We start from the raw sequence: 57,671 nt of genomic DNA, 5'->3' as shown, positions 1-57,671 counted from the left end.
TGTGCCGATCGGGGATTACACGGCAAAAACCGATATTCCGTCGCTTGATCCAATCACATATAAGCCGTTCCCGACGTTCGATTCGGGCATTCCGGATCAATACCGGTTCGAAATTTTCAAACAAAAGTTTGAGGACTATGTGAAGAACGACGACCTGCCGCAAATTGTGCAAATGTGGGTCATGAACGACCATACGGCAGGAACATCCACGGGCTTCCCGACTCCGCAGGCCCAAGTGGCCGACAATGATCTGGCCGTCGGGAAGATCGTCGATTTGATCTCCCACAGCCCGTATTGGAAAGACTCTTTGATCCTGGTGACCGAGGATGACGCACAGAACGGGGTGGATCATGTGGACGGCCACCGTGCACCAGCTTACGTCATCAGCCCGTGGGTCAAGAAAGGCGTGACCGACAGCCATTATTGGACCGTGATTAACATGGTCCGGAGCATCGAGCAAATTTTGGGCCTGCCGCCTATGAATCAGAATGATGCGGCAGCTGTTCCCATGAGCGAGCTCTTCACCGACAAGCCGGACTTCACGCCGTATGAGTTCGTGCCGAACCAGATTCCGCTCGATACGTTAAACGGCCAGCCTGGATCCAATGCAGCGGCGCTGGCCAATACGGCGGAGGTGACGACCGATGTGAAGGAAATCGAGAAAGCGTGGACGGCATGGTCGAATGAAAACAAGGTTCATTTCAGTGGAGAGAAAGCTTCCCCGGACGAAACGAACGCCAACATGCTGAACCATGTGACGTGGTATGCAACCAAAGGGTTTGACACGCCTTATCCGGGCGAGGACAAGGTCCTTACGCCTGCCGAGGTCGCAAGCCAGCCGGACAGCAAAGCGGTCCAATAAGGGGTTTACCCTCAGCAGATACGCGTAAAACCAAAGATGCGGCATATTCCCCCATCGTTCCTTTTCCAGGAACATGGGGGATGCCTGCATTCGTTTATCCCACAAGGAGCTGAGTAATGTGAACAGACTCATCGAGGCAGCGATGAAACGAACTGCGCTGATTCTGATCCTGCTGGCCATCATCTTGGTCTGGGGGGGAATATCCGCTTACCGTATGCATCGGGACTATCTCCCGCCGATCAATAATCCCACCCTCATGATTACGGTTCATGCCCCAAGTTTCCTGGCCGAGGAAATCAGGAACAACGTGTCGAAGCCGATCGAGCAAGCGGTCCGCGGCGTGGAAGAGCTCCAATCGCTGGAGACGAACAGTTTTAACGGCGGACTCCTGATCAGTATGTATTTTCCCTTGAATTACACCATGGATCGAGCCGAGCGGGATGTAACCGATGCTTTGCGGGATGTAGCTTTGCCGTCAGGCGCGGGCGAGCCGACCGTCACCCGTGTCAGCACGAGCTCTTTTCCGATCATGAGGCTGACGGTGACAAGTCCATCGGGAAAAGTGGATGAAGATACGCTGAGAACGACCATTCAAGCCCAAATCGCCGATGAACTGCTGCATACACCGGGCGTAAGCGAAGTCCGGGCTACCGGCTCCGCGAGGAACGGCTATGTTCTATCGGTTCGGATGGAGGATCTGTCCAAGGCCGGATTAACGGTCGATAACGTCAAGCAGTCTCTGGCCGGGGTATCCTTTCCTTCGGTTCAAGGCAAGCTGACGGACAGCGTCATGTCCATCCCTCTTGAAGCCTCGGGCTGGAGTCCGGACCAGACGGATTGGATGGGCCTTAACGTCCGCGGAGCCGGCGGTCAGAGCGCGCCCCTCTCCTCGGTTGCGGCCCTGTCTCCATCGCTGGTTGATATGCAGACGATTTCCCGGACCGGAGGAGCTGCGAGCGTCGTCCTGGATATCCTCAAAAAACCGTCGGCCAACATTACGGAGGTATCGAAGGGCATTCGCGACCGTCTCTCAGGAATGACCGGCTACCTGCCGGAGGACGTGAAACTTTCCGTCATGTTTGACCAGGGAGCACAGGTCCATTCTTCCCTGAACAGGTTATTTCGGGAAGGGCTGTTAGGATGTTTTTTTTCCATGGTCAGCGTATTTCTATTTTTCCGCAGTGTCCGCTCCACGCTGCTCATTGCGCTGTCGCTGCCGATTTGCATTCTGGTGACCACGGGACTGCTCCATGTGATGGGATTCAGCCTCAATATTCTCACCGTTTCGGGACTGGTCGTGGCGATGGGGCGGGTGATCGATGACACGATCGTGATCCTCGACAATATCCACCGCAAGCAGAACCAAGCCAAATCTCTATCTTCCGGGCGGATATCCGAAGCGGCTAAGGAAATGCTGCCCGCCATCGTTTCGTCGACGGCAACGACCGTCGCGGTGTTTGTCCCCATCGCTTTGGTCGGCGGGATGATTGGCTCCGCATTTTCGGGGTTCGCATGGTCTGTGGTGATTGCGCTTCTGACCTCGCTGCTGGTAGCGGCAATGGTTGTCCCCGCTTTGTATTATGTATGGCAAAAAGACCGCATCAGCGCTTCCGCCGTCTCCTTTGACCCGGTTTCCCGGCGTATCCTGCAGTGGGCCTTTCCCCGAAAGGGGAGATTGTTGTCCGTCTTTGCGGTGCTACTGATAGGTGCCGTCGCCGGAGGGTTTCTGCTGCCGGTAAACTTTTTGCCAGCCAACTCCACAGGGCAAGTCGACGTCCAGCTGGAATTTCCCGAACGGACGACGTTGCCTCAGGTGGATGCTGCCGTCAAGCGTATGGAGCAAGTCCTTGCTTCGGATTCCGGAGTTTCCGCCTATTCATCGGTGCTGGGCTCCACTTTCACGCCTCAATTCGACGATGTGTTTGACGCGGGCGGAGGATGGATCCAGGGCGACAATATCGCCAATATTGCCGTGTCCGTGCAAAAGGGAGAGGATGTCGATGCAGTGACGGCGAGGCTGAAGGAACGGCTGACCGCCTTGTCGGGCAGTGCGGTGGTGACTGTCACGAACCAGAATATTTCCGGGGATGACTCCCAAGTAAAGATTGATTTAACCGGGGCCGACGGCGCCACGTTGGAGCAGGCCGCCGGAACGATCCGCAGCAGCCTGGAAGGGATGTCGGACTTGAGCGTTCTGGGAGCCGCCGACGATGAGGACGGCCTGGCGGGTTACCGGGTCGAGCTGGACCGGGCCAAGCTGGACCGCGCCGGCGTGAAGCCAGAGCAGGTGCTTGAAAGAGTCCGGAATTATTTGGCCGGAGGGACGCTGCTCGAGATGAACGCCGGAAGGCAGGATGCGGTTCCCCTTGAAATTCGGACCGAACTGCCGGCTGCCCGCAACGGCGCTTCCGTCATGGAGCTGCCGGAAACGGAGGTACTGGCCGTGCTTGGACGGGAAACGTTCCAGGGCGAGGACGGCAGGCTCGTGCCGCTGGAACAGCTGGCGACCTTGACGAGGGCTGCCGGGGCGACGGTCGTTCGGGAGCGGGACGGCGAGCCTTTCGCCGTGGTGACCGCGAATATTACGTCCAGGGATATCGAGCGGGTCGCCGGACAAGTCAAAAAGCGTCTGGGTGAGCTGACCATGCCCGCCGGCGTGCATTACTCGATGAACGGCATCACCGCTCAGGTCGGGCAGATGATAGGGGAAATGGCGATCGCTTTATCGGTATCCGTCGTGCTGATCCTCTTAATCCTGAGCATGGTCTTTAGGGGTTGGAGGGCTCCCTTGTGCGTGCTTGCCGGCATTCCCTTCGCTTTTATCGGCTCCATTGCCGGAATGGTCCTGGCCGGGGGAGAATGGGACCTGGCCACGCTCGTCGGCCTGCTGATGATTACCGGCATTGCCGCAACGAATGGAATCGTGCTGGTGGACCGGGTCGAGCGCCATCTGTCCGCAGGGATGGCCCCGAGCGAAGCGATCCTTCTCGGCACCTCCTCCAGGGTGCGCCCTGTATTGATGACGGCGGTTACGACCGTATTGACGCTGCTGCCTTTGTGCTTTTCGAACGGCAGCGATACGGTCATCTCGAAAATGCTCGGCATCGTCGTCGTTTGCGGAATGATCAGCTCCACCCTGATCAGCCTGCTGCTCATCCCGCTTTTGTATGATTGGGTGCTTGTTCGCCGCTTCAGTTCCGCGGCAGCAGACAGTGGCCCAAAAACGCTGTTGCGAACCTCGTGAGAACCTTCGGATACCTCTGAGCAGACTAGAGAATCTTCGGAGAAATCTCCCGAAGACCTTCTGAGAAACCCCCGAGGACCTTCTGACTATCTCCTAAGGAGCAATCAAGAGGGGGATAACGTTGTTTGCTGCACCTTGTTTCTTCAAAAAATTTCCATGTGCATGGTATGATAAGGGAAACGCTATGAAATGTCCATTAAAGTACAGGACAGTGGATTCATGGAAAAGAGGTGCAGCAGATGAGCAAATTATGGATTCGGGCAGGTGCGGTAACCGGTCTGGCCGCCGCCGCATGGAGCTTATCCATCGCCGCCTATTCCTCCGATACGCTTCAGGTCAAGCCAGTTCAGCCGCGGCTGGTTGTTAACGGGGAAGAGGCGAAAGGCGGAACCGGTCCGATGTTCTCTTACCGGGACTCGACGTATGTCCCGCTGCGAGACGTTTCCACGGCGATGGGGGCCACGGTCTCTTACGACAAGGAGTTCAATACGGTGCATGTGGATACGCCTGTCCCGGTGAACGGCAAGTCGCAGGTTCATGCCTCGAAGACGCTGGGGGATTTCAAGCTGTCCATTTATGCAGCCGAAACGGAGGTTCCTAACGGCGAGCCGATTCCGGTCTGGGCGCAGCTGGAGTATCTAGGGGACAAGGACGCGGTTGTTAATCAGGGCTTTAAGCCTTTCTACTTTAAGATTCTCAATGAGGCGGGGGAGGGAGGGGGCGCCCTTATCCCAGCGATCCTGATCCCCACTACATATTCGCCTGGCGATGTGTTTCTGGATCAGCTGGACTCATCCATCGATATCCCAAGCTATAACTTTACGATCTACCAGAGGGCCCACCCGAATGAGGAATTGCCCGCCCAGATGTTGAAGGACACCAGATGGAGCACCCTTCCTCCCGGGAAGTACACGATTAGTGCCGGGACTCGTTTTAGCCTGAAGTCCACGGGCGAGCGTTTCGAGGAATCCACCGAGATTCAGATCACCGTCAAGTAATCCAAAGCGAAACATAAAAACCGGCTCCTGATGATCAGGAGGCCGGTTTTTGCACATGGACAGGGTCTCGCGGAGCTGGATGGTAAAACTACACTTTAATGCGTCCCAGCGCCTTTTCCGCCGGCACGTAGTCATAGCCGAGGTCGCGGGCCACCGCCTCGTAGGTAATACTGCCGTTGACCACGTTCGCCCCGCTGCGGATGGCGCTGTTCGTCGTTAGCAGATGCTGCAGATCCTCGCCGGCGAGCTTCAGGGCGAACGGCATGGTGGCGTTCGTCAGCGCCAGGGTGGACGTCTGCGGCACCGCTCCCGGCATGTTCGCCACCGCGTAGTGCACGACGCCGTGCTTCACGTACGTCGGGTTATCGTGCGTCGTAATATGGTCGATCGTTTCGACGATGCCGCCCTGGTCGATCGCCACGTCCACGATGACCGAACCCGGCTTCATCGATTTGACCATATCCTCGGTGACGAGGCGCGGCGCCTTGGCGCCCGGGATCAGGACGGCGCAGATCAGGAGGTCCGCCTCCTGAACCGACTTGGCAATGTTCGACGGGCTGGACACCAACGTCTTGATCTGGCTGCCGAAAATGTCGTCCAGCTGGCGCAGACGCGGAATACTGAGATCGAGCAGGGAGACGTCGGCGCCGAGGCCCACGGCGATCTTCGCCGCGTTCATGCCGACCGTGCCGCCGCCGATGACCGTCACCTTGCCGCGCGATACGCCGGGAACGCCGGAGAGCAGGATGCCTTTGCCGCCATGCGGGCGCTCCAGCAGCTGGGCGCCGATCTGCGCGGCCATGCGTCCGGCCACCTCGCTCATCGGCGTGAGCAGCGGAAGGGTGCCGTTCACGTTCACGGTTTCATAGGCGATGGCGGTAACGCCGGACTGAACCAGCGCCTCGGCCAGTTTCGGCTCGGCGGCCAGGTGCAGGTACGTGAACAGGATCAGTCCTTTGCGGAAATATCCGTACTCGCTGGGAAGCGGCTCTTTGACTTTCATAATCATATCGGCCTGGGACCATACTTCCGATGCTTCCGTCAGAATGGTGGCTCCGGCCTGCTTGTATTCTTCATCGGGGAATCCGCTTTCCGCTCCGGCCTGATGCTCGATATAAACCGTGTGTCCGTGCTGAATCAATTCGAGGGCACCTGCCGGCGTGACGGCGACGCGATTTTCGTTGTTTTTAATTTCCTTGGGTACTCCGATTTTCATGACAGATCACCTCACCTCATAATATATTAAAAGTGTACAATCGAATCGGCGCGTATTCATCATACGTCTTGTCAATCCGTTTGCCGCAGCGGCAGGACATAATGTTCGGCTGGTGTTACCATAATTAACATAAGGGATGTGAATGCCGATGAGCAGCGGCTTCAACCTGCATATCCGGGAAGTGCTGGAGCGCCCGGTGTTCAAGCGGGCCCGGCTGATTGCCGGAGCGAACGGCCTGGACCGCGAGGTGGGCTGGGTGCATATTCTCGAAATCACGAACGTGGCCCCGTTCGTCACGAAGAATGACCTGATCCTCACCACCGGCCTTTGGCTCCATCATTACGAGCAGGAGCGCCTGTCCTACATGCAGCAGCTCATCCGCCAGCAGGCGGCGGGGCTGTGCGTGGAGCTGGGCACGAGCATTGAAGACATTCCGGAGGAGATCATCGAGCTGGCGGACCAGTGCGACTTTCCGCTGCTCGTGTTCGAGCAGCCTGTCCGCTTCGTTGAAATCACCCAGGATATTCACGGGCTGCTGATCAACCAGCAGCATCAGCTGCTGAAGGATCTGGAGGCTTTCTCCCGCCGGCTGCAGCAAATTACCCTGCAGAGTACGGATGTTCATGCCGTTCTCCATGTATTATATGAATACACGGGTTATCAAATTGTGTATCATTCGTCCGTGGAGACAAATAAATTTTGTCCTAAGCCGGCGACGGCGGAGGAGGCCGACGAGCTGACCTTCTTCTACCGCAAGCAGGTGGAGGGAAATGAAGCGGCCGCCCAGGAACCCAGCCGCTTCCCGATGCCGGGCGACCGGCTGCTGCTCTCGCAGCCCGTCATCTGCCTCGGCGAGACATTGGCGTACGTGGGGATGATCCTCCCGGGCCAGCAGCCGCTGGACCGGATCGTCCTGCTGCTGGATTACACGGCCAAATCGCTGGCCACGCTGCTGCTGCGGATGCTGTTCCTGGAGGAAAAGCATCTTCGGGATCAGAACCAGTTGATCCAGGATATTCTGTCCCATCAGCTGGAGGACGAGGAGGCGGCGCGTTCCCGGATGGGGGTAAGTCCGGCCAAACAGGGGGAGGCGCTCTTCATCGGCGGCATCGTCGAGCTGGAATATCCGGACAGCGCCCTGCGGCCCGACCGGGACCGGATCGAAGCCGAGGAGCAGGATCTCCTCGTCCGGCTGCGTGCTCTGCTGAAGAAGCATGGGCTGCACAACTTGCTGATGCAGAAGGGGCACCGCATTTACATTTTGTGCGCGAGGGAGCGTTCCGCTTCGGGAGATAACGCGGCGGCCCTGAAGCAGGCGGTGCGCCGTACCGTAGAGAGCCTGCGCCTGACGGGCGTGGGTCTGTCCCAGCCGTTCAGCCTGCACGCAGGCTTTGGCAGCATCCGCCCGCGGATGACCGACATGTACAAGGGCTTCAAGGAAGCGGAGCAGGTGATGGAGGTATCCCGCACGGTGGAGCTGATGCGCAGCAGCCTGTTCTACGAGCGAATCGGCGTCTACCAGCTGCTGAAGGCCATCCCGGACAAAGCGTTCCTCGAATCATTCGTCGAGGAGCAGCTTGGGGCGCTGATGGCTTACGACAAGGAGCATCATCTGCATTTGGTGCAGACGCTGGACGTCTATTTGCAGTACATGGGCTCGAAGAACGATACGGCCAAGGCGCTGTTCATTCACAGGCAGACCCTGTACAATCGGCTAGACAAACTGAATGAAATTCTCGTGGAGGACTTTTTGGAGCCGGAACGGCGCATTTGCCTGGAAATGGCGTTGTTAGCCTGTCCGCTCGTGTCCTGACCCTCCAAACCTGTTGATTTTTCAACTCAGAAAGGCAGTGCAGATAAAGGATGATGAAGTTGTGAAAAAAGTCGGACTGGTCATGAGAAAGATCCAATTTACCGAAAGACAGGGGCCGCGCGTCTTTGCGGACCGCCTGCAGGCCATCGGCCGTGAGCTGGGGGTGGATATCGTCTTTATATCTCCGGAGCGCCATGTGAGCGGGTATGACTGGGTGCCGGGATACGAGCATGAAAAGGGCGACTTGGTGAACTATGACATTGTGCTGGACCAGATCTATGCGAACGGCATCGAGCACGTGATCTATACGGTATCCGGATTTACCTATCTGAAAATGTTTCTGAAAAACAGCGTGCTCTTTCCGCACAGTTTTCCCGACCCGGCCCTGACGGGATACGACATGATGAAGCCTTTTTATCAAATGGTGGACAAGGCGATCGTGCAGACCGAGTTTTTGAAAGGCGAGCTTGCCCGCAATTTCGGGGTAACCGACGTGGATGTCATCCCGATCGGCTTCAGCGAGGACTTGGCGGAGCGGCACTTTGACCCGTCGCAGATCGTGAACAACCGCATTCTGTGGATCGGGCGGGACGAGGAGAACCGCCGGCCGGATCTCGTGCTGGAGTATGCCCGGCAAAATCCGGATAAGGAGGTATACATGGTCTTCGGGGGCGAACGCTACCGGGAGAGCATGAAGAAGTACGACATTCCGCTCAATGTCCGGCTGCAGTTTGCGCTGAGCCAGGATGACATTTTTAAGCTGATGAACACGGCTAAGGTGTACTGGAACTGTTCGAAATTCGATACGTTCGCCATGCCGCTGACCGAGGCGCTCGCCATGGGCAAAATCGTCGTAAAGCCAGAGCACCCGTGTTACGGTCATATCAGCGCGAGGCACTCGTTTTCAGGGAACGAGAAAAATTGGTTTGAGCTCGTCAATATGGCGGCGGCATCGCCGTCCTCGTATTCCTGGGACAACCGGAGCTATGCGTTTGAGAGCTTTTCCAGCCGCATCATGAAGGAAGGGTATCGCGAGTTTTTTGATAAGTGGCTTAGGGAATAAAACTGTTTTTGCCGGATATTGGTCGTGACAGATGACCGAAAAAGGAGTAATCTTCACTAGTGTATATGTCTTAAATTACATATCGGTGAACATGTAGCTTTACCTAAAATAAGCGTAAAAGGTGATGCAGCCATGTCCTTTTTCAACAAGTATGTCAAGAAATACTGGAAACTGTTTTGCGTAGCGGTATTGTTTCTGGCGGTTGAGTCGCTGTGCGACCTGCTGCAGCCAACCATGATGTCCAAGGTCATCGATGTCGGGGTGGCCCAGAGCCGGATGGATCAGGTCCTCCATTACGGAGGGCTCATGCTCTTGATCACCGCCGTCGGCGCGGTGTCGGCCACCGCCCGAAACATCATTTCAAGCCATGTATCCCAGCGGTTCGGGGCGGAAATGCGTTCGGATTTGTTCCGGAAAATCCAGTCCCTGTCGTTCGAGGACATGGATAAATTCGACCGGGCCTCGCTCATCACGCGGCTGACGAACGACGTCACCCAAGTGCAGAACTTCGTCAACGGGATGATGCGGTTTTTCGTCAAGGCGCCGCTGTTGTGCGTGGGCAGTCTCATCATGGCCATCCGCCTGGATTTGCATTTGTCGCTCGTACTGGCGGCGGTGGTGCCAATTGTGGCGGTCCTGATCGTGCTGAACATGAAGATCGGTTTTCCATTCTTTATTCGGGTGCAGCGGGCACTGGATAAAGTAAACGGCGTCATGCGCGAGTACTTGTCGGGCGTCAGGGTGGTCAAGGCGTTCAACCGCTTTGATTATGAAGTGGGAAAATTTGAAAACGCCAACACGGAACTGTCCAGCCGCTCGGTTTTGTCGATGAGAGTTATGTCCGTCTTCGGGCCGGGCATTTCGCTCTTCCTCAATTTCGGCATCATTGCCGTCCTCTGGATCGGCGGGTTACGGGTCGACAACGGGCAGATGCAGGTCGGAAGCATCATCGCTTTCATCAACTATATGACGCAAATGCTGTTCTCGCTGATGATGATCAGCAACGTCTTCAACATGTTCGTGCGTGCCAAGGCGTCCGCCGGCCGGGTCGGCGAGGTGTTTGCCGAAGGAAGCGGGCTGGATCACGGAGGCAATTCGGCGGCGAAACACGCTTCCCAGCGTGGACGCATCGACTTCGAGCATGTGAGCTTCTCCTATGCGGGCACCCAGGGCGACCCGGTCATCCGCGACTTTACGCTGACCTGCCTCCCTGGGGAGACGGTGGGCATTATTGGCTCGACCGGTTCAGGCAAAAGTACGCTGGTCAGCCTGATTCCGCGCTTTTACGATGCCAGCGAAGGGCGGATCAAAGTAGCCGGCACCGATGTGCGGGATATGGATCCGCATGCGCTGCGCGATATGATTGCCGTCGTTCCACAGAAGATCATGCTCTTCACCGGCACGGTGGAGGACAATTTGAAATGGGGCAAGGAAGACGCGGGCCCTGAGGAAATGGAGAAGGCGTGCCGGATCGCCGAGGCGCATGATTTCATCACGGCTTCGCCGGAAGGCTACGCCAGCCGGATCGGCCAAGGCGGGGTCAACTTCTCGGGCGGGCAGAAACAGCGCTTGTCCATTGCCAGGGCACTGGTGAAGAAGCCGGAAATTCTGATTCTCGACGACTGCACGAGCGCGGTGGACGTCGCGACCGAGGCGAGAATCAAGGAAGCGCTGCGGACATATGCCAGCGAGCTGACCTGCATTCTGATCGCCCAGCGGATCACGTCGGTCATGGATGCCGACCGGATCGTGGTGATGGACCGCGGGGAGATGGTCGGCACGGGCACACATGAAGAGCTGATGGAGACGTGCCGGGTCTACCAGGAAATTTACCAATCCCAGATGGGAAAGGAGATGCATCAGCATGCCGCAGAATGAAGCCGCACAAGGACAGCAGGCGCCGCCTCCGGGAGCACCGGGTCCTGCGGGACGCCCTGGCGGGATGATGAGGGGACCCGGAAACGGGGCCATGGGCCGGGGCAAGCCGGTCAAGCCCAAGAACTTCCGGAGAACGATGGGGCGCTTGTGGCGCTATTTCGGACGCGAGCGCAAGCTGCTCAGCCTGATCATGGTGTTTATCATCATCGATGCCGGCGTGACCCTGATCGGGCCGTTTCTGATCGGCAAATCGATCGACGCTATGTCCGCGAACCATGGACGCGTCGCTTTCGGGCTGCTTCAGTCGTTTATTATCGTGCTTGCCACTGCCTATATCACGGACGTCGTGCTTGTCTTCCTGCAGGGCTGGCTGATGGCCGGCGTATCGCAGCGAATCGTTGCGGGGCTGCGCCGCTCATTGTTTCAGAAGCTGCAAAAGCTTCCGGTCTCTTATTTTGACGCCCGTTCCCACGGGGAAGTAATGAGCCGGCTGACCAACGATATCGACAATGTGAGCCAGACGGTTTCCCAATCCACCACGCAGCTGATGGCCGGCGGCATCGCCATCATCGGCTCGCTGGTGATGATGATCGTGCTCAGCCCGATCCTGACCCTGGCGAGCCTCATAACCGTACCGATTCTGTATTTGCTGACGCGCACGGTCACCCGCAAAACATCGGTGTTGTTCAAGGAGCAGCAGGTTCAGCTCGGCATGCTGAACGGACATATCGAAGAGACGATTTCCGGCATGGAAGTCGTCAAGGCATTCAATCATGAGCATCAGGCGATCAACGAGTTTGAGGCGGTCAACGGCCGCTTGTTTGAAGTCGGGCTCAAAGCGCAGATTCGCTCCGGCTTCATGATGCCGCTCATGAACGTCATCAACAACATCGGCTTCGCCGCGGTCGCTCTTGTCGGCGGGATTCTCGCCGTCAAGAGCCTCATTACCGTCGGCGTGATCGCGAGCTTCCTGAGCTACTCCCGCCAGTTTGTTCGTCCGCTGAACGACCTGGCCAACATCTACAATCTGCTGCAATCCGGCGTGGCCGGTGCGGAGCGGGTGTTCGAGGTGCTGGACGAGAAGGAGGAGCCGGACGATTTGCCGGATGCGGTACGGCTCGATCGCACCAAAGGCCACGTCGTATTCGAGGACGTAAGCTTCGGATACCGGCCTGAGGTGTCGATCCTGAAGAAGGTCAGCTTCGAATCGAAGCCGGGAACCAGTACGGCCTTGGTGGGGCCGACAGGGGCGGGCAAGACGACGATCGTCAATTTGCTGACGCGGTTCTATGACGTGACCGGGGGTTCCATCCGAATCGACGGCGTCGATATCCGCCAGTATACCCGCGACAGCCTGCGCCGCACGTTCGGGATCGTGCTGCAGGACACGTACCTGTTCTCCGGCACGATCAAGGAAAACATCAAGTACGGCAAGCCTGACGCGACGGACGAGGAAATCCGCCAAGCCGCCGTGATGGCAAACGCCGACGTGTTCATCCGCCGCCTGCCGGACGGCTATGAGACGGAGCTGTCGGAGAACGGCGGCAATCTCAGCCAGGGTCAGCGTCAGCTGCTGGCCATCACCCGGGTCATCCTGGCGAAACCCTCGATCCTCATCCTCGATGAGGCGACGAGCAGCATCGACACCCGAACTGAGCTGCATATCCAGGATGCGCTGCTCCAAATCATGAAGGACCGGACGACCTTCATTATCGCGCACCGGCTTAACACGATCCGGGACGCTGACAACATCATGGTCATCGATCACGGCGAGATCGTGGAGCAGGGCAACCACGATGAATTGATCGGGCGCCAGGGCTTCTACGCCCGGATGTTCGAGAGCCAGTTCAAAAACCTGGAGAATGCCGGGGAATAGCTGTTGGTTAGCGATATGGAGAGAGGCGATGAAATAGCTGATCGGTTCGCGTACCACTGCTGGTTCACTATTATATTGGAATTGTCTACTGATAGAGAACAAATTGCAATTTTGTCTTTTAAAAGGTGGACAAAGGCACTATCACTTTGCTCCACCAATCGCTTCAGTATATAGGGTGTGTAATGGATATTGGCACTAGATATAGGGATATCCGCATCAAGCCGCCAGCAGGAGAATATATGTGTCGTGTCCACCTTTTGTAAGACAAAACGAGAGTATGTCCAATGGATAAGGACAAATGGTGTACATGAGGGTGGGGTGTTTGAGGGCCCGTTCAAACATCTTGGGAGTACCGTGGAGCAGTCGGATGATTTGAGATCTAGGGAGTACCGTGGAGCAGTTGGATGGTTTGAAACCTGGAGGGGATCCCCATGAAAAAAGCAGACAGTCTTACTCCAGGGAGGACCCCATATGAAAACACTTGCCACTCATCCCGAAAGGACCTCACATGAAAAATCAGCGGCTCACCACGGAAGGACCTTTCATGAAAATGCAGCCAGTTTCTCACCCGAAGAGAGTCCCGCATGAGAAAAGCAGCCAATCCCCAAAGGGAAGGCTGCTTTTGATCTGTTTAGCGCTTCTCGACGAGCTGCTTCACCGCAGACTCGGAGGAAGTCTCTTCTTCCTCAACGATTCCGCGCGTGGAGCTCCGGAACTCGCGGAGCGTGTCTCCGAAGGCTCTTCCGAGCTGCGGGAGCTTCGATGGCCCGAACAGGACGAGAGCGATGGCCAGAATGATGACCAGGCCGGATACGCCAATGTTGTTCAGCATAGCATGTACACCTCTTTTCTGGATTAACGTATCAATGGCCGGACGGTCTTGACTGGTGGCAGCTGTCGAATGGGCGAGACTGCAACTACCTGGCAGCTCGACGGATTGGACTGTTGCAGCCGCCGGACGACTGGACTGATGCGGCGCCAGATGGGCAGGGACTTCAACTTCCTGCCGCTAGGCAGATTGGACAAATGCAGTTGCCGGATGGGCAGGGAATGCAGCTTCCTAGCCGCTAGGCGGATAGGACGAATGCAGCTGCCGGATGGGCTTGACTGCAATTTTGTAGTTGCCAGATGGATTCGACGAGAAAACCACGGCTTCTTTAGCTGCCGGATGGACTGGACTGCATCTTCCGCCACTGGCGGACGGATACATATACGCTGATCTCGAACAGCAGGATGAGCGGAATGGTGACGGACAGGTGCGAGACGAAATCCGGCGGCGAAATGCAGGAGCCGAGGATCGCCAGTCCCAGGTACGCGTACTTACGCGTCTTTTTCAGCGTATCCGGCGTCAGGATTCCGATTCGGGTCAGGAAAAGGATGACCACTGGAAGCTCAAAGGCGATAGCCATCGGGATGACCAGATCGAACAGGAACCCAAAGTACCGGTCAATCCCGTACGTTTCGATTGCGCCGATCGTTTGGTTCATGCGCTTCATGAACTTCAGCATCATCGGAAACACGACGTAGTAGCTGAATGACAGTCCGGCCAGAAAAAGCATGAACGCGACCGGAATGAAGGGAAACGCGCTCTTGGCCTCGTGCTCGGTCAGCCCCGGCTTAACAAACGCCCACAGCTGATACAGCAGGACGGGAACCGTGAACATGAGTGCGAAGATGAGCGCACATTTCATGTAGATCAGGATTCCGTCCGTAAAGGAAAACACGTTCCAGGCGATCGGCTCCGCCAAAGGCTGCGACTTGAGGTAGAGCAGGATGCCAGGGGCGGCGTACAATCCGGCGGCAAACGTCACGATGAAGCAGATGCCGACGACGATCAGCCGCTTCCGCGCCTCGGCGACATGAACAATCCAGTTGTCTTGATCCATTTGATTCCCTCCGCTTTTCCTTGCCAACAGGCGGCGTTTTCGCTTAAACGAGAGATCCGCCCGATTTCAAATATTTCGCAATGCCTTCCGCGGCCCGGTAAGCGAGAGCGCCAACGGTGCCTGTCGGGTTATAACCGCTGTTATGCGGGAAGGCGGATGCGCCGACGACAAACACGTTTTCGGCATCCCACATCTGGAGATAGTTGTTGACGACCGAAGTCGAAGGGTCCGATCCCATAATCGCGCCGCCGGTGTTGTGCGTGGATTGATACGGCACGATATTGAACGGCCCCAGCTCTTTGGAAGAGCCGATGGACGAAGGCTTCATTTCCTTCATGATCGCTTCGGTTTTGCCAGCCATGAAGGAGATCATTTGCCGGTCCTGCTCCTCAAAATCGAACGTGATCCGAATCATCGGTTTGCCATAGGCGTCTTTGTAAGTCGGATCCAGATCGAGATAGTGGTGTTTCCACGGCATGCTCGAGCCTTGCGCCGACACGGTCAAGTAGTTATTCGCGTATTTCAGCGAAGTGGCTTTAAAGTCCTTGCCCCATGTAGGCGTCCCTTTTGGAACTGTATTGTTTGCGATAGGACGAAGCCCGGTTTGCGAAATCCGGATTCCTGCGCCATGGATGAAATTCAGATCGCTGTGGTCAAAGTTGTCGCCGTTGAAGTCGGGAATTTCCATACCAAGTGCGCCGGCCCCGGCAAACAGGTTGAACTGCTTGTCGTCATAAAATCCCGTCGCCGACCCGCCATTCGTTTGGTAAGCGTAGTTTTTGCCCACAACGCCCGTTCCCGTATTCGGTTCGTACGGCTTGCCGAGCTTGGACATCAGCAGCAGCCGGACGTTGTTGAACACGTAGCTCGCTAAGATGACGACGTCCGCCGGCTGCTCGTACTCCTGGCCGGTCAACGGGTTGACGTATTTCACGCCGGTGGCCTTTTTCCCGTCATGCAGAATATCCGTCACGTTGGCGTACTCGCGGAGCTCGAAATGCCCCGATTTCTGTGCGACCGGAAGGACGGTCACGACCGGATCGGCCTTGGCGCCGTATTCGCAGCCGAAGCGCTCGCAATACCCGCAGTACTGGCAAGGGGCGCGGGTAATGCCGTCCGGGTTCGTATACTGCTCGGACAGGTTGGCCGACGGCATCATATACGGATGGTAGCCAAGCTTTTTGGTCGCTTCCTCGAACAGATTGATCATCGGCGTTTTGATCATCGGCTTGGTCGGGAAGGGCTTAGAGCGTTTGCCGACCATCGCCGCCTGTTCCTGATCCCCGGAGATCCCTGCGACGGCCTCGAACTTGTAGAAGTAAGGCTCGAGTTCGTCGTATGTAATACCCCAGTCCTGTATGGTCATGCCATCCGGGATTTTTTTCTTTCCATAGCGCTCGATCGTTTTGCTCCGGATTTCGAAATCATACGGCAGAAACCGGTACGTTTGTCCGTTCCAGTGGATGCCCGCGCCTCCGAGACCTTCCCCGAGCAGGAAAGCGCCGTATTGGCGCATCGGCAGGGCCGTCATTTTCGACGTATTCCGGAAGGTGATCGTTTCCTTGGACAAATCCTGCATCAGTTCATATCGCTGGGCGTAGCGGAGCTCGTCATGGACCATGTAATAGTCCTCGGTGGAACGGGGCTTGCCGCGTTCCAGGCCGACGACCTTGATTCCCTGCTTGCTTAATTCGGCGGCAATGATCCCGCCGATCCATCCCATCCCGACGATCAATACCGGGACTTTCGGCAATTTCGTAGCCATGGATAACTCTCCTTCTCTGTCAGCATGTAGAAATTAATGGGTGGCCAAATGGTCATGCAGGCTGAGTGGATCCGTTTTGGCAAAAGCATCCTCGCCGACGATTTTGGCATAGGACATTTGGTTGCCCGGATAACTCCGCATCTTCCAGCCTTCCATGTTGACGTTGCCGCCATAGAGCGGATCCGCATATACGCCTTCGATTGTCATATTGCGAAGCAGATCGAAGAAGCTTTTGCCGGTAATGCCGTTAATCACTTCAATGTCGCCTTTTTCGAGCGAAGCCAGAATGGCGTCCTTTTCTTCGTCGGCGAGGTCGGTGAACCCCTTTTGGTGCTTTTTCTGGCTGGCGTTGTCAATGGCGGTGAGCCCGAGGAGGAAGACCTCGTTGCGGTTAATGCTTTGATAGTCGCCCTGCGTGGCTTCTCCTTTGACAAATGGCCCCATGCGGTATTCACGGGCGTTGAAGCCCCAATGACCCGCTAACTGATGGTCGATATAATAAGCGACACCCAGATCGTTTGCTCCAGGGCCGTTATCATCCTTCGGAAAAATGCGCTCCGTCGCTGCCTGGGTAATTTGCAGCTGGCGTTGGTTGAAGTACATGGTCGCATGGTTATAATCTGCAGCAGGCTGCTTTCCGGTTTGCGGCGATGTCGGCGCGTTCGTGGCCGGTTTCTTTTTGTTGAAGCCGCCGGTAATGGCCCCGCCGATGACGCCCCCGACGACCAGACCGCCGATCGCCGTCCCTGAATATTTCAGAAACTGGCGCCTGGACCCGCTTGGTGGTTGCTCTTTTTGTTGTTCTGCCATGGTTTCATTCCTCCTTGTCGGATATGTTCCCCTTGGCTGGGTATATTATGCACAGCGCAATTCCGGCCGGAAAAAAAGTTGAGTACATGAAAAACCTACGTACATGAAAAACCTATTTCTGGGGCATCGTAGCTGTATTGAGGCAAATTTGAAAAAGTTGAAGGGAGACGACCTCAATGAAAAAATCGATTATTTTCCTGAGCCTGCTGCTCGTTCTTTCCCTGTCCGCCTGCGGCAAGAGCAGCGACAATACCAACAACCAAGGCGCAGCCAATAACAATGCCGGAACGACCACCGGCCAAACCGGCGGCACCGCTGCAGCCGGCAATGGGGAAGCAACCTTTAAAGCCAACTGCGTCAGCTGCCACGGCAACAACCTCGAAGGCGCCGTCGGACCGAACCTGCAAAAGATCGGAGCCAAATACTCGGCGGACGAAATCGCCGGGATTGTGTCGAACGGCCGCGGTGGTATGCCGTCTTTCAAAGGCCAGCTGTCCGATGCTGACATTCAAGGCGTAGCCCAGTGGCTGGCCACTAAGAAATAGGCTCGGGTCCGGTCCAGTCATGAAAAAAGCAGCCTTTCCGTCAGGGGGCTGCTTTTTTACTTAGCCGGGAAACCGCGCTCCATTCGCCCACTTGTAGTGGGCTTCATGCTCAGTCGCTTGTTTACCCTTCGACAAAATCGGGTAAATTTAGATAAAATTCAACATCAAGAATTTCGATATGGGGGGTTTCGCATGAAAACGGGAAGAATCCTTCTGGCCTGCCTGCTGCTCGCGTCGATACTGACAGCCTGCGGGAATTACGGGGAGAACGCCGGGAAGGTCAAGCTGGAGTTTTTTCAAAACAAACCGGAGGCTAAGGGCTCCTTTGATAAGCTGGTGGCCAAGTTTAACGCTTCGCATCCCGGGATCCAAGTCACCCAGGTGAATCCGCCGGATGCCGAAACGGTCCTGAAGACACGGGTCGTCAAGAACGACATTCCAGACGTCATCGGCATGGGCGCAACCGACACGTATTCGATCCTGGCGCAGAGCGATATTTTCGCCGATCTGACCCAGAGCAAGCTGGTCGAGTCCATTGATCCGAACTACATACAAATGCTCAAGGACGTGACGGGGCTGAATAAAATCACCGGCATCCCCTACGCGACCAACGCCAACGGCATTATGTACAACAAGGACATCTTCAAGAAGCTGGGGCTGAGCGTTCCGAAAACATGGGATGAACTGATTGCGACCGCCCAGAAAGCCAAGGAGAGCGGCATCATCCCATTTTACTTTACATACAAGGACGACTGGCAGACGAACCTGCCGTTTAACGCGCTTGCGCCCAATCTGGTCGGCATCGACTTCTTCAAGCAGCGCCGTGAGAACCAGGTGACCTTTCAGGAGAAGTTCCGCGAGGTGGCGGAGAAGCAGCTGAAGCTGCTGGACTACGGCCACGGGGACAACTTCGGGAAGACGTACGCGGACGGCAACCGCGCGTTTGCCCGCGGGGAATCAGCCATGTACATCCAGGGAAGCTGGGCCATTCCGGAGATCCGGAAGTCGAATCCGAACGCGAATATCGGCTTCTTCCCGTTCCCGACGGGTAACGATCCGGACAAGAACAAGCTGATCTCCGGGGTGGATACGCTGCTGACCATCTCCGAGAGCACCAAGCATAAGCAAGAAGCGGAGGAATTCATCGCCTTTCTCCTCGAGCCGGACAACATCGGCCAGTACATCAAAGAGCAGACCGCGTTCTCGGCCGTCAAGGGCGTGACGCAGGACGACCCGGCGGTTGTCGAGCTGCAGCCTTATTTCAAGGCGGGCAGAGTCGTCGACTTTGCGGACCACTATATCCCGGCTGCCGTGCAGCTGAACTCGATCGTTCAGGGATTCCTGCAAAACCGGAACATCGATGCCTATCTGAAGACGCTGGATACCGAGTGGGACAAGGTTCAGAGCCGGAAATAACATCATGATCAAAAGAGGAGGATGAAGGGATGTCCAAGCGACTTACGGCGTTTTATTGGATGACCGTGCCGGCGGTCGTACTGTTCTTCGTATTTATGACACTGCCCGCACTGCAGGGCATTTACTATTCGTTCACGAACTGGAACGGGTTCGGCAAGCATTACGACTTTATCGGATTCCGCAACTATGCAAACCTCTTTACGGACAGCAATGTGGGGAACGCCTATCTGTTCACCTTCAAGTTCGCCATCGTCGTCACCATTCTGATCAATGTGCTCAGTCTGCTGATCGCTCTTGGCCTGAATGCGCGAATTAAGGCGCGCAACTTTTTCCGGGGCATTTACTTTCTGCCGAACATTCTGAGCGTGCTCATCGTCGGTTACATTTTCAACTACCTGTTCTCCAACGTCTTTACGATCTGGGGGCAGAACCTGGGCATCCATGCGTTCTCAACGAACATTCTGGGCAACGAAAACCTGGCTTGGATCGGGGTTGTGATCGTAGCGGTATGGCAGGGGATTGCGTTTAATACGATCCTGTATCTGGCGGGACTTCAGACGATCCCGACTTCGTTGTACGAAGCTTCGAATCTGGACGGGGCGAGCCGCTGGCAGGAATTCTGGAAAATCACCTTTCCGCTCATTTCCCCGTTCTTCACGATCAACATGGTGCTGGCGATGAAAAACTCGCTGATGGTCTTCGACCAGATCGTCGCCTTGACCAATGGCGGACCCGGCCGGGCAACGCAGTCCATTTCGCACCTGATCTATATCGGCGGGTTCCAGGGCGGCGAATTTGCTTACCAGTCCGCCAACTCCGTCATTTATTTTATCGTCATTGCGATCATCTCCATCCTGCAGCTTAAATTTCTTCAAGGAAGGGAGAGCGATATGTAATGAGGACGAAAACGAACTGGGTCGTCATGATCCTGATAGCCCTGGGGACGCTGCTGATTCTGTTCCCACTGTACATGACCTTGACCATTGCGCTGAAGAATCCCGAGGAAATGACGCGGTCGGTCTTCGCGATTCCAACGACGTTTCACTGGGAAAACTTTTCGAACGCGGTGAAAATGACCAACTTCTTCCGCGCACTCCGCAACAGCGCTGCCGTGACGATCTCAACGGTGGTGCTGACGCTGCTGACCAATTCGCTCGTGGCGTATGCCATCGCCCGGAACATGCACCGAAAGTTCTTCAAAGGGCTGTATTTCTACTTCATCAGCGCGATGTTCATTCCGTTTCCGATCATCATGCTGCCGATCGTCAAGCTGGCGTCGGCGCTGCATATGACCAATTTGGTGGGCCTGACGATTTTGCATACGGTCTATGCGCTGGCCTTTAACGTTTTCGTCTACGTCGGCTACATCCGCTCGATCCCGGCAGCACTCGAAGAGGCCGCCACGGTGGACGGGGCGACGACGTGGGGCACGTTCTGGCGGATCATCTTCCCGCTGATGGCGCCGATTAACGCCACCGTCGGCATCCTGATCTGCCTGTCGACCTACAACGACTTCCTGCTCCCGCTGATTATCATCAGCGACCAGTCGAGCTATACGCTGCCGCTCGTGCAGTACATTTTCCAGGGACAGTTCAATACGGACTACAACCTGGCCTTCGCTTCGTATCTGATGGCGATGCTGCCGATGATCATCATCTACCTGTTCGCGCAAAAATGGATCATCAACGGCGTGACACAGGGTGCCGTCAAATAAAGCGTACGTTTACAAGCCGCTCCCCGGGCAAGCGCCGGCGGGGGCGGCTTTTGATGCTGTGGTCGGATGCCGATGCGGTAAACGTTCGGTCTTCGCGGTCGCTGGCTTCCGTCGGAAGGCTGCCTTAATCCTCCTGCCGTATTTCCGCTTTGACCCGGGGGGATGACGACTTTTTTCTCCGCTTCAGGTACACGACGAGACCCAGGACCACAGCAGCCACCAGGATGGCGGCGAGCGAATAACGGGAAATCAAATGCAGGAACTGCTCGATCTTCGAGCCGACCAGCCTGCCGATCATGACATAGACGATAACCCAGACGAGTCCGCCGATATAGTTATAGAGAAAGAAGGTCCGTACGTTGATCCGAAGCACACCGGACACATATCCGGTAAAATGCCGAAGTCCGGGCACGAAGTAACAGATCAGAATGAGCTTGGTGCCGTACCGCTCGAACCAGCCGGTGATTTTAGCGATCCGGGCCGGGTTCAGAAGGACGTACTTGCCGTATTTTTCAAAAAAGGGCGTTCCCATACGATAGCCGATAATATACGTCACCGTCGTACCGAGGATGGCGCCGATATACGAATACAAAATAATTTGCAGCAGGTGAAAGCTCCCCAGCGTCGACATATGGCCGGAGATGGCCATTGCGAGCTCTCCCGGAAACGGGATTGCCAAAGATTCGGCGAACAGGCCGCCAAACAGTACCATATACCCGTATTGTTCAAACAGATGGATGATCCACTCCATAGTTTCTCTCCTTACCGGCCTTCGCCGCCTGCGGTCAGATCAGACCTGAGGCCGAAGCCGTCTCATGCCTTTCGTCCATTCTAAAGCAGCAGCGGATCATCCAGAAACTGTCTCTGGCCTAGGTTCAAACTGGACTTTGGTCTTGGAGATTGCAGAAACTTTGCGAAAAACCCTGAAATATAAGAAAAACGCCTATCGACGTACCTTCAAAGTAGACAGACCGCGGTTAGCGGTTGTTTTTCTTGCGATATAAGGAGGAGCACTCTCTGGAGCTTATACTATCTTATATCTTCAAATAAAAAGGGCACTTCCCCGTCAGGTCGAAAGGGAAGTGCCTTTTGGATTACCGGTTATTTCTTCGTGCCATGCTGCTTGGTCGGAAGCTTCGCGCTGGCTCCCTTGCTGATGCCATCCTTGTGTTTGCGGGCCTTTTCCTGGGTATCGTGAAGCTTCTCCACGTACTCATGCGTGCTGTCCATGGCTGTTCAACCTCCTTATGTTTGCAGTCGGCATTCCCTGTTACTATGACCTCTCCGGGCGGCGGACATTCATCTGCGGAGGATGAAGCCGAGACTAAAAATACCCAGAAACGTTTGACAAAAGACGGTCAGCTGTTAGAATAATAACTAAGTCAGTTAATTGAGAATGAATATCATTATTAATTAGATCAAAAGTGACATATGCCTTTTCACTGCATTTTCAATGACTGGCCAGACTATAGAAAGCGTTGGGTAGCCATGAAAAACACTTATCTGTGGACGCTGTGGATTCTGCTTATCGCATTCTCAGCCGCTTCTTTGTTTATCGGGGTGAAGGATATTTCCCCGCTGGATCTGTTACATCTCACAGCCGAACAGAAGCAGGTGCTCTGGATCAGCCGCCTGCCGCGCCTAATCAGCATTATCATCGCCGGCACGAGCATGAGCATTATCGGCCTGATTATGCAGCAGCTGACGAGAAACAAGTTCGTGTCGCCGACGACGGCCGGAACGATGGACTCGGCAAGGTTCGGCATTCTGGTAGCCCTCATGGTGTTTGGTAACGCGACGCCGCTGGTGAAAATGCTGGTGGCCTTCGTTTTTGCCCTGCTGGGAACGATGATCTTCATGCGGATCCTGGATAAAGTCAAATACAAGGACGCGATCTTTATTCCGCTCGTCGGCCTGATGTTCGGCAACATCGTGAGCTCGGTGACGACGTTTTTTGCCTATAAGAACGATCTGATCCAGAACATGTCATCCTGGCTGCAGGGCGACTTTTCCATGATTCTCAAGGGCCGCTACGAAATGCTGTACATCAGCATTCCGCTCCTCATCATCGCCTATCTGTTCGCGAACCGCTTTACGATCGCGGGCATGGGGGAGGAATTCGCGGTGAACCTGGGTCTTAACTATAAGGCCGTGGTCAATATCGGACTGGTCATCGTCGCCGCCATCTCATCGGTCGTGATTTTAACTGTGGGCATGATACCTTTTCTGGGCTTGGTCGTTCCGAACATCGTCACGCTGTATCTGGGGGACCATCTGAAAAAAAGCCTGCTACATACTGCACTGCTGGGAGCCGTGTTCGTGCTGTTCTGCGACATCCTGGGCCGGGTGATCATTTATCCGTATGAAATCTCTATCGGCGTTACTGTCGGTGTGATTGGCAGCGCGATCTTCATCTATCTACTGCTGAGAAGAAGGGCGTACACGACATGAGCAAATCCAACTTGACCAAGTTGATCGTTTTAACTGTCATCGCCCTTGTCCTGATTGCGATATTTATGCTGATCCAGTCCGGCGGCAACTGGGATTATATCCTTCCGCGCAGGGGCAAAAAAGTGCTGGCCATGGTCCTGACCGGCGGAGCGATCGCCTTCTCGACGGTCGTGTTCCAGACGATTACCAATAACCGCATTTTGACGCCGAGCATCATGGGACTCGATTCCCTTTACATGCTTTTTCAGACCTTCATGGTGTATGCCTTCGGCTCGGTCAGCCTGACGATGATGGGCAAGAACGTTAATTTTCTCATCTCCGTCGGCATGATGGCCGTGTTCTCGGTCGTATTTTACAAGCTCCTGTTCAAAAGGGAAGGGCAGAACATTTACTTTCTGCTTCTGCTCGGTCTGATTTTCGGCACGCTGTTTCAGAGCCTGTCGTCCTTCATGGAAGTGCTCATCGATCCGAACGAGTTTCAAATCGTCCAGGACAAAATGTTCGCCAGCTTCAACAACGTCAATTCGGATTTGCTGCTGGTGTCGGCGGCCGGGATCGTGCTGGTGACTGCCTATTTTACTCGGTATACCAAGTATCTCGATGTTATTGCTATGGGAAGGGATCATGCCGTAGATCTGGGCGTCGATTACGACCGGGTGGTGAAAAGGCTGCTCATTGTCGTGGCCGTGCTCATTTCCATCGCGACGGCGCTCGTCGGGCCTATCACCTTCCTGGGACTGCTCGTGGCCAATGTGGCCTATCAGCTGATGAGGACCTACCGGCACGCGCTGCTGATCCCGGCTGCGGTGCTGATCAGCATCGTCGCCCTCGTCGGCGGGCAGCTGCTGGTGGAGCGGGTATTTACCTTCTCCTCGACGCTGAGCGTCATCATCAACATGGTTGGTGGCGTGTACTTCATCTATCTTTTGCTAAAGGGGAGTAAATCATCGTGATCGAGGTTAAAGGAGTTTCCAAGCAATATGGCGGCAAAACAGTGGTCGACAACGTCTCGGTGAACATCGCCAAAGGAAAAATCACCTCCTTTATCGGTGCCAACGGGGCCGGCAAAAGCACGCTTCTATCCATGATCAGCCGCCTTATTGCTAAGGACAGCGGTGAAATCCTGATCGAAGGGGAGCAGGTGGACCGCTGCAAGAGCAGCGAACTCGCCAAGAAAATCTCCATTCTGAAGCAGTCCAATCACATTAACGTCCGCTTGACGGTCAAGGAGCTGGTAAGCTTCGGACGGTTTCCTTACTCGCAGGGCCGGTTAAAGCCGGAGGACTGGAAGTACGTCCAGGAAGCCGTCGATTACATGGAGCTTGGCGATCTGCAGGACCAGTACCTGGACCGGCTGAGCGGGGGTCAGCAGCAGCGGGCTTATATCGCCATGGTCATTGCCCAGAACACCGACTATGTGCTGCTGGATGAACCGCTGAACAACCTGGACATGAAGCACTCGGTGCAGATCATGAAGGTGCTGCGGCGAATGGTGGATGAGCTGGGCAAGACGGTCATCATCGTCATTCATGACATCAATTTTGCTTCCGTCTACTCGGACGATATCGTCGCCCTGAAGAACGGCAGGGTCGTGAAGGAAGGACCGTCGGACGAGATTATCGATACGTCGGTGCTGAAACAGGTCTACGGAATGGATATCCCGATTGAGAACATTAACAATAATAAAATTTGCGTTTATTTTGCCTGAAGCTTGAGGACTGGGAGAGAAGCGGCTTGTTCGAACGTAACTTTCCCCCGGAGTTAATAGGGCCAGAGAAGAATCATTTGCAGTGCCAACCAAGGGAAATTATATGCATGGACTTGTGACAGCCAGGCGCCGGCTGGGAGTTCATCACATAATTTTATACATTTACGGCTTGCATCAAGCCGAAAACCAATTCAGAACATGGGGTGGATAAAGTTGAAGACAAGAAAGATGATGCTGTTCATCATAACGGCCGCATTGGTCGTCGTGCTGGCAGCCTGCGGCAGTAAAAATCAGACAGAGCCCGCGAAGGAAGCCGCCGCGGAACCAACCAACACTTCGGCGGCTGCCGGTTCCGAAGAACTGACGATCAAACATAAGCTGGGAGAGACCAAGGTCAAGAAAAATCCACAAAAGGTCGTCGTGTTCGACTTTGGGATTCTGGATACATTGGATAAACTGGGAATTCAGGTCACCGGAGTTCCGCAGGCTAACATTCCTCCGTACCTGTCCAAGTATGCCGACAAGGATGCATACAGCAACGTAGGGGGCTTGAAGGAGCCGGATTTTGAAAAAATCAACGCGCTGAGCCCGGACCTGATCATCATCTCCGGCCGTCAATCCGATGCGTACGAGGAACTGAGCAAGATCGCGCCGACGGTCTACCTGGGCCTGGATACGACGCGGTATATGGAATCGTTTAAGGAAAATATGAACACCGTCGGCCAAATCTTCGGCAAAGAAGACGAGATCAAGGCGGAGCTGGACAGCGTCGACAAGACGATCGCCGAAATTCACGATAAAGCCGTCGCTTCAGGCAAAAACGCCCTGATCGTGCTGGCGAATGAAGGCAAGCTGAGCGCCTACGGCGCGGGCTCCCGCTTCGGCTTAGTCCACGACGTGCTGGGCTTTACGCCGGTGGACAAAAACATCGAGGTATCCACGCACGGCCAAAGCGTCACTTCCGAATACGTAGCCGAGAAGAATCCGGACTACCTGTTTGTCGTGGACCGCAGCGCCGCTGTGGCCGGAGAAGGTGGAGAGTCCGTGTCCGCCAAGCAGACGGTGGAGAACGATCTGATCAAAAATACGAAAGCCTTCAAAGACGGGCACATCGTATATCTCGATCCGAACTACTGGTACCTCTCCGGCGGCGGACTGTTGTCCGTGCAGGAAATGGTCAAGGAAGTCGGAGCAAGCATTCAATAATTTGGCAAAGGGCGCGTCTTTCAGGCGCGTACCCGCCAGGAGCTGCCGCGGAGGTCCTTCAGGACGCCGCGGCAGCTTTTTTGTGTTGGCGGGGGCGACTGATGCCGGGGAAGCGGACGGATCCGGGAAGGGCCTGCGGGGCACGGTGGTTGTGAGGCGCCCTCAGTTCCCTTCTCGATGCCGTTCCGCCAGCATCAGGAAGTAGGAGACTAGATAAGCGCAAGAGGTGGCGCCGAACAGCGCAAATATGCCCGGGGTCATCGCCAAATACAAACTAACGGGCAGGGACCAAAGAAGAGCAATCAGCACAAGCGTTTTACGCCCAAACCATGTGGACACGATCGCAAGAACGGCTGGCACGCACAGCATAAAGAAGGTGATCTGAAGAGGGCGTGCTTCAAGGTTGGATGAATACGGATTAAAAAAGCCCAGCCTAACCCAAAGCAGGATCGTGGCTGTACCGGCAGTCATGGCGAGCAGAGCCGCCGGGCGTCTGAGTTGGCGTATCATTGAAATCACCTCTTCCGTCAACTAGAAAATTCGGGAAACCGCGATTCGTAGACAGCCAGCCCCAGCCCGCTCCATGCGGTAGGATTCCGAGCGGGATGCTGCTTCCTTGTATGCTGGCCGTTAATCAATTTTTTTGTTCCTCTATCTTGGAGACTCCCTCCGCCAGAATCGGAGTTACCTTCAATTCAGAGAAAGGCGCCTCGTGGACCATAAAGAAAAAACGGGAATGCCCCGTAACGGACAGCTCTTGGACTGCGTCGTCCCCTTGAACGGTAATGCCGGTAATCTTCGGGTCAAACACTTTTCCGGCCAGAATGTTCACGTGCTGCCCTTTAGCGGTTTGAACGGTAAATCCCCCGGTCATATAAGGGGAGTCCTCTCCTTGAAAGTCCAGATAGGGAGACGACCGGTACCATTGATATCCGCGAGGTCCCTCAGCCACCCCTCCCACTCCGAATGCGCCGTCTTTTTCGTAAAAAATGAGCTCTTCTCCGTCGACCATGATGGTCGCCAGGACGTTGGAGCGCTCTGCCTGCTCTTCGTGCAGGCCGTAGGCTGCGGCTTGAGCGGCGCTGTGGAACCAGGGAGGATCAGCTGCAGAAGCTGACTTCGGGTGACCGCAGCCTATCAACAGGCTGAGCATATAGAATACAGCCGGTATCATGGCCAGCCTCGTTTGAATTTTGCTCACAGTTGTACCTCCTTCATAAATCCCAAAACAAGCTCAAGGTTCTTTTACTATTAGCGTTCGCCACTCGAATTCCCTCCCTATTGTGCGACAAATCGGGAATATGCTTAAATAACAGAAAGGGTTACAATCGGTCGCCGATAGCGCGGTTGAAGAAAGGAGGGAGGACGGTGGCCCAGCTGGATTTTGATCTAAGCGGATACACAGTCAGCTACCAGGAGGAACGCATTCCTCTGCTTGCCAAAGAATATGCGCTGCTGCAATTTTTATACAGCCACCGCGGTCAGACCTTCAGCCGGGAACAGCTGCTGGACCGGGTATGGCCGATGGAATATCCGGTGGAGCGGACGGTGGACGACCATATTTACCGTCTGCGCAAGAAGCTGCGTCCTTGGAGTACCCGTATCTTTCTGAACACGGTCCGCGGCTACGGCTACAGCTTGACGGTCAAAGAGCCGGATCTCCGCAATCCTTCAATGCAGGATACCGAACTGCAGGCTCAAATGCGGCAGCTGATGAACAAGTACCTCATGTACGGTCAATGCAAATCGATGATTACGCTGGCGGGCCAGCAGGATCTGCTCGGCTTTGAGCTCCCGCCGTCCCATCTGATTTTTATCCGGTACGTGCAGGCGGATATCGCCTGGTTTTTAACGGATAACGAATTCCCGCTTTCGAGCAAGATTTACTATTTGCTGCACTTTTATTTGTACTTTTACCATGAGCCGAAAAAATGCCTGGATTATTTTGAGCGCACCATTGCCGCAAACATCGGTCCGGAAGATCATCAGCGGGAGCTGAGGATTTTAAATATTATCGGACTGTACACCGACAATGGCCGGGTCGAAGAGGATCTGTCCAGGGTTAAGGCGGCATACGAGGCCGTCCGCGAAGCTGGGGGAGATCTGGATATTTTCAACGTCCATATCAAAATGGCGGAAATGTATGTCCACCTGGGAGCAGACAACCTGCCCGAAGCCGAGCGCTGCGCGGGCGAAGTCGAGCGGATGCTGGCCGAGACCCCGTATTTGCGGGAAATCTGCACTTATCACGGCCTTAAAGGGCGAATGCTGCTCCGGCAGGGAAAACGCGCCGAGGCTGCGGCTGCCCTGAACTACGGTATCGAGGTCGGGGAAATGACGCACAACGTCCCGCTGATCGTCGGCTCGATCCGGGAGACGCTGGTTTTTCTGGAGCAAAGGGTGCAGGATCCCCAGCTTCACAGCCAGTTTTCCGCGAAATACGCCGAATATAACCGGAATGTTCAACTGGATGCCTATAAAGCGCCGATCGAAGAAAAAATCGAAAGCATTCTGAATGCTGTCTGATGTTCCTCTGATATTCCTTCGTTAAAGTGAGAGTACGCCACATTCTGACTTAACGGAGGAATTTTCATGTCTCAATCCCTTGCTACTGAGCCGCGGCCGCCCGCAAAATCGGTGTGGGCCAACCGCATCTATGCCAAAATGTTTACGGCTTACGCCATTTCCTCGTTCGGGGAATGGTTCGATGCCTTTGCGATCCAGGTACTGGTCGCCTACCGCTGGCAAGCCGATCCCTTAATGATCGCGCTGATCCCGGTCATGATGGCCCTGCCGGGCATCCTTCTCGGATCGCTAGCTGGGGTGGTCGCCGACCGCTGGAAAAAAGTCAACCTGATGCTGATCGCCGATGCAGCCGAGACCGTCCTGACGCTCCTGCTATTGTTTGCACCCGGCATGTACTGGCTGCTGCCGCTTCTGGCGCTGCGTGCCGCCATGGGCGTATTCCGCGTCCCGTCACACCAGGCGCTGACGCGCCAAGTGGTCCACGAGGATCAGCTGCTGAAGGCGACTTCCTACAACGGTCTGGTCAACCAGTTTTCCAAAATCGCCGGTCCGCTGCTGGGCGCGGTCGTCCTGACCGTGCTTTCCCCGCAGCTGTGCATTCTGGTGAATGCCGTGACGCGGTTGATCTCCTGCCTGCTGCTGTTTACGCTGCGTCGAATCGAGGAGAATCATACGGCTCCACAAGCAGATGCGGACCCGAATGGGGATGCAGCACCGGAGCATAGACCGGGCTTCATCGAACAATGGAAGCAGGGCTGGGCGGTGCTGCTGCAGCGCCGGATCCTGCTTAACACGATGATTGTGAATATGGCGGTCATCTTGGTCATCCTTATGATTGATTTTCAGTTTCCCACGCTCTACAGGGAAATTGCGCCGGATAACGAATCCCTGCTGGGGTGGATGGTCTCCTCCACCGGCGTGGGTGCCGTGGCCACCATCATGATCTTGAACCGCCGGAATCGGATCGGTTACGGCACCGGGATCGGAGGCGGCATTGCCCTGGTAGGCGCTGCCATCGGCGCGATGGGGCTGCTAAGACCCGGATCCCCTGAGATCTGGAGCATTGTGCTGGGCCTCTTGATCGGGATCGGCAACGGGCTGTTCATGGTGACCAACAATTACGTGCTGCAAAAAGAAACGCCAGAAGGCATGACCGGGCGGATTTTCGGAATTCAGAACATGATGTCCAGCACGATCATGATTGCGGCCCCATTAGCCGGCGGTTTGCTGATCAAGGGGTATGGCGTGGAAGAGGTGTTCTGCGTCCTTGGCGTGCTCGTTCTTGTCTTTGGTCTCATCTGCCTTCTTCTGCAGCGGGTCCTTTGGCCGGCCGACGGCAAGAAGCGCGCCCATGAAGAACCTCTGCGGCAGGTATCCGGGTAGACGGTGTTACCTTGATCCTGTGCAGGCCGGATAGCTCCCAGACATGAGCAATCCTTCTACGAGCTCAAACAGAAGCGCAGGAATGTAAAAGCTTTAACTAACGACAGCCCTGAACCGGTCTAACCGGCTTAGGGCTGTTTGTTCTGGCAGAAATCCAGCCAGCTTATTTCCTTCAGCGAGCCGCATATAAAGGCAGCTTGTATCCCGCACTTTGGTCGGGGACGGCATCGACCAAAGTCCAGGGAAAAGTCTGGACCACGGATAGAATTCCCAGAGCCTCCTTCTCTGTACAATAAGACGTATTCAAGGCCAAAACGTTCGGACGGAGGAGATTATTAATGGAAATGGTTACGGTGAGGAGTGCTGGCGCCCGGCCGGCGTTCCGCTGGTTTGAAGGGGAAAAATGGCTGGTTTTGACCGCTGTCTTGGGATTTTTGCTGTCCGCCTTCTGCGGGATCTGGACCCTTGTGAATGGGGCGGACGTAGCCCCCGGGGGGAATGTTCAAAACGCGTTTTCTTTTAACGCTGCGATCGGGATTTTTTTGCTGTCGACGGCTCTCATTATCCCGTATTCGGGTCTGGGACGAAGAGGCAGGGCCTTTTACCGCTATCCCTATATCGTGCTTGCGCTGTATTCCTATTTTGCCGAAACGGTACAAAATTTCCGCGGCGTCAATCCCCGGTTTGTCAAAGACGGGTCCGCCTTTGACAAGGCAGTGGGCAACATTTTTGCGTTCGTCGCCCTGCTGCTCGTTGTCTTTTATTTGTTCCTGGCCGTGCAGTATTTCCGTCGCAAAGTATACGCGGCTCATCCCGAGCTGGCGACGGGCATCCGTTATGCCATGGTGGCTGTAATGCTGTCCTTTGCGGCGGGGATCTGGATTTCGGTCAACCAGGGTCGGACCGTGGGGCTCCACGGCAACATAATTTGGCTGCACGGCTTGGGCTTCCACGCGCTTCAGGCCATCCCGCTCGTAGCCTGGCTGAGCACGCGGACGTCTCTCTCCATTTGGGTACGCCTTCGAATGATCCACTTGACGGGCATTTGCTACGTGCTTGGCCTGGTATTTATCGGATGGCAAACCATTCTGGGCCAAACGGTTCTTGAATGGTCAACGCTCACCGTCGCTGCCGGCTTCAGCTTCCTGCTCTCCTTGGCTGCCGGTACTTTGATGCTGCGCAACGCGAACGGGTTATTAAGAAAAATGCAATGAGACCTGCGTCTCCAGCAGCCAGAGGAGAACATCTTAGGAGTACAACGCCGCGAGCTTCTCGGCGGTCCGGCTCCATGTGAAATACTGAAGTACCGTGCTGCGTCCGCTGCCGCCCAGGCTGCGACGCAGCTCTTTGCTTTGTCCCAGTTTTACCAAGTATTCCGCAAAGCCCTCCGGACGCCAGTAGTCATCCACCAGGTAACCGTTCACCCCATGCTTAATAATCTCGGGAATGCCGCCGATCTGCGAGGCGATGACCGGAAGTCCGGATGCCATCGCTTCGACGTTGACGAGGCCGAAGGCTTCGTGCCGCTGGGAGGGACAGACAACACAGTCGGCCATCCGGTAGATGCTGTGAATTTCGCTGTGGTTCTTGTTGCCGGTCCAGGTGACCGACATCCCCATCCTGGCAGCCTCGGCTTTCAACTTCCGGATATAACCCGCCTTGCTTCGGCCTGCAATGATAAGATGCAGCGGGACCTGCTTCCTTGCGATCTGCGCTGCTTTCAGCAGAACGGGTACGCCTTTTCTCGGGATAATCCGTCCCGTGAACAGCACGGTGAAGACATCTCCGATTCGATACCGGCTGCGGGCCTCATCCCGTTCAAAATCGGTTGACGGGCGAAACCGGTCGGTGTCGACTCCAAGCTCAATTGTACGGATTTTGTGAGCCTGCGAAGGGAAACGTACGGACAGCTTCTGCTTCAGCGAAGCGCTGTTGGCGACGATCCACCATGCATGTTTCAGGCTTGCGGCAACGAGCCGTGTTGAAGGCACAAAGGTGAGTGAATGGAGGAACAGGGTTACCTTAGCCTTTGGGAAGGCCCGCTGAATGGCGGCCATATAATGGGGGCGGTTATCCACCTGGATGACGTCGTAAGTTTTCCCTTGAATGAATCGAAGCACCGAAGTGAGGTAGACTTTGGAGCTGCCGGAACGGACCCGGACAATATGGACCCCCTCATCCGTGCTGTGCAGAGGCAGTCCCGCGGAAGCCCTGCTTAAGACGGTTACCGCATGCTTCTTGGCCAGCTGTCTGGCGATGGCCAAAATGCAGATTTCCACGGAGCCGCTGCCGGGAACAGGGAGCCGTTCGGGTGCCACGATCAGTATGTTCAAGCCGTTTTCCTCCCTTTCAGCAAAGATGCTTATCCCCGCACCTGCCGCATCAATTGTTTCATTCTATTATTTATGCTTCCCCCCATAAGGGAGTACGGGATGATAGCCCAGTAACGGAACCTAATGTTCCGTTTGCGGGATGTGTGTCCTGTCCAATCCGCCGTGCCATGCATAAGATAAACAGGTTTTGCGAGCACGCGACAATCAATTCTGAATACAGGACAGGAGAGATCGGTGAATGGGGGAGAAGAAGAACCGCACGGCAGTCGTCAGCAAATGGATCAAAACGAAAGTGCTGCTTGGCAGCAAGGAAGTTCGGCCGTTCATGCTGGATACCCGTAAAATCAGTAACTCCAGCTTGAAGTCGATGCTGAGTTCGTACCGCATGGTCTATGTCAAACCGGAAAGCGGTACCCACGGCAAAGGTGTGATTCGCGCCGAGCAGCTGGAGGGCGGAGGTTATACGTATCAGGTGGAGACGGTAAAAAAGACCTTCAGCAGTTATGACCCGTTCTATCAATCGCTGCAGAAGCTAACCGGGAAGCGAAGCTATCTGATTCAAAAAGGGATTCATCTCATAAAGTACCGTAAGCGGCGATTCGATATCCGGGTGATGGTGCAGCGGCGTCCTGGAGGAGATTGGGAGACAACCGGATTGATCGGGAGAGTCGCTCGCGAGGGCAAAATCGTGACCAATTATCACAGCGGCGGAACGCCCATGGATGTCAAAACACTGCTTAGGGCCCACTTAAATGAGGGCGAGACGGCCAAAGTTATCCAATCCCTGAACAAGCTCGGGGTGACTACTGCAAAGCATTTGCACAAAAGTTACCCCGGTTTCCGGCAAATCGGCCTGGACATCGGCTTTGACCGGACGTGGACTCCGTGGATTATTGAAGTGAACACGATGCCTGATCCGTATATTTTTAACCAGCTGAAGGACAAATCCATGTACCGGAAAGTGATGAAGTTCAGACAGGCTTGGAAGTAAGCAGGCATCCACCGGATGCCGTCAATAAGCAGTATATGTGGGGAAGGGCTCGGCTGAAGCGCCGGCCTTCTTTTTTTTTGTGCAATCGAACCAGGAGAAAAAATAGCTTTCGCGTCCTCAGCCGGAGGAGTGTAGTGTATAATCATGTGAAAATCACGCCTATGGAGGGCCGCTGGAGTAACTCGGCACCCGTGCAGGGCGAAGGAGATGAAGCAGATGGAGCTGCTCCAGAGGGCGTTGTTGGCCGCTGCAGCCCGTACGTTTGGACTGCGGCATGAAAAACTGGAAAAAGTTCACGGCTCGGAGCATAGTTTGATTGGCTCTTACCCGCACGGGAAGGGCAGGGTCTTTCTCCGCATCACGGAGGAATCCCATAAAACGTATGCCCATATCCTGGGCGAGGTGCAGTGGGTGAGCTTTCTGGCTCAAGAAGGATTACATGTATCCAGCCCCGTCCGTTCGGCCCAAGGACGCCTGGCGGAGCAGATCTCCTTTCAGGAACGCCTCTATACGGCCGTTTGTTACGAGGGGGCTCCGGGGCAGCCGGCGGGGGAATGCGCTGCCGACGAGGAGTTGTTTAAGCGTATGGGTGCGTTTATGGGCCGCATGCATCGCATCAGCAAGCATTATGTCCATCAGGATCCCTCCACGAAGCGCCCGGACTGGTCCGTGGAGGCAGACCGAGTGCAGCGAATAGACCTGCCGGCCTCGGAACGGGACATTACCGGTCTATACCGCAGGTTGCGCGGTTACATTTCCTCGCTTCCGGTGACGGCGGACGCTTACGGGCTCATCCACGCCGATTTTCACTACGGCAACTTCTTTATAAACGAGGGACGCTTATGCCTGATTGATTTTGACGCCAGCCGATATTCCTGGTTCGCGGACGACATGGCGGTGGCTGCTTTTTTTGCCGGGATGATGCGGGAGGCAGAGAACATGGAAACGAACATGGGGCCACATGGGTTCCTGCAGCCTTTTTTGGATGGGTACCGCGCCGAGAATCATCTGGATGAACGCTGGCTCAGGGAGATCCCGTTTTTTATGAAGCTGAGGGAAATGGGCCGTTATATCAAGCTGTTTCATGCCTGTAGAGGGGACTTGGATCGGCTTCATTCTTGGGGACGGTCGTTCATGAAGGGCCGAAAGGCACTCATGATCGAGGGGTTTCCCGAATGTTAAAAATGCAGCCATTGTCCAGCAGGTGAACCTGCGGCAAGGCTGCTCCTTCCGTATTAAGGCGTTTGCCGAACTTCCCGTTCAAAACCGACGATCCAATCGCCCTGGACCGCGGCGTATCCCGCATCTCCCTCGGCAACCAAGCCGTACAGATTCTTCACGTCCAAATATTCCACCCGCTCTCCGTTATCAAATTCCAGGGTGATGTAGTAGTACGTTCGGGAAGAGCTGCCGGAATTCACAAAACCGCTGTCGTTATCATGATGGCTGCCGCTGTGATGGCGGATGTCCATCCGTTTGGCAACGATGCGGGCGTACACGGACGACCGGGGTGTACGGGCATTTTTTACATATCGGGCACCGCTCATTATGATGCCGACAATGACGATAACGAACACGATGCCGATTAAAACAGGTACGAGGGTAAACATAAAGTCGAAACTAAAGCCTCCTCCGCCAAATGGCGGTGGTCCGGGAGTCGCCATAACGTGTCATTCTCCTTTCATTGTGCCGGTTTGGTGTATGGTACGACTGCAGATTCGAATGGTTTCAAAAAAGGATAATTCTGCATGCAACCGGACATCGTTTAGAACGCGAAAAATTAAGGAAAGTTATCGCATTTCGTAAAAACTTACGCCGATTGCATGATTCATGGCCGCTTCCATCCCTATATCTGCTATGCTAGTATTTGGAAAATAGGGTGATAGGAGGAGCTGCTATGTCAGAATCGAACCATGAACCGATCATCTCCATCCAAGGACTCGAAATGAACTATGGGGGAAAGCAAGTTCTGAAGGGCATCAACCTGGATGTGTATGAAGGGCAAATCATCGGATACATCGGTCCGAACGGGGCGGGAAAAAGCACGACGGTCAAAATCATGCTGGGACTTGTAACAGGCTACAGCGGCCGGGTTCGCATTTTCGGTAAAGATATTTCGGACGGCGAGGTAGAGTATAAGGCTAAGATCGGCTATGTTCCGGAGATCGCCGAGATGTACGACAGCCTGACCGCCCAGGAATACCTGACGTTCGTTGGCGAGCTGTACGGTCTTGAGCGGCGGCTTGCCGATCTTAGAGCGAGACGGTTGATGGAACAGTTTGGATTGGAAGAGGTCTACTTTAACCGGATTTCCTCTTTGAGTAAAGGCATGCGCCAGAAAGTGCTTCTCATTTCGAGTCTTCTGCATAATCCCGACATTCTCTTTTTGGATGAGCCGCTGAGCGGACTGGACGCGAACAGCGTTATGGTGGTTAAGGAGATGTTGGCCAGCCTTGCAGCCGAAGGCAAAACGATCTTTTATTCTTCGCATATTATGGAGGTCGTGGAGAAGATCAGCAGCCGGATCGTTCTGCTGAATGAGGGGAACGTTGTCGCAGACGGCAGCTTCGAGCAGCTACGGGAACAGCTGCATGAGGGTACGCTGGAAGAGATTTTTACGGAGTTGACCGGCTATCATGAGCATAAGGATACGGCTGCCCGAATCGTCTCCATTGTGAAAGAGGTATAGCGATGAGGGACTTCAAAACGCTGATCCTGCTGGACCGCTGCCAGTGGTTGTTCGAAAGAGCAGGGATCGATTATGTACAGATGCGCCGTATACTCCAGGTCAAACTCACGATGGATGGCCGCCGGGCGCCGACGCTCATCGGCAGAACTTCCCGCTCTGCCGATCCGGATGAGTTGTCCAACCAGTTTATTAAATCACTGTGGATCTATGCAGTGATGGGGGTGGTCATGATCCCGCTCGTGATCATGGGTCACAATCTTATTTTTCAGATGAGCCTCGTATTCGGTATCCTAATGTTTATGATTACGACGTCGCTGATTGCCGACTTCTCCTCCGTGCTGCTGGATGTTCGGGACCAGACCGTTTTGGGTTCCAAACCGGTGAACGTCAAGACGATCAATATGGCCAAGACCATTCATATCATGATTTATTTATTTTTCATAACAGGCTCGATTACGGCCGCACCGCTCGCTGCTGCCCTGTTCCGGCACGGTATCTTGTTCTTCTTGGTATTTGTGCTGGAGATCGGACTGATGGATCTGCTGATCGTCGCCATAACGGCATGGTTGTACTGGCTGGTCCTCCGCTTTTTCGACGGAGAAAAGCTGAAGGATATTATTAATTATGTGCAAATCGGCCTGACGATGGTGATGGCGGTCGGTTATCAGCTCATCGCCAGAATGTTCAATTTGGTGGATCTGCGGATCGCTTATGAAGCCCACTGGTGGCATGTATTTCTGTTTCCGGTTTGGTTTGCGGCTCCGTTTGAATGGTTATTCGGTCGTCATACGGGGGGCAGCCTCATCGCGTTCAGCCTGTTATCGGTTCTCCTGCCGCTTCTGGCCGTTCGAATTTATACATGGATGATGCCTTCGTTTGAAGCCAATTTGCAAAAACTGTCCGCCCAGACAGCCAGGAAGAAAGGTGGGAATGGACGGTGGTCTGATGTTCTGGGCCGCTGGATCTGCAGAAGCCGGGAAGAGCAGGTGTTTTTCCGCTTTGCGCTGGGCATGATCAGGAAGGAGCGGGATTATAAATTGAAGGTGTATCCTTCGCTTGGACTCTCGTTCATCTTTCCGTTTATTTTCATGTTTAATGCCTTCAATTCAGGCAGAGGCTGGGAGGATATTCGTTCAGGCAACTCCTATTTTTTTCTCTATTTCTGTGCCCTGATGATACCAAGCGTCGTCATGATGCTGCGGTACACCAGCACGCCGAAAGGGGCGTGGATTTTCGATACGGTACCGCTGCGTGATCATACGCCCGTCTATAAAGGAACGCTTAAAGCATGCATTGTCCAGCTTATCCTGCCGATTTACGTCGTAGAGAGTATCGTCTTTACCGTCATTTTCGGCGCCAGGATCCTACCCGATCTACTCGTAATACTAGTCATGATCCTGATGTATACGGTGATCAGCTTCCGGCTGATGGGGGTGGGCATGCCGTTTACCGAACCCGCTCAGGCAGGGACGCAATCCGGACAAGCCGGCCTGATGCTCCTTTTATTTTTGATATTGGGGGTCATGGCGGGACTTCATTTTGCATTCCGTTCCTCGACTTATGGGGTATATGTGCTGCTGGCTGTGGCTGTAATCGCTAATATCGCCGTGTGGAAAACGGCCTTCCGCAACCTCTAAGACACAGCCCAGGATACGCCCCTGCGCTATAGTTTCCAATCAGATTGTAGATAAAGCGGCTCCGGCAATTCGGCGGAGCCGCTTTTTTCTGCCCAAAATCGCTATTGACATCATAATTGAGAACCAATATCATTTAGATATTTAATTGATACTGATTCTCAATATCAATAACGAAATACATAGCAGAGAGGGAGTTTGTGTTCATGAAGACTTATCCGTTAAAACGGGGGCTGTTCGTCCCGTTCGTTGTGTGCTGCCTGATCGCTTTATTGACTGCAGGCTGCAGCACGGGGGGAGAAACCAAAGGGACCGCCGCAACGGCTGGCAGCGGTGACTCAAGCACGCCGGCTCAGCAGGAGGAGGTCCACACCATCCAGCACTCGATGGGAACGACCGAGATTAAAGGGACGCCGAAGAACATCGTCATTCTGGAATGGACGTATGCGGAGGATTTGATCGCGCTTGGCATTCAACCCCAAGGCGTTGCCGACGTGGAAGGGTATAAGAAGTACGTGAACGCCCAGCCAGGGCTGTCGACCGACGTTGTCGATGTGGGTACGCGCCAGGAGCCCAGTCTGGAGCTGATTACGAGCCTCAAACCGGACCTGATTATTGCGGAAAATTTTCGCGTGAAGGATACCTATGAACAGCTCAAGGCGATCGCGCCGACCGTGGTATTTGACAATTACTCCAAAGAAGCGTCTCAGGATCAATACGCCACGATGGAGAAGTCCTTCCGGACGATTGCCGATATTGTCGGCAAGAAGGAGGAAGGCGAGAAGGTGCTCGCCGACGTGCAGGCCACCTTTGACGATGCCAAGGCGAAGCTGAAGGCCGCGGGCAAAGAGCATGTGAAATACGCCTTGATCCAAGGCTTTTCGAATCAGGATGCAGCGGTCATGCTGCTGTATTCGGACAACTCGATTGCTGCAGGCGCGCTGAAGCGGGCAGGTTTAGAGAATGCCTATCAGCCCAACCCTCTTCCGGAGGACGGCTATGCCCAGACGACGGTGGAATCGCTGGTTCCTGTGCAGGATGCCAATCTGCTGTACGTTGTTCAGGACGATGATAACATTATCGAGAAACAGATGAAGAACAATGCGGTTTGGAACGGTCTGCATTTCGTCAAGGAACAAAAAACGTATCCTCTGGGCAGCGATATGTGGGTATACGGCGGCCCGCTGTCGGCGAAAATCCTAGTCGATAAAGCGGTCAGCCTGCTGACGCAATGAAGCCGGCGATGGAGCCGATAACGGGGCACGAGGCAGCCGTAAGGCCGGAAAACCGCCGAATCAGCCTGAATCTGCTGGTATTCGGCGGGGGAGGCGTTCTGCTGATATTCCTTCTGGCGCTGAGCTTGACGCAAGGGGAGCTCCATATACCGCTTCGTACGGTATATGAGGCGATCATTCACCCGCAGAACATCGCGGAACACCAGACCATTCGCGGCCTGCGTCTGCCCAGAGCCGTCATGGGCATATTGGCAGGGGCCGCCCTGGCTGCGGCGGGCGCCCTGCTGCAGACGGTGACGCGGAACTCCCTGGCGGAAGCGGGAACCTTCGGCATGAATGCCGGGGCCTATTTTGCCGTAGTGCTGTGCACCATCTTTATTCCGTCCCTGATTCATTCGGCGCCGCTCATCACGGCTTTGCTCGGCGGCTGCCTGGGTGCAGGGCTGTCTTACCTGCTGGCCGGGGCAAGCCGGAGCACGCCGGTCCGGATGGCGCTCTCCGGCATGATCGTGTCACTGGTGCTTGCCTCGTTCACCGGCGCACTCCAGCTGCTGTTTGAGAACGAGACGAACGGACTGTTCGTCTGGGGTTCGGGATCGCTGAACCAGAACGATTGGCACGGAGCGGCCTACAGCTGGCCGTGGGTGATCGGTGTCATCGTTCTGGCATGGCTGTTCCGGCGCAAGCTGGACCTGCTGGAGATGGGGGACGAAACCGCACAGGCCCTGGGCCAGCGGGTCGGGCTGGCCCGGGCTGCCGCACTCTCCGCGGCGGTCCTGCTGGCCGGGGTCACCGTCAGCGTGGTGGGCCCGATCGGCTTTGTGGGGTTGATCGCCCCGCATCTCATCCGCTTGCTGGGGATGCGGCGGCATGCGCTGCTCATTCCGGGCAGCGCGTTATGGGGCGCGGTCATCCTGCTGGGTGCCGACGCCATTGCCCGGATGTTCCGCGGCACGCTCGGTGAGCTGCCTGCGGGGGCCGTTACGGCGCTGTTCGGCGCGCCGTGGCTGATCTGGCTGGCGCTGCGGGCCAGCCGCTCGGCTGCGGCGGACGGCGGAGGCGGGATGAACGCCGGCGTGCTGCATAAGCGCCCGCCGTACCCGCTGCTGCTCGCCGCCATGATTGTGCTGATCCTGCTGGCATCGGTCATCGGCATATCGGCAGGCAGCCTGCGCATCCCGCTGCGAGATACGATCGCCGTCCTGAGCGGTGGCGGGGAAGCGATGTACCGCAATATCATCCTTGATATGCGTCTGCCCCGCCTGCTGGTTTCGCTGCTTGCGGGAGCCGGCCTCGCCGTTGCCGGCGTCATGCTGCAGAGCACCGTCCGTAACCCGCTGGCAGATGCCTCGGTGGTGGGCGTCACCTCCGGCGCAGGCGTCGGCGCGCTGCTGCTGATCGTGCTCGTCCCGGCCGCCCCCGGCGGATGGCTGCCGGCTGCGGCCATCGCGGGCGCCGTGGGCGCTGCAGCCGTGGTGGGCGTGCTGTCCTGGCGGAAGGGGCTGGAGACCAGCACCCTGACGCTGGTCGGGATCGCCGTGTCGGCGGCCTGTGCCGCGGCGATCCAGTTCCTGGTCATCCGCTCCGGCATGGGGGCTGCTCCGGCGCTGGCCTGGCTGGCCGGTACCGTCTATGCCCGCGGCTGGAGCGATTTGATCAGGCTGGCTGCGCTGCTGATCGTCCTTCTTCCGGCGGCCTGGCTGATCGGCCGCCGGGCGGACCTGCTGGGATTTGGCGATGCCGTATCCCAGGGGCTCGGCCTGGCGCTGACGCGGGCCCGGCTGCTCACGGCGCTGATCGGCGTGCTCATCGCGGCCGCCGTCGTTCAGGCCGTAGGCACGGTCGGTTTCGTCGGCCTGCTGGCTCCGCACGCCGTCCGCCTACTGACCGGGCACCATACCCGGCGTGCGGTCGTTCTGTCGGCACTGCTCGGGGGCCTGCTGATGGTTATATCCGATATCGTCGGCCGGCTGCTGATCTCCCCTAAGGAAATCCCGGTCGGTCTTGTCGCAGCGGTCATCGGAACGCCTTATCTGCTATTCCTCATGTTTCGCTCCAACCGGCTCAGGAAATAGCCTTCCGCCCCGGCCCCCTTCGCTTCAGCAGGAATAAGCTGGGGAGAAGGGGGTGAGACGCATGGCGAAATCCAAGCATTATTCGGCAGCCAAGAAGTATATGAACCGCCGGGTAAAGATCAAGACGAAGTACGGAAGCACGTTCTACGGTAAGATCGTCAAGGTCAGCGGTACCAAGGTGTACCTGAAAGTTTCCTCGGTCTCGAGCAGTCCGGGAAAAGCGCATATTTCGTTTTTCCCATTTATTTTGCCGCTCGTTCTGTTCGATCTGCTGGTCATTGTGCTGGTGGACGGCCGTCACCATCATGTTCCGCATCCACACGGCCCTTATCCACACGGTCCGTATCCCGGACCGGGCCCATACCGTCGTTTCTAGACGGCCTTGTTCCTGCGGCTAACAACCGCTTACAACCGGCGGATTTCGACAAAAGGGCTGGGGAAAGTTATCCTTTTGTCGTAATTTCATACAAAAAATGAAGCCGCACGTATGCCGCGTTAAAGCGCTCTACTTCCGGCAGCTGCGGGATTCCCGCTTTGGAAGGCCCCCGAAAGGGGGCTTTTTTGTGTTTCCGGCACTTGGCACTATTTCTCACTTTGATTATGTCCCTCAGAAGTAGTACATTAATAATTGAAATCATAAGGAGGTTTCCGAATTAATGTTCTATGAAGACAATGAGAATTTGAGCATCATGACCTACACCTTGAATAGCGGCATTAAAGGAACTGTACCTTTATCCAATAAGCAGATTCAGGAATGGATCGAGTGCTATCGCACGGATGCGAAATTCATCACAGCGATCGGTAAGGAGTTTTTTGGCCTAAACCCGGAGCTGGTTGCTGATTTTAAAGTGCATAATCGGTTCTCCAATTACGCTGAACTGATCAAGCCCGTGGTTCCTTCATCGGAGTCCGACAACACGGATCAGCTGTCGAAGGCGTACGAAGAAAACCGGGTGTACTTCAAAGTCGATTGCAAATGCGGTACGACTTACACGACCTTTTCCCAATACTACACGACCAAATGGTATTGTTCCAAGTGTAAGGAAATCGTATTTTTGGACAAGAAGAAGGGCAGAGTGCCGACCGATAAGGGCGATGCCTGGTACATGACCAACAAATACTATGTGGCACGGGACTAGCATGATTTCGCGAACGAGCCTGAAGCAGGCAACATATATAGAGGAACCAAGGAATTGGACGGCTGCGCCGGAAGGTGCGGGCGTCTTTTTTGTGCTTGAAGGGCCGCAATTTTTAATATTTTGTGACTAATTTCACAAAATCGATGATTCGGGCATTATATTGTGATATAAATCACAATAAAGGGATTCAAAGTCTGCCAGAATACAGGAAGAAACGATGAAGCCATGTTATCGGAACCTGTTAGGGCGGGTTTTTAGAATAACGACAGGAAAGAGGGAAGAGACGATGGATGTAGTCATGCTTTCACGTATCCAGTTTGCCGCGACGACGATTTTTCACTTTTTCTTCGTGCCGCTGTCCATTGGACTGGTGTTCACGATCGCGATCATGGAAACGATGTATGTCGTCAAGGGCAAAGAAGAGTACAAACGAATGGCTAAATTTTGGGGGAAGCTGTTCTTGATCAACTTCGCCGTGGGCGTGGTGACGGGGATTCTGCAGGAGTTCCAGTTCGGTATGAACTGGTCGGCTTACTCCCGCTTTGTGGGTGACGTGTTCGGGGCGCCGCTGGCGATCGAAGCGCTGCTTGCGTTTTTCCTCGAATCGACGTTTATCGGCCTGTGGATTTTCGGATGGGAGCGCCTGTCCAAAAAGGTCCACATGATCTGCATCTGGCTGGTCGCCTTCGGCACGGTGATGTCAGCGTTCTGGATTTTGGCTGCCAACTCCTTTATGCAGCGTCCGGTCGGGTACACGATCAATAACGGCCGTGCGGAGATGAACGATTTCCTTGCTTTGATTACGAACGGCCAGCTGCTGCTGGAGTTCCCGCACACGATTCTGGCGGCTTTTATGACCGGGGCTTTTCTGGTCACCGGGGTCAGCGCCTATAAGCTGCTGAAGAAGCAGGATACCGCCTTTTTCAAAAAATCTTTTATCATCGCGGTGATCATCGGGCTTGTGTCCTCGCTCGGCGTGGCACTGGTGGGCCACCAGCAGGCGCAATATTTGGTGAAGACCCAGCCGATGAAAATGGCTGCGACCGAAGCGCTCTGGGAAACGAGCAGCGATCCCGCACCGTGGACGGTCACCGCGTTTATCGATACAAAAAATCAGACCAACACCGGGGAATTCCAGATTCCCTTCCTGCTCAGCTTCTTGTCTTACAGCAAGTTTTCCGGCGAAGTGACGGGGATGAAAGAGCTGCAGTCCCAGTATGAGCAGCAGTACGGCCCCGGAGATTACATTCCTCCGGTGCGCACGACCTTCTGGAGCTTCCGCATCATGGTGGCAAGCGGCTCCCTGCTGATCGTGCTCAGCTTGTACGGCGTCTACCTTGCGGCGCGCAAAAAGCTCGACAACCGCAACACCTGGTTTATGCGCCTCATGCTGTTTGCCATTTCGCTGCCGTTTATCGCCAATACGTCGGGCTGGATCATGACGGAGATCGGGCGCCAGCCTTGGACCGTATTCGGGCTGATGACCACCGCCGACGGGGTATCACCGAGCGTCACAGCCGGCCAGGTGCTGTTCTCCATCATTGCTTTTACAGCCATTTACGCCATTCTGGCAGTGGTCATGGTGTATCTGTTCGTCCGCGTCATCAAGAAAGGACCGTACGCCGACAACGCTGTTCATTCGAATGAGTCGGCCGATCCATTTGATAAGGAGGGAGTTCCGCATGCTGTCTCTCAATGAGCTGTGGTTTGTCCTTGTAGCTGTCCTGTTTATCGGGTTTTTCTTTCTGGAGGGTTTTGACTTTGGGGTGGGGATGTCCACGGGCATTCTGGCCAAAAACGATACCGAGCGCCGGGTGCTGATCAATTCGATCGGCCCCTTCTGGGATGCCAATGAAGTGTGGCTGCTGACGGCCGGCGGCGCGATGTTCGCCGCATTCCCGAATTGGTACGCGACGCTGTTCAGCGGTTTTTACACGCCGCTGGTGCTCCTGCTGCTCGCCCTGATCGGGCGCGGGGTGGCTTTTGAATTCCGCGGCAAGGTGCAGACCGGCGCATGGAAAAAAACATGGGATATCATCATCTTTATCGGCAGTCTGGTGCCGCCGCTGCTGCTCGGCGTCGTCTTCGCCGACCTGATCCGGGGGCTGCCGATCGACCAGGCGATGGAGATGAAAGCCGGATTCTTCGGTGACATCGTCAACCTGTATTCCGTGGTCGGCGGGCTCACCATGGTGGTGCTTTGCCTTGTGCACGGCCTGATGTTCACGACGCTCCGCGTCACCGGCGACCTGCAGGTGCGGGCCCGCCGTTTGGCGGAGGTGCTGCTCGCGCCGCTGGCGGTACTGATCGCGGCGTTCGGGGCGATGACTTATTTCGAAACGGACATTTTTGAAGGCAAGGCCGTTCTGCTGACCGCCATGGGTGTGGTGATCGCAGCCGCGTACGTGCTGGCCGCCGTCTTTATCGCCAAGCGCCGTGACGGTTGGGCATTCGGCATGACGGGCGCCGTGATTACGCTGACGATTGCCTTCTTCTTTACCGGATTGTTCCCGAACGTCATGATCAGCTCGATCGATCAGGCGTTCAACCTGACGCTGACGAACGCCGCTTCGGGCCCGTACTCTCTGAAAGTCATGACGATCGTGGCTTTATCCCTGCTTCCGTTCGTGCTTGGCTATCAGATCTGGAGTTATTTCGTCTTCCATAAACGGGTTCACGAGCAGAGCCATCTGGAGTACTGAGAACCATGGATAAACAGCTGCTGGGTTACAAAGGGATAAAACCCGTTTTCGGCGTCATGCTGCTCCTGACGGTTCTGCAAGGCGTCTCCATCCTGATGATGGCCAAAGGATTGGCCGAAGCCGTATCGGCCTTGTTCGCGGGGGCGCCGCTGTCTGGGCAGACCGGCAGGATCGCCATGTTCCTAGGGGCTTTTCTGCTCCGGCATGGGCTCGGACTGCTGCAGCAGAAAATCGGCAGCGCGTTTGCCGACCACACCGCGGCCGATGTCCGGGGACGGATGCTGCGCAAGCTGTTCCAGCTCGGCCCGCGGTTCGCGAGAACCGAGGGCACGGGCCATCTGGTCACGCTGGCGCTCGAAGGAACGGAGAAGTTCCGCAAATACTTGGAGCTGATCCTGCCCCGAATGGCAGGCATGTCCATCATTCCCTGGCTGATTCTGGCCTATGTCTTTTTTCGGGACATCACGTCCGGCGTCATTCTGCTGGTCTCCATGCCGATCCTGATCGCCTTCATGATTCTTATCGGCCTGGCCTCCCGCATGCAGGCCGAAAAACAGATGGACACCTTTCGGGTGCTGTCCAACCACTTCGTCGATTCGCTGCGCGGCCTGGAGACACTGAAGCTGCTGGGGCAGAGCCGGGAGCATGGCGCATCGGTGGCCAAGGTGAGCGACCGCTACCGGACGGCGACGATGCGCACGCTGCGCGTCGCCTTCCTGTCCTCGTTTGCGCTCGACTTTTTCACAATGCTGTCGGTGGCCGTCGTCGCCGTCGGCCTTGGCCTGCGGCTCGTGAACGGCCAGCTTGAGCTGGTCACCGCGCTGACGGTGCTGATCTTGGCGCCGGAATATTTCCTGCCCGTCCGGCAGGTCGGGACGGATTTCCATGCGACCCAGGACGGCAAGGAGGCGGGGACCGTAATGCAGTCCATCCTGGACCGGCCGGTAGGAGAACCGGCTGATTCCGATGGAACGGCCGGTCCGGACGCCGACTGGCGATGGTCGCCGTTCAGCCGGCTGACCCTGTCGGGGGTGGCCGTGCGGCACCGGGCCGAGGTCGCGGCGGGCGGTTCAGCACCGGAAGCAGAAGGTGCTGAACGCAGACGGGAAGCTGGAGCTGACCGGCCTGCAGAGCGTCGCGCGGATGGGACCGGACAGGGGCCCCGTTCCCTCGATGGCGCGTCCTTCGAGGTTCAGGGCATGCAGACCATCGGCATCATCGGGGCCAGCGGCGCCGGCAAATCCACGCTGATCGACGTGCTGGGTGGGTTCCTCGCACCCGAGGCGGGCGAGATTTGCCTAAACGGGACGCCGGTAGATTCGCTTGCTGGTGAAGCATGGCGGAGCCAGATCACCTATATCCCGCAGCATCCGTATCTGTTCAGCTGCTCCCTGCTGGATAACATCCGGTTCTACTCACCGGAGGCGTCCCGGGAGGATGCGCTGCAGGCTGCGGAAGCGGCCGGCTTGGCCGGGCTGGTCCGCAGCCTGCCGGGAGGTCTGGATGAGCCGATCGGCGAGGGTGGACGCCAGCTGAGCGGCGGGCAGGCGCAGCGCGTGGCGCTCGCCAGAGCTTTTCTGAGCGACCGGCCGGTTATTTTGCTTGATGAACCGACGGCCCATCTCGATATTGAAACCGAGTATGAACTGAAGCATACGATGCTGCGCCTGTTCCGGGGCAAGCTTGTTTTTCTGGCCACCCACCGCCTGCACTGGATGCCCGATATGGATCATGTTTTGGTGCTGGAGCAGGGCAGGATCGTCGAGGAAGGAACCCATTCGGGGCTTCTCGGAAGGGGGGGAGCATATGACGCTTTGATTCGATCGCAAATGGAGGGAGTAAGGTGAAAAAAGAAGGATGGATATTACCCTATATCCGGACCCACTGGGGTCGCTGCCTGCTGATTATCGGGCTTGGCAGCCTCGCACTGCTGTTCGCGGCAGGCTTGATGTTCACCTCCGGACTGCTGATCTCCAAATCGGCGCTGCGTCCGGACAACATCCTGATGGTTTACGTGCCGATCGTGCTCGTCCGAACGTTTGGCATCGGGCGGGCCGTCCTGTTCTATACCGAACGGCTGGCTGGCCATGATACGGTCCTCCGGATCGTCGCCTCCATGCGCGAACGGCTGTACCGGATCCTTGAGCCACAGGCGCTCTGGATCCAGTCGCGGTTTCGCGCCGGGGACGTTCTGGGCGTGCTGTCCGCCGATATCGAGCATCTGCAGGATGTGTATCTGCGGACCGTGTTTCCCGGAGCGGCGGCGCTGGTGATGTACGCGGCGGCTGCAGCGGCGGTGGGCCAGTGGGACCTTCGCTTTGCCCTGCTCCTGGCACTGTACATGTTCATCCTGGTCGGTATTCTGCCGTGGGTATCCCTGCTGATGACCAAAGCCAATACGAAGCTGTCCAAAACGCAGAAGGCCGGTCTCTACCGGCAGCTGACCGATGCGGTGCTGGGCATGGGCGACTGGGTGATCAGCGGCCGGGAAGCCCAGTTCCTGGCGGCTTATGAGGCGAAAGCGGGAGAAGCCGCCCGAACGGACGCGAAGCTCCGCGGCTGGGTACGCTTCAGACAGCTGGCCAGCCAGTGCGTAGTCGGCTTGATCCTGCTGACGGTGCTGATTTGGGCGGCTGGAATGCATGCGGACGGGAAGCTGCCTGCCGTGCTGATCGCGGCCTTTGTGCTGGTCGTGTTCCCGGTGACGGATGCCCTGCTTCCGGTCTCGGAAGCCGTAGAGCAACTTCCGCGCTATCGGGATTCCCTGCGGCGGCTCTCGGATCTGGAAGGGGAGGAGTCTTTCGTGAATGGAGACGGAAACGGACAGATGAGCGAAGACCAAGCCGCGGCGATGGCCGGCGGCGCCGTTCATATCCGCGTGGACCACGCCGGCTTCCGCTATGAGGGCGATTCGTCCTGGGCGCTGCGGGATATTTCCCTCGATATTCCGCAGGGGAAAAAGGTCGCCATCATCGGCCGCAGCGGTGCGGGCAAATCGACCCTGCTCAAGCTGCTGGAGGGTGCGCTGGCCCCGGCGGAGGGCGAGATCACGCTGAACGGCGTTCCGGCCGCGACGATCGGGGAGCATATGCCCCATATCGTTTCGGTGCTGAACCAGAACCCGCACCTGTTCGATACGAGCGTGGCCAACAATATCCGGCTCGGCAGCCAGGACGCCGGCGAGGAGGATATCGTGCGGGCCGCCCGGCAGGTAAAGCTTGACCAGCTGATCGAATCGCTGCCGGACCGCTACCATACCCGGATGCACGAAACCGGGCAGCGGTTCTCCGGAGGCGAGCGCCAGCGGATCGCCCTGGCCCGGATTTGGCTGCGGAACAACCCGGTGGTCATTTTGGACGAACCGACGGTCGGCTTGGACCCCCGGACGGAAAATGAGCTGATCCGGATCATGCTCGATTCGCTGCAGGGGAAGTCACTGATCTGGGTAACCCATCATTTGGCCGGAGCGGAGCATATGGACGAAATCGTGTTTATGGAGGACGGAAAGATCGTAATGCGCGGCAGCCATGCCGAGCTGTTGGAGAACGAGCCGCGCTACCGCAGCTTGTACCAGCTGGACCGGCCGGAGGCGCTGTTGACCAAGGCCAATTAATCGGTTCAAAGGGAAGCGCGCGGCATGCATAAAAAAACCGGACTGGTGCATCCTACCATTTGGGCAGTTTTTTGCCATTAAAGGAGGTGCACCCGGACATGACCAATCACAACGATCAAGAGCCTAGCAAATACGAAGTCCAAAGAACCGAGCTGAACAAAATGCCGGTACCGGACAAACAAAGAGAAGAGTTTGCCAAAGAAATGGTGAAGGACGCAAAAGAAGCGTTCAGCCAGCAGCCAACCCAGGATAACGAATAATCGGCCATTGGGTTATGGGCGAAAGGCTATTTTCCATTTATAGCAGCGATATGACGTCGGGGTGCCCTGAAGGAGATCATGAAGATCGGGGGCACCCCTCTTGTTTTTGTGCTTAATACTTGACTGCACGTTCAAGAAAATGTTATCCTCACATCAAGATAAGGGAAGGAGCGTTGATGGTTATGGGCAGACACAAGGAATTCGACCAGGAAAAAGCCGTCGACCAGGCGCTGGACCTGTTTTGGGAGAAAGGTTACGAGAGCACCTCGATTCAGGATTTATGCGATCACCTCGGGATTCACCGAGGCAGCCTGTACGATACGTTCGGCGACAAGCATGAGCTGTTTTTGGCTTGCCTGGACCGTTTCAGCGCAAGAGCGGACGAGAACTACAACTATATTTTAAAAGAGGACAGCGACTCTCCAAAGGAGCTGCTGGAGCGTTATTTTTCCAAGGTGATCGACGTTTCGCTGAATAACGCGGCCCGGGGACGCGGCTGTCTGATGACGAACACGACCTTGGGAGCGGTGGCTTTTGTCCCGAACGTCGCCAGCCGGATCGATGCGCACTATATGCATACGGAAGCGCTGCTGTTCAGCTTTTTGATGCGGGCGCAGAATAAGGGGCTGCTGCGAAGCAAGCAAAGCCCGCGCCAGCTGGCCCGGTATTTGAACGGCATTAAGCAAGGATTGCATGTCATGGCCCGGACGGCCGCCGATCGCGGCGTGCTGGAGGATATTTGTGCAGTCGCGGTATCGACGGTGTTTTAACGGCGTCTATGCAAGTTGAAACAATGATGCAGTGTCATGCTATGTATCCATGCTGTGTGTCTCCCTTTTTCAAGCCTTTTTTTTGAACGGGCATTCAAATAAAATTCGGATTTTGATGTGTTCTAATTAGAGGGCTCGTAGATGGATTAAAGGCTGATTTTTTCACAAGGGAGCATCTCGCTTTCTTTGCTCTTTTCTTGAACGAACATTCCAATAAGTGAGGGTGATTCTCTTGAAACGCATGCTTTGGGTCATTTTGATGATGTCGATCGGGGCGACGTTTACGTCCCCGTTATTTCCGCTCTACCAGGAGCGTTACCATTTAAGCAGTTTGCAGATTACGATTTTGTTTGCCGTGTATGCCCTATTTTTGCTGCCGTCGCTGCTGGTTTCCGGATCTAGGGGAAGCGGATGGGGGCTCAAACGGGTACTCCGGATCAGCGTATGGATCTCCATTCTTGCTACCCTGGTATTTATGGGCAGTCAGCAGGCGTGGCTTGTGTATGCCGCAAGAATTCTGGAGGGGATTGCGTACGGAACGTTTACGGGTACCGCGGTGGCGTTTTTGCTGAAGCAGACACCGGGCGATAAAATCCCTCTGGCCATCACCTTATCCGGGATAACGGTATCCGTCGGATTCGGTCTGGGTCCGGCTGTGACGGGACTTGTCATTCAGTATTTGCACTTGATGCCGCTGCGCGTTCCGTTCTGGCTGTTGACGGCATTATTGGTAAGCGCATGGTTTGCTCTGGAAACGTTGAAGGATACCGATTTTCTGGCGCAAAAGGGCCGGCCCAAAGCATCACCTGCACCGATATCGCTGGGGGTACCGTCCGAGATCGGTCCGCACTTCTGGTCGTTTAGCGCCCTGCCGATCTTTACGCTGTTTACGCTGAACGGCATTATTTTGTCCCTGATCCCTTCCTTTGTAAAAAGCGTTCTTCATACGTCCAACCTGTCCGTCTCTGGCCTGCTCATCCTGCTGCTGCTGGGGGGAGGGGCATTGCTGCAGATGATGCCATTGGCGAGCGAACCGGTCACCCGTTTGCGGCTTGGCATCGCGATGCTGTCGCTAGGGGCCTGGCTTGTCGTCTTTTCGGGATCCACCGGAAGCATCGTTCTGCTGTGGATCGGTGTATTTGTTCAAGCCCTTGGCAGCGGCTGGACGTTCCAGATCAGCTTGCGGCTGGCGGGTGAGCTGCCACACGCCGAGGTTCGGCCAAAGGTGATCACGACCTTTTACCTTGCCGGCTATGCCGGATTTATCGTGCCGGTTGTCGGCACGGGCGTGCTGACGTACTTTTTCGATCTGCACGTATCGCTCGTCGTATTGAACACACTGGCCTCGCTGCTGGTGCTGTACATGCTCGGTTATTCCGTCCGCTTCCGGCGTTATTACGCCGCGAGAAAGCAGGAAGAGGCCCGGTTGGCGCACTGCAAAGCGAAACTTGCCGCGACTGGGGCAGAACAGGGAGCGATGACGACCTGAGAGGGGCATGGATATCCAGTATGCGTGGAATACCCTGTGTGTGTGCGTGCCGAATATCATATTAAAAAAAGTCGAGTAGGCCAGGAGCATTCCTGGCTAACACTCGACTTTTTTACTTCATGCGGGGGGCAGAGCGTGGAGGAACCAGCTCCAGGATATGCTGACATGGATCTGCTCACTCCTCCGCTACTTCCTCCTTAAACTACTCCTTCGGATGGATCATTTCCTCCGGACGTACGACGGCGTCGAACTGCTCTTCGGTGAGCAGGTTGCTCTTCAAGGCCGCCTCTTTCAGCGTCAGGCCTTCCTTGTGCGCCAGCTTGGCGACCGCGGCGGCGTTTTCGTAGCCGATGTGCGGGTTGAGCGCCGTCACGAGCATGAGCGACTGATTCAGGTTGCGCTCGATCACTGCACGGTTCGGCTCGATGCCGATGGCGCAGTGGTCGTTGAATGAGCGCATGGCGTCGCCCAGCAGGCGGGCGGACTGCAGGAAGTTATAGATGATGACCGGTTTGAACACGTTCAGCTCGAAATTGCCTTGGCTCGCCGCAAAGCCGATCGCCGCGTCGTTGCCCATGACCTGGCAGACGACCATCGTCAGCGCTTCGCTCTGCGTCGGGTTGACTTTGCCCGGCATGATGGAGCTGCCCGGCTCATTGGCCGGAATCGTCAGCTCGCCGATGCCGCAGCGCGGACCGCTGGCCAGCCAGCGCACGTCGTTGGCGATTTTCATGAGATCTGCGGCAAGCGCTTTCAGCGCGCCGTGAACATAGACGATTTCGTCATGGCTCGTGAGCGCGTGGAATTTGTTTTCCGCCGAAGTGAACGTTTTGCCGGTCAGCTTGCTGATGTTGGCTGCCGTCATTGCGCCGAACTCCGGATGGGCGTTGATGCCGGTTCCTACCGCGGTGCCGCCGATCGCCAGCTCACGCAGGGATTCCATGCTGCTGCGGATCATGCTTTCGCTCTTCTCCAGCATCCGGTGCCATCCGCTGATTTCCTGGCCCAGGGTAAGCGGGGTTGCGTCCTGGAGGTGGGTCCGGCCGATTTTGATAATATCCATAAACTGCTCGCTCTTGGCGCGGAAGGTTTCCTTCAGCTTCGCCAGGAAAGGCAGAACTTGATCTTCCACGGCGACCAGGGCGGCAATATGCATAGCGGTCGGGAAGGTGTCATTGGAGCTTTGCGACTTGTTGACGTCGTCGTTCGGGTGGATACGCTGGTCGCTGCCTTGTTCCTGAAGCAGCTGGTTCCCCCGGTTGGCGATGACCTCGTTCACGTTCATGTTGGACTGGGTGCCGCTTCCGGTCTGCCATACAGCGAGCGGGAAATGCTCGTCCAGTTTGCCGGCGATGACTTCGTCGGCAGCTGCGACGATGGCGCCCGATTTCTCTGCGATCAGCTTGCCGAGCTCTTTATTGGCTAGGGCCGCGCTTTTTTTAAGGATAGCGAATTCACGAATCAGCTCAAGGGGCATTTTCTCCGTGCCGATTTCAAAATTTTCAAAGCTGCGCTGGGTTTGTGCCGCCCAGAGCTTGTCCGCCGGAACCTTGATCTCGCCGATGGTGTCTTTCTCAATTCTGAATTCCAATTGTGTTTCCTCCTTCTCCACTTCTATTAAAAATAGGTCTTCCTGATATGAAATATATCATAATCCGGGGACCAGAAGAAAATAGATTTCACCCGAAGCCCGATAGGGCCCGTCCGGCCCTTGCCCTGCCCTTTCGCAAATATGAAGTACATTTTACAAACTCCGCCATCCCGTTTAACAATCGGTTCCTATAATGGGGACATGCTAGAATCCCTTAAAGGAGTGAATGATGAATGAAACGCAGTAAACGTCTGGTTCAAACCGCTTTCTGCCTGAGCGCGGCGGCAAGTTTGATTTTTACGGGATCGGTCAGCGCCCAAGGAAATTCGAAAGCCCCTTCGCAAAATGCGGGCAAAGCCAAAAACGTCATCCTGTTCGTCGGTGACGGTATGGGCACCGCAGCACGCGACGCAATCCGTCTGAGCACAGTTGGCGTCAACGGCAAGCTGCAAATGGACGATATGCCGTATGTTGGACTTCTGCGCACACACTCCACGACTACCGTCACGGATTCCGCCGCAGCGGGAACGGCCATTGCCAGCGGCGTCAAAACTTACAACGGAGCTGTCGGGGTGGACGCAAACAAAAAGCCGGTCAAAACGCTGCTTGAAATCGCCAAGGAGAACGGCAAATCAACGGGCCTTGTGACGACAAGCCAAATTACCGACGCAACGCCTGCAGCATTCGCATCCCACGTGGAAGACCGCTCCAAACAAAGTGATATCGCCAAGCAATACTTGGAGAAAAAGGTAGACGTGCTGCTGGGCGGCGGTGAGGATTTCTGGTACCCGCAAGGTACGCCGGGTCCGCATCCGGATCAGCCTGCTGAAGATCCGACAGAAGGAAGCAAGGGCACTCAGGGCAACCTGGTGGAGAAAGCTAAGCAGCTCGGATATCAATTTGTAACGAACAAAGAAGAGTTGAGCAAAGCGAAGAACGGCAGAATTCTGGGCCTGTTCGCCAATGAAGAAATGTTCCAGCAAAGAGAGGAAGGACAGGGTGACCTGTACAATCCAACGGTACCGCTCGTGGACATGACGAAGAAAGCGCTGGATACCCTCTCCACAAATAAAAAAGGCTTTTTCCTGATGGTCGAGGAAGAAGGCACGGACGAAATGGCGCATGAAAATAACGCCAAGCTGACGATCAAAGCCGGCCAGGAGCTGGATAAAGCCGTAGGCGCAGCCAAGGAATTCGCGAAGAAGAATCCTGACACACTGGTGCTTGTGCTTGCCGACCATGAGACAGGCGGCTTGACGATCGAAGAACCGGATGACAAGGACGAGTCCGGAGACGGCATCTCCAAGGAAGACGGTCCGTTTGCCATCGCGAACTCCAAGGATCAGTTCTATGTAGACTGGACGACTTCCGGCCACTCCGGCGTGGACGTTCCCCTGACGGCTATGGGCAGCAGAGCCGAGCTGTTTGCAGGCGTCTACGAAAATACGTATGTGCATGATGCCATTTTGAAAGCTTGGGGAATCAAGAAGTAACGTATTGTAAAAGGAATCATTGGGCTATCTATTTCAAAAGCCGTGGTTTGCAGGAGGATGGAAACTCTGCAGGCTGCGGCTTTTTCCGCGTTCCTGCTATTGCAAATTGCGGCATGCGGCTCCTGCATAAGACAGCCCGTTCCATAAAGCCTCCGAGCCTCAGGGACCCGGTATAAAGTACATAAGATGTCAGCTCCAGGGGATGATAAACAGAATTCGACCAATACCGTGGAGGAAGACATTTATGGCACAGAACCAAGGCTACCAGACGAAAGAGAAGAAGCTGAAATGGTGGCAGCTGTCGCTCCTTGGGGTTGCCTGTACAGTCGGTACGGGCTTTTTTCTGGGCTCTCATATTGCGATTGAGATCGGCGGCCCTTCCGGGGTCGTTGCGTACGTCCTGGCGGCGTTCGGGGCTTACCTGGTCTACGACAAGCTGTCGCAGATGACGGCGGAGGACCCGATGGAGGGCTCGTTTCGCTCCTATGCGAAGAAGGCCTTTGGCCGGTGGGCAGGGTTCAGCAGCGGATGGGTGTACTGGTCGTCGGAGCTGCTCATCATGGGGAGCCAGTTAACGGCGCTTGCCTTGTTTTCGCGCTTTTGGTTTCCGCAGATTCCGATGTGGTGCTTTGCGGCGGGGTACGGTGTTCTCGGACTCCTCATCATTTGGATCGGGACCAAGGGGTTCGAGCGAATGGAGAACATTTTTGCCGTGCTAAAAATCGCGGCGATTTTCATGTTTATCGTGATCGCCGTTCTCGCGGTAACCGGCCTGCTCCGGACGGACGCCCACGGCCCCGCTTTTCCACGGGATTGGATACCGGGCGGGTTTACGGGATTTTGGGCAGCGCTCATTTTCGCCTTTTACGGATACGGGGGACTGGAAGCGCTGGGACTGATGACGATGAGGCTGAATGAGCCCAAAGAAGCGCCAAAAGCGGGCAAAATGATGCTGCTGTTGTTAGCGTCTGTCTATGTCACTTCCATCGGGCTGGCGCTAATTCTTGAGCCCTGGAGATCCTATGCTGCCGAGGAGAGCCCCTTTGTGGTGGCACTCGTCGACTACAAGCTGCCGTTTGTGCCGCATTTGTTTAATGCGGTTCTCATCATTGCCGGCTTCTCGACGATGACGGCCTCGCTGTTCGCGGTAACGACGATGATCGTGACGCTGGCCAGCGACGGGGATGCGCCGCCTCTTTTCATCAAAGGAAAGAAGAAGGAAGGGAAAAAGCCCCTGCCGGCCATCGGTTTGACGGCTGTGGGGCTTCTCGCTTCCGTGGTATCCGCACTTCTGATGCCCAAAAGCGTATATGAGTACATTACGACGGCCGCAGGCTTGATGCTGCTGTATAACTGGCTGTTTATCCTGCTGACGTCGGGCAAGCTGCTGAAGCTCACGGGTTGGGGAAAGGTCAAGCTGTATATCGGCATGGCGCTGATCGTCCTGACGCTGGTCGGCACGCTGTTTCATAAAATCAGCCGCCCCGGCTTTTTTATCAGCCTCGGGTTCATCGTCATCATCGGCTGCGTCACGCTGGTGATGCGCCGCTTCTGGAACAACGCCGATGGGCCGAAGAAGAGCTCGTACGATAACAAAGAGCACGCCGAGACTGGCCCAAGAACGATCAGGACCCGAACAAAATTCGGTATGCCTCGTATCCGAAATAGAGGCCGAATCCGATAAGCGAGAACCCTGAAATAACCGAAATGGCTCTGATCAGGCGGTTGGTGAGCATCCGCCGGAACATGCTGGCCACCAAAGCCATCAACACATCCCACAGCATCAGGCCGGCCATGATAGCGCAGCTGTACAGGAGGACCTCTTTGGCTTCGTATTTGGCGATCATATCGGCGAGAACCGAACCGTAAATCCCCATCCAGAACAGGATGGACAGTGGATTGGAAATGGACATGATGAAGCCGGCGCTGAAGGATTTGACATGCGATTCATTGCTGCTGCGGGTTTCCATGCCCGCTTTTCCAGCGGTTAGGAGGCTTTCTACCCCGATATAAGTCAGGATAAAGAACCCGAACAACAGCAGAAATGTTTTCATAAAGGGGATGTTGAGAAAATGAATCACCCCGAAATACACAAGCAGCATAAAGATGCCGTCGGCCACCATGGCCCCGAGACCCACCAGCCACGCATGTAAAAAGCCTCCACGCAGTCCGCGGTCCATCTGCGCCGCATTAATCGGGCCAATCGGAGCGGATAGAGAGAGGCCAAGCAGGAAATGGCTGATCCATACACTCATTAAGGGAGAACCTCCTTCATTGATCTATCGTCGCATTGTTACATCTTATGAGAAGGGGCCAGCTTGTACGACTACAACGGAGAATCTTGTCCGAAAATTAAAAAAGCCGTTATCCCTTACGGGATAGCGGCTTTGTATAATGAACCTCATGGACGGGAGCCCCATATTGCTGGCGGTTCGTCTTGTTGGTGCCGAGCTTATGGCTGCTTGGCCGGGCTGCCGGAACGTTTTCCTTTGCGCGCCCGGCGCAGGAAGAGGGAAAAGAACAAGGCGGCGATGGCAAACCAGGTCGCCACAATAAAGGCGTCATTGATGCCGTTGATGCTTGCGTTCGTTGACACCAGCCCGAGCACCGATTGCAGTGCCAGAGACACGCCCGTCTCAGCGGGAACGCCGGCAGTGACGGCGACTTCCTGTCCCAATGCGGCGATATCCTGCATGATGAACGGGTTGTCCTCGTTGTAGAGCGTGGCGGATTCGGCGACGTGAAACGTCGTCCGCGTCGACATGACCGTTACAAGCAGTGCGGTCCCGATCGACCCGGCCACCTGCCGCATCGTATTGGACATTGCCGTCCCGTGGCTTCCGAGGTTGTAGGGAAGCTGGTTGAGCCCCTCGGTCTGCACGGACATCATAATCAGCGACATACCGAAGCTGCGGATCGTATAGAGCAGCATCAGATGCGAATATGACGTGGCATCGGTCAATCGGCTGAACTCGAAGGTCATGACCGCGGTGATGAGCAGGCCGACAATGGCGAGGGGCCGTGCGCCGATTTTATCGAAAATCGCTCCCGAGATCGGGGACATGATCCCCATCAGGATCGCCCCCGGTAGAAGGAGCAGGCCGGACTGAAGCGGGGTGAACCCGCGGATATTTTGCAGGTAAATCGGGAGCAGCAGCATCGCTCCGAACATCGTCATGTTGACGAGGCCGCCGACGACCGTCGAAACCGAAAAAATGTCGTATTTAAACACGCGGAAATCGAGCATCGGCGTGTCCATATTCAGCTCGCGCACGATAAACAGGATGATAAAGACCG

49 protein-coding genes (2 of these 49 only partly in view) are annotated in these 57,671 nt (G+C 55.7%); 35 read left to right on the top strand and 14 right to left on the bottom strand.

What is annotated here, in order from left to right:
* The 3 genes from CJP46_RS21140 to CJP46_RS21130 form a co-directional block, all read left to right on the top strand.
* Positions 1 to 862, top strand: partial view of a bifunctional YncE family protein/alkaline phosphatase family protein gene (locus CJP46_RS21140; protein ID WP_094597611.1) — the end only. The gene continues 1,883 nt to the left of window position 1, outside the view; only the last 862 of its 2,745 coding nucleotides appear in the window; its start codon lies beyond the left edge, outside the window; the stop codon is at positions 860 to 862.
* A gap of 118 nt (positions 863 to 980) precedes the next feature.
* The gene (locus tag CJP46_RS21135; protein ID WP_094597610.1) at positions 981 to 4,106 is read left to right on the top strand and encodes an efflux RND transporter permease subunit; all 3,126 of its coding nucleotides are present in this window, start codon (positions 981 to 983) and stop codon (positions 4,104 to 4,106) included.
* A gap of 239 nt (positions 4,107 to 4,345) precedes the next feature.
* Complete coding sequence (locus CJP46_RS21130) at positions 4,346 to 5,104, top strand: stalk domain-containing protein (RefSeq protein WP_094597609.1); 759 nt, start codon at positions 4,346 to 4,348, stop codon at positions 5,102 to 5,104.
* An 88-nt stretch (positions 5,105 to 5,192) separates the two neighbouring features.
* Here the strand turns inward: CJP46_RS21130 and ald are convergent, their stop codons facing one another.
* Complete coding sequence (ald, locus tag CJP46_RS21125; protein WP_094597608.1) at positions 5,193 to 6,320, bottom strand: alanine dehydrogenase; 1,128 nt, start codon at positions 6,318 to 6,320, stop codon at positions 5,193 to 5,195.
* Positions 6,321 to 6,468: 148 nt separating this feature from the next.
* On the opposite strand from ald, the gene CJP46_RS21120 reads away from it, so the two are divergent.
* The 4 genes from CJP46_RS21120 (at position 6,469) to CJP46_RS21105 (ending at position 12,950) form a co-directional block, all read left to right on the top strand.
* Positions 6,469 to 8,133: a PucR family transcriptional regulator gene (locus CJP46_RS21120; RefSeq protein ID WP_094597607.1), complete on the top strand. Its 1,665-nt coding sequence runs from the start codon at positions 6,469 to 6,471 to the stop codon at positions 8,131 to 8,133.
* Between the two features lie 61 nt (positions 8,134 to 8,194).
* The gene (locus tag CJP46_RS21115) at positions 8,195 to 9,196 is read left to right on the top strand and encodes a glycosyltransferase (protein WP_094597606.1); all 1,002 of its coding nucleotides are present in this window, start codon (positions 8,195 to 8,197) and stop codon (positions 9,194 to 9,196) included.
* 132 nt (positions 9,197 to 9,328) lie between these two features.
* The gene (locus tag CJP46_RS21110) at positions 9,329 to 11,074 is read left to right on the top strand and encodes an ABC transporter ATP-binding protein (RefSeq protein WP_094597605.1); all 1,746 of its coding nucleotides are present in this window, start codon (positions 9,329 to 9,331) and stop codon (positions 11,072 to 11,074) included.
* Positions 11,061 to 12,950, top strand: a complete 1,890-nt coding sequence (locus tag CJP46_RS21105) for an ABC transporter ATP-binding protein (protein WP_094597604.1) — start codon at positions 11,061 to 11,063, stop codon at positions 12,948 to 12,950. Before CJP46_RS21110 ends, CJP46_RS21105 begins: the two co-directional genes overlap by 14 nt.
* Before the next feature lie 631 nt (positions 12,951 to 13,581).
* On the opposite strand, the gene CJP46_RS21100 is transcribed toward CJP46_RS21105, so the two are convergent.
* From CJP46_RS21100 to CJP46_RS21085, 4 genes are all read right to left on the bottom strand, one after another.
* The gene (locus CJP46_RS21100) at positions 13,582 to 13,782 is read right to left on the bottom strand and encodes a twin-arginine translocase TatA/TatE family subunit (protein ID WP_094597603.1); all 201 of its coding nucleotides are present in this window, start codon (positions 13,780 to 13,782) and stop codon (positions 13,582 to 13,584) included.
* A 325-nt stretch (positions 13,783 to 14,107) separates the two neighbouring features.
* On the bottom strand, positions 14,108 to 14,836 hold the full coding sequence (gene tatC, locus CJP46_RS21095; protein WP_094597602.1) for a twin-arginine translocase subunit TatC: 729 nt from the start codon (positions 14,834 to 14,836) through the stop codon (positions 14,108 to 14,110).
* A 43-nt stretch (positions 14,837 to 14,879) separates the two neighbouring features.
* A complete protein-coding gene (locus CJP46_RS21090; RefSeq protein WP_094597601.1) occupies positions 14,880 to 16,601 on the bottom strand; it encodes a GMC family oxidoreductase in 1,722 nt (573 codons plus the stop codon).
* A gap of 33 nt (positions 16,602 to 16,634) precedes the next feature.
* On the bottom strand, positions 16,635 to 17,411 hold the full coding sequence (locus CJP46_RS21085) for a gluconate 2-dehydrogenase subunit 3 family protein (protein WP_094597600.1): 777 nt from the start codon (positions 17,409 to 17,411) through the stop codon (positions 16,635 to 16,637).
* Positions 17,412 to 17,587: 176 nt separating this feature from the next.
* Here CJP46_RS21085 and cccB point away from each other — a divergent pair, with 176 nt between their 5' ends.
* From cccB to CJP46_RS21065, 4 genes are all read left to right on the top strand, one after another.
* Complete coding sequence (gene cccB, locus CJP46_RS21080) at positions 17,588 to 17,956, top strand: cytochrome c551 (protein ID WP_094597599.1); 369 nt, start codon at positions 17,588 to 17,590, stop codon at positions 17,954 to 17,956.
* Positions 17,957 to 18,148: 192 nt separating this feature from the next.
* Positions 18,149 to 19,372 carry an ABC transporter substrate-binding protein gene (locus CJP46_RS21075; RefSeq protein WP_094597598.1) on the top strand — a complete coding sequence of 408 codons (1,224 nt, stop codon included), beginning with the start codon at positions 18,149 to 18,151 and terminating at the stop codon, positions 19,370 to 19,372.
* A 29-nt stretch (positions 19,373 to 19,401) separates the two neighbouring features.
* The gene (locus CJP46_RS21070) at positions 19,402 to 20,268 is read left to right on the top strand and encodes a carbohydrate ABC transporter permease (protein ID WP_094597597.1); all 867 of its coding nucleotides are present in this window, start codon (positions 19,402 to 19,404) and stop codon (positions 20,266 to 20,268) included.
* The gene (locus CJP46_RS21065) at positions 20,268 to 21,086 is read left to right on the top strand and encodes a carbohydrate ABC transporter permease (protein WP_094597596.1); all 819 of its coding nucleotides are present in this window, start codon (positions 20,268 to 20,270) and stop codon (positions 21,084 to 21,086) included. Before CJP46_RS21070 ends, CJP46_RS21065 begins: the two co-directional genes overlap by 1 nt.
* A gap of 124 nt (positions 21,087 to 21,210) precedes the next feature.
* On the opposite strand, the gene CJP46_RS21060 is transcribed toward CJP46_RS21065, so the two are convergent.
* Positions 21,211 to 21,837, bottom strand: a complete 627-nt coding sequence (locus tag CJP46_RS21060) for a DedA family protein (protein ID WP_094597595.1) — start codon at positions 21,835 to 21,837, stop codon at positions 21,211 to 21,213.
* Between the two features lie 350 nt (positions 21,838 to 22,187).
* Positions 22,188 to 22,316: a DUF4023 family protein gene (locus CJP46_RS21055; protein ID WP_076171988.1), complete on the bottom strand. Its 129-nt coding sequence runs from the start codon at positions 22,314 to 22,316 to the stop codon at positions 22,188 to 22,190.
* A 258-nt stretch (positions 22,317 to 22,574) separates the two neighbouring features.
* Between CJP46_RS21055 and CJP46_RS21050 the strand changes: the two genes are divergently transcribed.
* The 4 genes from CJP46_RS21050 (at position 22,575) to CJP46_RS21035 (ending at position 26,451) form a co-directional block, all read left to right on the top strand.
* Positions 22,575 to 23,537, top strand: a complete 963-nt coding sequence (locus CJP46_RS21050) for an ABC transporter permease (RefSeq protein WP_094597594.1) — start codon at positions 22,575 to 22,577, stop codon at positions 23,535 to 23,537.
* Positions 23,534 to 24,490 (top strand): iron chelate uptake ABC transporter family permease subunit, encoded by a 957-nt coding sequence (locus CJP46_RS21045; RefSeq protein ID WP_094597593.1) that lies wholly within the window; start codon positions 23,534 to 23,536, stop codon positions 24,488 to 24,490. Before CJP46_RS21050 ends, CJP46_RS21045 begins: the two co-directional genes overlap by 4 nt.
* A complete protein-coding gene (locus tag CJP46_RS21040) occupies positions 24,487 to 25,245 on the top strand; it encodes an iron ABC transporter ATP-binding protein (protein ID WP_094597592.1) in 759 nt (252 codons plus the stop codon). The genes CJP46_RS21045 and CJP46_RS21040 overlap by 4 nt, the downstream gene beginning before the upstream one ends.
* A gap of 228 nt (positions 25,246 to 25,473) precedes the next feature.
* A complete protein-coding gene (locus tag CJP46_RS21035; protein ID WP_179281272.1) occupies positions 25,474 to 26,451 on the top strand; it encodes a siderophore ABC transporter substrate-binding protein in 978 nt (325 codons plus the stop codon).
* Between the two features lie 162 nt (positions 26,452 to 26,613).
* On the opposite strand, the gene CJP46_RS21030 is transcribed toward CJP46_RS21035, so the two are convergent.
* Both CJP46_RS21030 and CJP46_RS21025 read right to left on the bottom strand, forming a co-directional pair.
* Positions 26,614 to 26,961: a hypothetical protein gene (locus CJP46_RS21030; protein ID WP_256992447.1), complete on the bottom strand. Its 348-nt coding sequence runs from the start codon at positions 26,959 to 26,961 to the stop codon at positions 26,614 to 26,616.
* A gap of 124 nt (positions 26,962 to 27,085) precedes the next feature.
* Complete coding sequence (locus tag CJP46_RS21025) at positions 27,086 to 27,652, bottom strand: hypothetical protein (protein WP_094597590.1); 567 nt, start codon at positions 27,650 to 27,652, stop codon at positions 27,086 to 27,088.
* A 167-nt stretch (positions 27,653 to 27,819) separates the two neighbouring features.
* Here CJP46_RS21025 and CJP46_RS21020 point away from each other — a divergent pair, with 167 nt between their 5' ends.
* The 3 genes from CJP46_RS21020 to CJP46_RS21010 all read left to right on the top strand — a co-directional run bounded on the left by CJP46_RS21020 (position 27,820) and on the right by CJP46_RS21010 (position 31,574).
* Positions 27,820 to 28,977 (top strand): winged helix-turn-helix domain-containing protein, encoded by a 1,158-nt coding sequence (locus tag CJP46_RS21020; RefSeq protein ID WP_306431062.1) that lies wholly within the window; start codon positions 27,820 to 27,822, stop codon positions 28,975 to 28,977.
* A gap of 66 nt (positions 28,978 to 29,043) precedes the next feature.
* Positions 29,044 to 30,360 carry an MFS transporter gene (locus tag CJP46_RS21015; protein ID WP_094597588.1) on the top strand — a complete coding sequence of 439 codons (1,317 nt, stop codon included), beginning with the start codon at positions 29,044 to 29,046 and terminating at the stop codon, positions 30,358 to 30,360.
* Positions 30,361 to 30,698: 338 nt separating this feature from the next.
* Complete coding sequence (locus tag CJP46_RS21010; protein WP_256992446.1) at positions 30,699 to 31,574, top strand: hypothetical protein; 876 nt, start codon at positions 30,699 to 30,701, stop codon at positions 31,572 to 31,574.
* 33 nt (positions 31,575 to 31,607) lie between these two features.
* On the opposite strand, the gene CJP46_RS21005 is transcribed toward CJP46_RS21010, so the two are convergent.
* Positions 31,608 to 32,693, bottom strand: a complete 1,086-nt coding sequence (locus CJP46_RS21005) for a glycosyltransferase family 4 protein (RefSeq protein WP_094597587.1) — start codon at positions 32,691 to 32,693, stop codon at positions 31,608 to 31,610.
* 238 nt (positions 32,694 to 32,931) lie between these two features.
* Here CJP46_RS21005 and CJP46_RS21000 point away from each other — a divergent pair, with 238 nt between their 5' ends.
* Together CJP46_RS21000 and CJP46_RS20995 are read left to right on the top strand one after the other, a co-directional pair.
* Complete coding sequence (locus tag CJP46_RS21000) at positions 32,932 to 33,684, top strand: YheC/YheD family protein (RefSeq protein WP_094597586.1); 753 nt, start codon at positions 32,932 to 32,934, stop codon at positions 33,682 to 33,684.
* A gap of 216 nt (positions 33,685 to 33,900) precedes the next feature.
* Positions 33,901 to 34,866 carry a phosphotransferase enzyme family protein gene (locus CJP46_RS20995; protein WP_094597585.1) on the top strand — a complete coding sequence of 322 codons (966 nt, stop codon included), beginning with the start codon at positions 33,901 to 33,903 and terminating at the stop codon, positions 34,864 to 34,866.
* Positions 34,867 to 34,919: 53 nt separating this feature from the next.
* On the opposite strand, the gene CJP46_RS20990 is transcribed toward CJP46_RS20995, so the two are convergent.
* Positions 34,920 to 35,348: a DUF2500 domain-containing protein gene (locus CJP46_RS20990; protein ID WP_256992445.1), complete on the bottom strand. Its 429-nt coding sequence runs from the start codon at positions 35,346 to 35,348 to the stop codon at positions 34,920 to 34,922.
* A gap of 233 nt (positions 35,349 to 35,581) precedes the next feature.
* Here CJP46_RS20990 and CJP46_RS20985 point away from each other — a divergent pair, with 233 nt between their 5' ends.
* The 13 genes from CJP46_RS20985 to CJP46_RS20930 all read left to right on the top strand — a co-directional run bounded on the left by CJP46_RS20985 (position 35,582) and on the right by CJP46_RS20930 (position 51,290).
* Positions 35,582 to 36,373, top strand: a complete 792-nt coding sequence (locus CJP46_RS20985) for an ABC transporter ATP-binding protein (RefSeq protein WP_094597583.1) — start codon at positions 35,582 to 35,584, stop codon at positions 36,371 to 36,373.
* Between the two features lie 2 nt (positions 36,374 to 36,375).
* Positions 36,376 to 38,010, top strand: coding sequence for a hypothetical protein (locus CJP46_RS20980; RefSeq protein WP_094597582.1), 1,635 nt, complete (start codon positions 36,376 to 36,378; stop codon positions 38,008 to 38,010).
* 203 nt (positions 38,011 to 38,213) lie between these two features.
* A complete protein-coding gene (locus CJP46_RS20975) occupies positions 38,214 to 39,242 on the top strand; it encodes an ABC transporter substrate-binding protein (protein ID WP_094597581.1) in 1,029 nt (342 codons plus the stop codon).
* A gap of 8 nt (positions 39,243 to 39,250) precedes the next feature.
* Positions 39,251 to 41,317 carry an iron ABC transporter permease gene (locus CJP46_RS20970; protein WP_094597856.1) on the top strand — a complete coding sequence of 689 codons (2,067 nt, stop codon included), beginning with the start codon at positions 39,251 to 39,253 and terminating at the stop codon, positions 41,315 to 41,317.
* Between the two features lie 61 nt (positions 41,318 to 41,378).
* Positions 41,379 to 41,693 carry a hypothetical protein gene (locus CJP46_RS20965; RefSeq protein WP_256992444.1) on the top strand — a complete coding sequence of 105 codons (315 nt, stop codon included), beginning with the start codon at positions 41,379 to 41,381 and terminating at the stop codon, positions 41,691 to 41,693.
* A gap of 280 nt (positions 41,694 to 41,973) precedes the next feature.
* Complete coding sequence (locus CJP46_RS20960) at positions 41,974 to 42,456, top strand: hypothetical protein (protein ID WP_076171947.1); 483 nt, start codon at positions 41,974 to 41,976, stop codon at positions 42,454 to 42,456.
* A gap of 286 nt (positions 42,457 to 42,742) precedes the next feature.
* Positions 42,743 to 44,155, top strand: a complete 1,413-nt coding sequence (locus CJP46_RS20955; RefSeq protein WP_094597580.1) for a cytochrome ubiquinol oxidase subunit I — start codon at positions 42,743 to 42,745, stop codon at positions 44,153 to 44,155.
* Complete coding sequence (gene cydB / locus CJP46_RS20950) at positions 44,139 to 45,158, top strand: cytochrome d ubiquinol oxidase subunit II (RefSeq protein WP_094597579.1); 1,020 nt, start codon at positions 44,139 to 44,141, stop codon at positions 45,156 to 45,158. Before CJP46_RS20955 ends, cydB begins: the two co-directional genes overlap by 17 nt.
* A gap of 5 nt (positions 45,159 to 45,163) precedes the next feature.
* Entirely contained in the window at positions 45,164 to 47,005 is a 1,842-nt protein-coding gene (gene cydD, locus CJP46_RS20945; RefSeq protein WP_094597578.1) for a thiol reductant ABC exporter subunit CydD, read from the top strand.
* Complete coding sequence (gene cydC, locus CJP46_RS20940) at positions 47,002 to 48,771, top strand: thiol reductant ABC exporter subunit CydC (protein WP_094597577.1); 1,770 nt, start codon at positions 47,002 to 47,004, stop codon at positions 48,769 to 48,771. Before cydD ends, cydC begins: the two co-directional genes overlap by 4 nt.
* 98 nt (positions 48,772 to 48,869) lie before the next feature.
* Positions 48,870 to 49,031: a hypothetical protein gene (locus CJP46_RS36600; protein ID WP_163881934.1), complete on the top strand. Its 162-nt coding sequence runs from the start codon at positions 48,870 to 48,872 to the stop codon at positions 49,029 to 49,031.
* Between the two features lie 182 nt (positions 49,032 to 49,213).
* Positions 49,214 to 49,801 (top strand): TetR/AcrR family transcriptional regulator, encoded by a 588-nt coding sequence (locus CJP46_RS20935; RefSeq protein ID WP_179281254.1) that lies wholly within the window; start codon positions 49,214 to 49,216, stop codon positions 49,799 to 49,801.
* A gap of 241 nt (positions 49,802 to 50,042) precedes the next feature.
* Positions 50,043 to 51,290, top strand: a complete 1,248-nt coding sequence (locus tag CJP46_RS20930; protein ID WP_094597855.1) for an MFS transporter — start codon at positions 50,043 to 50,045, stop codon at positions 51,288 to 51,290.
* A 202-nt stretch (positions 51,291 to 51,492) separates the two neighbouring features.
* Here the strand turns inward: CJP46_RS20930 and fumC are convergent, their stop codons facing one another.
* Positions 51,493 to 52,881 (bottom strand): class II fumarate hydratase, encoded by a 1,389-nt coding sequence (gene fumC / locus CJP46_RS20925; protein WP_094597575.1) that lies wholly within the window; start codon positions 52,879 to 52,881, stop codon positions 51,493 to 51,495.
* Positions 52,882 to 53,114: 233 nt separating this feature from the next.
* Between fumC and CJP46_RS20920 the strand changes: the two genes are divergently transcribed.
* A complete protein-coding gene (locus CJP46_RS20920) occupies positions 53,115 to 54,374 on the top strand; it encodes an alkaline phosphatase (protein ID WP_094597574.1) in 1,260 nt (419 codons plus the stop codon).
* Between the two features lie 244 nt (positions 54,375 to 54,618).
* Positions 54,619 to 56,058 (top strand): amino acid permease, encoded by a 1,440-nt coding sequence (locus tag CJP46_RS20915; RefSeq protein ID WP_094597573.1) that lies wholly within the window; start codon positions 54,619 to 54,621, stop codon positions 56,056 to 56,058.
* On the opposite strand, the gene CJP46_RS20910 is transcribed toward CJP46_RS20915, so the two are convergent.
* Together CJP46_RS20910 and CJP46_RS20905 are read right to left on the bottom strand one after the other, a co-directional pair.
* Positions 56,000 to 56,629 (bottom strand): LysE family transporter, encoded by a 630-nt coding sequence (locus CJP46_RS20910; protein ID WP_094597572.1) that lies wholly within the window; start codon positions 56,627 to 56,629, stop codon positions 56,000 to 56,002. The two genes, CJP46_RS20915 and CJP46_RS20910, sit on opposite strands and share 59 nt — an antisense overlap.
* A 197-nt stretch (positions 56,630 to 56,826) precedes the next feature.
* Positions 56,827 to 57,671, bottom strand: partial view of a DHA2 family efflux MFS transporter permease subunit gene (locus CJP46_RS20905; RefSeq protein WP_094597571.1) — the 3' portion only. 700 nt of this gene lie beyond the right edge of the window; the window shows 845 of its 1,545 coding nt (coding positions 701-1,545); its start codon lies off the right edge, out of view; it ends in the stop codon at positions 56,827 to 56,829.

The organism is Paenibacillus sp. XY044 (genome assembly GCF_002257645.1).
In the GTDB taxonomy this organism is placed as follows: domain Bacteria; phylum Bacillota; class Bacilli; order Paenibacillales; family Paenibacillaceae; genus Paenibacillus_AQ.
The sequence above is the reverse complement of the archived record's forward strand: the minus strand, read 5'-3'. Positions and strand labels throughout refer to the sequence as shown.

What these genes read in the sequence shown, in the direction of transcription:
- CJP46_RS21130 (WP_094597609.1), top strand. Translation starts at nt 4,346, where the DNA reads ATGAGCAAATTATGGATTCGGGCAGGTGCGGTAACCGGTCTGGCCGCC.
- ald (WP_094597608.1), bottom strand. Translation starts at nt 6,320, where the DNA reads ATGAAAATCGGAGTACCCAAGGAAATTAAAAACAACGAAAATCGCGTC.
- CJP46_RS21120 (WP_094597607.1), top strand. Translation starts at nt 6,469, where the DNA reads ATGAGCAGCGGCTTCAACCTGCATATCCGGGAAGTGCTGGAGCGCCCG.
- CJP46_RS21110 (WP_094597605.1), top strand. Translation starts at nt 9,329, where the DNA reads ATGTCCTTTTTCAACAAGTATGTCAAGAAATACTGGAAACTGTTTTGC.
- CJP46_RS21105 (WP_094597604.1), top strand. Translation starts at nt 11,061, where the DNA reads ATGCCGCAGAATGAAGCCGCACAAGGACAGCAGGCGCCGCCTCCGGGA.
- CJP46_RS21100 (WP_094597603.1), bottom strand. Translation starts at nt 13,782, where the DNA reads ATGCTGAACAACATTGGCGTATCCGGCCTGGTCATCATTCTGGCCATC.
- tatC (WP_094597602.1), bottom strand. Translation starts at nt 14,836, where the DNA reads ATGGATCAAGACAACTGGATTGTTCATGTCGCCGAGGCGCGGAAGCGG.
- CJP46_RS21090 (WP_094597601.1), bottom strand. Translation starts at nt 16,601, where the DNA reads ATGGCTACGAAATTGCCGAAAGTCCCGGTATTGATCGTCGGGATGGGA.
- CJP46_RS21085 (WP_094597600.1), bottom strand. Translation starts at nt 17,411, where the DNA reads ATGGCAGAACAACAAAAAGAGCAACCACCAAGCGGGTCCAGGCGCCAG.
- cccB (WP_094597599.1), top strand. Translation starts at nt 17,588, where the DNA reads ATGAAAAAATCGATTATTTTCCTGAGCCTGCTGCTCGTTCTTTCCCTG.
- CJP46_RS21075 (WP_094597598.1), top strand. Translation starts at nt 18,149, where the DNA reads ATGAAAACGGGAAGAATCCTTCTGGCCTGCCTGCTGCTCGCGTCGATA.
- CJP46_RS21070 (WP_094597597.1), top strand. Translation starts at nt 19,402, where the DNA reads ATGTCCAAGCGACTTACGGCGTTTTATTGGATGACCGTGCCGGCGGTC.
- CJP46_RS21065 (WP_094597596.1), top strand. Translation starts at nt 20,268, where the DNA reads ATGAGGACGAAAACGAACTGGGTCGTCATGATCCTGATAGCCCTGGGG.
- CJP46_RS21060 (WP_094597595.1), bottom strand. Translation starts at nt 21,837, where the DNA reads ATGGAGTGGATCATCCATCTGTTTGAACAATACGGGTATATGGTACTG.
- CJP46_RS21055 (WP_076171988.1), bottom strand. Translation starts at nt 22,316, where the DNA reads ATGGACAGCACGCATGAGTACGTGGAGAAGCTTCACGATACCCAGGAA.
- CJP46_RS21050 (WP_094597594.1), top strand. Translation starts at nt 22,575, where the DNA reads ATGAAAAACACTTATCTGTGGACGCTGTGGATTCTGCTTATCGCATTC.
- CJP46_RS21045 (WP_094597593.1), top strand. Translation starts at nt 23,534, where the DNA reads ATGAGCAAATCCAACTTGACCAAGTTGATCGTTTTAACTGTCATCGCC.
- CJP46_RS21035 (WP_179281272.1), top strand. Translation starts at nt 25,474, where the DNA reads ATGATGCTGTTCATCATAACGGCCGCATTGGTCGTCGTGCTGGCAGCC.
- CJP46_RS21030 (WP_256992447.1), bottom strand. Translation starts at nt 26,961, where the DNA reads ATGATACGCCAACTCAGACGCCCGGCGGCTCTGCTCGCCATGACTGCC.
- CJP46_RS21015 (WP_094597588.1), top strand. Translation starts at nt 29,044, where the DNA reads ATGTCTCAATCCCTTGCTACTGAGCCGCGGCCGCCCGCAAAATCGGTG.
- CJP46_RS21010 (WP_256992446.1), top strand. Translation starts at nt 30,699, where the DNA reads ATGGAAATGGTTACGGTGAGGAGTGCTGGCGCCCGGCCGGCGTTCCGC.
- CJP46_RS21000 (WP_094597586.1), top strand. Translation starts at nt 32,932, where the DNA reads ATGGGGGAGAAGAAGAACCGCACGGCAGTCGTCAGCAAATGGATCAAA.
- CJP46_RS20995 (WP_094597585.1), top strand. Translation starts at nt 33,901, where the DNA reads ATGGAGCTGCTCCAGAGGGCGTTGTTGGCCGCTGCAGCCCGTACGTTT.
- CJP46_RS20990 (WP_256992445.1), bottom strand. Translation starts at nt 35,348, where the DNA reads ATGGCGACTCCCGGACCACCGCCATTTGGCGGAGGAGGCTTTAGTTTC.
- CJP46_RS20985 (WP_094597583.1), top strand. Translation starts at nt 35,582, where the DNA reads ATGTCAGAATCGAACCATGAACCGATCATCTCCATCCAAGGACTCGAA.
- CJP46_RS20980 (WP_094597582.1), top strand. Translation starts at nt 36,376, where the DNA reads ATGAGGGACTTCAAAACGCTGATCCTGCTGGACCGCTGCCAGTGGTTG.
- CJP46_RS20975 (WP_094597581.1), top strand. Translation starts at nt 38,214, where the DNA reads ATGAAGACTTATCCGTTAAAACGGGGGCTGTTCGTCCCGTTCGTTGTG.
- CJP46_RS20970 (WP_094597856.1), top strand. Translation starts at nt 39,251, where the DNA reads ATGGAGCCGATAACGGGGCACGAGGCAGCCGTAAGGCCGGAAAACCGC.
- CJP46_RS20965 (WP_256992444.1), top strand. Translation starts at nt 41,379, where the DNA reads ATGGCGAAATCCAAGCATTATTCGGCAGCCAAGAAGTATATGAACCGC.
- CJP46_RS20960 (WP_076171947.1), top strand. Translation starts at nt 41,974, where the DNA reads ATGTTCTATGAAGACAATGAGAATTTGAGCATCATGACCTACACCTTG.
- CJP46_RS20955 (WP_094597580.1), top strand. Translation starts at nt 42,743, where the DNA reads ATGGATGTAGTCATGCTTTCACGTATCCAGTTTGCCGCGACGACGATT.
- cydB (WP_094597579.1), top strand. Translation starts at nt 44,139, where the DNA reads ATGCTGTCTCTCAATGAGCTGTGGTTTGTCCTTGTAGCTGTCCTGTTT.
- cydD (WP_094597578.1), top strand. Translation starts at nt 45,164, where the DNA reads ATGGATAAACAGCTGCTGGGTTACAAAGGGATAAAACCCGTTTTCGGC.
- CJP46_RS36600 (WP_163881934.1), top strand. Translation starts at nt 48,870, where the DNA reads ATGACCAATCACAACGATCAAGAGCCTAGCAAATACGAAGTCCAAAGA.
- CJP46_RS20935 (WP_179281254.1), top strand. Translation starts at nt 49,214, where the DNA reads ATGGGCAGACACAAGGAATTCGACCAGGAAAAAGCCGTCGACCAGGCG.
- CJP46_RS20930 (WP_094597855.1), top strand. Translation starts at nt 50,043, where the DNA reads ATGCTTTGGGTCATTTTGATGATGTCGATCGGGGCGACGTTTACGTCC.
- CJP46_RS20920 (WP_094597574.1), top strand. Translation starts at nt 53,115, where the DNA reads ATGAAACGCAGTAAACGTCTGGTTCAAACCGCTTTCTGCCTGAGCGCG.
- CJP46_RS20915 (WP_094597573.1), top strand. Translation starts at nt 54,619, where the DNA reads ATGGCACAGAACCAAGGCTACCAGACGAAAGAGAAGAAGCTGAAATGG.
- CJP46_RS20910 (WP_094597572.1), bottom strand. Translation starts at nt 56,629, where the DNA reads ATGAGTGTATGGATCAGCCATTTCCTGCTTGGCCTCTCTCTATCCGCT.